This window comes from uncultured Campylobacter sp., assembly GCF_938045345.1.
In the GTDB taxonomy this organism is placed as follows: domain Bacteria; phylum Campylobacterota; class Campylobacteria; order Campylobacterales; family Campylobacteraceae; genus Campylobacter_B.
The window spans coordinates 1-57,671 of the sequence record NZ_CALIMS010000037.1; the positions used below are offsets into that span (position 1 = coordinate 1).

Annotated in this window: 55 protein-coding genes, 1 other RNA gene and 1 CRISPR repeat array (1 of these 57 running past the window's edge); of the genes, 44 read left to right on the forward strand and 12 right to left on the reverse strand. The window is 44.7% G+C overall.

Annotated features, from left to right (window positions below; translation table 11 throughout):
- Positions 1–452: 452 nt before the first annotated feature.
- The 3 genes from Q0144_RS07165 to rpoD form a co-directional block, all read right to left on the reverse strand.
- A complete protein-coding gene (locus tag Q0144_RS07165) occupies positions 453–596 on the reverse strand; it encodes a hypothetical protein (RefSeq protein WP_297990027.1) in 144 nt (47 codons plus the stop codon).
- 237 nt (positions 597–833) lie between these two features.
- A complete protein-coding gene (locus Q0144_RS07170) occupies positions 834–1,403 on the reverse strand; it encodes a DJ-1/PfpI family protein (protein ID WP_297962780.1) in 570 nt (189 codons plus the stop codon).
- Positions 1,404–1,602: 199 nt separating this feature from the next.
- Entirely contained in the window at positions 1,603–3,483 is a 1,881-nt protein-coding gene (gene rpoD / locus Q0144_RS07175) for an RNA polymerase sigma factor RpoD (protein WP_298062872.1), read from the reverse strand.
- Positions 3,484–3,853: 370 nt separating this feature from the next.
- On the opposite strand from rpoD, the gene Q0144_RS07180 reads away from it, so the two are divergent.
- The 18 genes from Q0144_RS07180 (at position 3,854) to cas1 (ending at position 21,191) form a co-directional block, all read left to right on the forward strand.
- Positions 3,854–4,336: a 3-isopropylmalate dehydratase small subunit gene (locus tag Q0144_RS07180; RefSeq protein ID WP_298062874.1), complete on the forward strand. Its 483-nt coding sequence runs from the start codon at positions 3,854–3,856 to the stop codon at positions 4,334–4,336.
- Positions 4,337–4,345: 9 nt separating this feature from the next.
- Positions 4,346–5,416, forward strand: coding sequence for a 3-isopropylmalate dehydrogenase (gene leuB, locus Q0144_RS07185; RefSeq protein WP_298062876.1), 1,071 nt, complete (start codon positions 4,346–4,348; stop codon positions 5,414–5,416).
- Positions 5,417–5,425: 9 nt separating this feature from the next.
- Entirely contained in the window at positions 5,426–5,668 is a 243-nt protein-coding gene (locus tag Q0144_RS07190) for a hypothetical protein (RefSeq protein WP_005869161.1), read from the forward strand.
- On the forward strand, positions 5,661–7,019 hold the full coding sequence (locus Q0144_RS07195; RefSeq protein WP_298062878.1) for a hypothetical protein: 1,359 nt from the start codon (positions 5,661–5,663) through the stop codon (positions 7,017–7,019). The genes Q0144_RS07190 and Q0144_RS07195 overlap by 8 nt, the downstream gene beginning before the upstream one ends.
- On the forward strand, positions 6,979–8,100 hold the full coding sequence (locus Q0144_RS07200; protein WP_298062879.1) for a CCA tRNA nucleotidyltransferase: 1,122 nt from the start codon (positions 6,979–6,981) through the stop codon (positions 8,098–8,100). Before Q0144_RS07195 ends, Q0144_RS07200 begins: the two co-directional genes overlap by 41 nt.
- A 49-nt stretch (positions 8,101–8,149) precedes the next feature.
- The gene (locus Q0144_RS07205; RefSeq protein WP_298062881.1) at positions 8,150–8,908 is read left to right on the forward strand and encodes a hypothetical protein; all 759 of its coding nucleotides are present in this window, start codon (positions 8,150–8,152) and stop codon (positions 8,906–8,908) included.
- On the forward strand, positions 8,901–9,389 hold the full coding sequence (locus Q0144_RS07210) for a tRNA (cytidine(34)-2'-O)-methyltransferase (protein ID WP_298062960.1): 489 nt from the start codon (positions 8,901–8,903) through the stop codon (positions 9,387–9,389). Before Q0144_RS07205 ends, Q0144_RS07210 begins: the two co-directional genes overlap by 8 nt.
- Positions 9,377–10,738: an endonuclease/exonuclease/phosphatase family protein gene (locus tag Q0144_RS07215; RefSeq protein WP_298062883.1), complete on the forward strand. Its 1,362-nt coding sequence runs from the start codon at positions 9,377–9,379 to the stop codon at positions 10,736–10,738. The genes Q0144_RS07210 and Q0144_RS07215 overlap by 13 nt, the downstream gene beginning before the upstream one ends.
- Positions 10,735–10,869 (forward strand): hypothetical protein, encoded by a 135-nt coding sequence (locus tag Q0144_RS07220; protein WP_291937682.1) that lies wholly within the window; start codon positions 10,735–10,737, stop codon positions 10,867–10,869. Before Q0144_RS07215 ends, Q0144_RS07220 begins: the two co-directional genes overlap by 4 nt.
- Positions 10,853–12,880: a glycine--tRNA ligase subunit beta gene (gene glyS / locus Q0144_RS07225; protein ID WP_298062886.1), complete on the forward strand. Its 2,028-nt coding sequence runs from the start codon at positions 10,853–10,855 to the stop codon at positions 12,878–12,880. The genes Q0144_RS07220 and glyS overlap by 17 nt, the downstream gene beginning before the upstream one ends.
- 71 nt (positions 12,881–12,951) lie before the next feature.
- Positions 12,952–13,683 carry a CRISPR-associated endoribonuclease Cas6 gene (locus Q0144_RS07230; RefSeq protein ID WP_298062888.1) on the forward strand — a complete coding sequence of 244 codons (732 nt, stop codon included), beginning with the start codon at positions 12,952–12,954 and terminating at the stop codon, positions 13,681–13,683.
- A gap of 117 nt (positions 13,684–13,800) precedes the next feature.
- A complete protein-coding gene (locus Q0144_RS07235) occupies positions 13,801–15,594 on the forward strand; it encodes a TM1802 family CRISPR-associated protein (protein WP_298062890.1) in 1,794 nt (597 codons plus the stop codon).
- Positions 15,594–16,511 carry a type I-B CRISPR-associated protein Cas7/Csh2 gene (gene cas7b / locus Q0144_RS07240; RefSeq protein ID WP_298062892.1) on the forward strand — a complete coding sequence of 306 codons (918 nt, stop codon included), beginning with the start codon at positions 15,594–15,596 and terminating at the stop codon, positions 16,509–16,511. Before Q0144_RS07235 ends, cas7b begins: the two co-directional genes overlap by 1 nt.
- Positions 16,512–17,225 (forward strand): CRISPR-associated protein Cas5, encoded by a 714-nt coding sequence (cas5, locus tag Q0144_RS07245; protein ID WP_298062894.1) that lies wholly within the window; start codon positions 16,512–16,514, stop codon positions 17,223–17,225.
- Between the two features lie 46 nt (positions 17,226–17,271).
- Positions 17,272–19,392, forward strand: coding sequence for a CRISPR-associated helicase Cas3' (cas3, locus tag Q0144_RS07250; protein ID WP_298062896.1), 2,121 nt, complete (start codon positions 17,272–17,274; stop codon positions 19,390–19,392).
- Positions 19,392–19,889, forward strand: a complete 498-nt coding sequence (locus Q0144_RS07255; protein WP_298062898.1) for a CRISPR-associated protein Cas4 — start codon at positions 19,392–19,394, stop codon at positions 19,887–19,889. Before cas3 ends, Q0144_RS07255 begins: the two co-directional genes overlap by 1 nt.
- Positions 19,890–19,897: 8 nt before the next feature.
- Complete coding sequence (cas2, locus tag Q0144_RS07260) at positions 19,898–20,176, forward strand: CRISPR-associated endonuclease Cas2 (protein ID WP_298062900.1); 279 nt, start codon at positions 19,898–19,900, stop codon at positions 20,174–20,176.
- A 16-nt stretch (positions 20,177–20,192) separates the two neighbouring features.
- Positions 20,193–21,191 (forward strand): CRISPR-associated endonuclease Cas1, encoded by a 999-nt coding sequence (cas1, locus tag Q0144_RS07265; RefSeq protein ID WP_298062902.1) that lies wholly within the window; start codon positions 20,193–20,195, stop codon positions 21,189–21,191.
- 386 nt (positions 21,192–21,577) lie between these two features.
- Positions 21,578–22,258: a CRISPR direct-repeat array (repeat unit 30 nt; unit sequence GTAGAATTCCATCCCGTTGGGAATTGAAAC).
- Between the two features lie 638 nt (positions 22,259–22,896).
- Here the strand turns inward: cas1 and Q0144_RS07270 are convergent.
- Both Q0144_RS07270 and Q0144_RS07275 read right to left on the reverse strand, forming a co-directional pair.
- Positions 22,897–23,031 (reverse strand): hypothetical protein, encoded by a 135-nt coding sequence (locus Q0144_RS07270; RefSeq protein ID WP_297989991.1) that lies wholly within the window; start codon positions 23,029–23,031, stop codon positions 22,897–22,899.
- Position 23,032: 1 nt separating this feature from the next.
- Positions 23,033–23,278, reverse strand: coding sequence for a helix-turn-helix transcriptional regulator (locus Q0144_RS07275; RefSeq protein ID WP_040303199.1), 246 nt, complete (start codon positions 23,276–23,278; stop codon positions 23,033–23,035).
- Positions 23,279–23,518: 240 nt separating this feature from the next.
- On the opposite strand from Q0144_RS07275, the gene Q0144_RS07280 reads away from it, so the two are divergent.
- Entirely contained in the window at positions 23,519–23,767 is a 249-nt protein-coding gene (locus Q0144_RS07280; RefSeq protein WP_298062904.1) for a hypothetical protein, read from the forward strand.
- A gap of 208 nt (positions 23,768–23,975) precedes the next feature.
- Here the strand turns inward: Q0144_RS07280 and ppk2 are convergent, their stop codons facing one another.
- Entirely contained in the window at positions 23,976–24,878 is a 903-nt protein-coding gene (ppk2, locus tag Q0144_RS07285) for a polyphosphate kinase 2 (protein WP_177389122.1), read from the reverse strand.
- Positions 24,879–24,985: 107 nt separating this feature from the next.
- On the opposite strand from ppk2, the gene dsbD reads away from it, so the two are divergent.
- The 13 genes from dsbD (at position 24,986) to Q0144_RS07355 (ending at position 36,649) form a co-directional block, all read left to right on the forward strand.
- Positions 24,986–26,959, forward strand: a complete 1,974-nt coding sequence (gene dsbD / locus Q0144_RS07290) for a protein-disulfide reductase DsbD (RefSeq protein WP_298062905.1) — start codon at positions 24,986–24,988, stop codon at positions 26,957–26,959.
- A gap of 48 nt (positions 26,960–27,007) precedes the next feature.
- Positions 27,008–27,586, forward strand: coding sequence for an imidazoleglycerol-phosphate dehydratase HisB (gene hisB / locus Q0144_RS07295; protein WP_298062907.1), 579 nt, complete (start codon positions 27,008–27,010; stop codon positions 27,584–27,586).
- Between the two features lie 480 nt (positions 27,587–28,066).
- Positions 28,067–28,204: a hypothetical protein gene (locus tag Q0144_RS07300; RefSeq protein ID WP_298062909.1), complete on the forward strand. Its 138-nt coding sequence runs from the start codon at positions 28,067–28,069 to the stop codon at positions 28,202–28,204.
- Position 28,205: 1 nt separating this feature from the next.
- Positions 28,206–29,153 (forward strand): substrate-binding domain-containing protein, encoded by a 948-nt coding sequence (locus Q0144_RS07305; protein ID WP_298062911.1) that lies wholly within the window; start codon positions 28,206–28,208, stop codon positions 29,151–29,153.
- Between the two features lie 86 nt (positions 29,154–29,239).
- Entirely contained in the window at positions 29,240–29,728 is a 489-nt protein-coding gene (locus Q0144_RS07310) for an HAD-IIIA family hydrolase (RefSeq protein ID WP_177389116.1), read from the forward strand.
- A gap of 55 nt (positions 29,729–29,783) precedes the next feature.
- Entirely contained in the window at positions 29,784–30,317 is a 534-nt protein-coding gene (gene lptC, locus Q0144_RS07315; protein ID WP_297944378.1) for an LPS export ABC transporter periplasmic protein LptC, read from the forward strand.
- A complete protein-coding gene (gene lptA, locus Q0144_RS07320) occupies positions 30,281–30,796 on the forward strand; it encodes a lipopolysaccharide transport periplasmic protein LptA (protein ID WP_298062913.1) in 516 nt (171 codons plus the stop codon). The genes lptC and lptA overlap by 37 nt, the downstream gene beginning before the upstream one ends.
- Positions 30,793–31,692, forward strand: a complete 900-nt coding sequence (locus Q0144_RS07325; protein ID WP_298062915.1) for a GTP-binding protein — start codon at positions 30,793–30,795, stop codon at positions 31,690–31,692. The genes lptA and Q0144_RS07325 overlap by 4 nt, the downstream gene beginning before the upstream one ends.
- Before the next feature lie 112 nt (positions 31,693–31,804).
- The gene (locus tag Q0144_RS10575) at positions 31,805–32,644 is read left to right on the forward strand and encodes a GNAT family N-acetyltransferase (RefSeq protein ID WP_366111393.1); all 840 of its coding nucleotides are present in this window, start codon (positions 31,805–31,807) and stop codon (positions 32,642–32,644) included.
- Positions 32,611–33,099, forward strand: a complete 489-nt coding sequence (locus tag Q0144_RS07340; RefSeq protein ID WP_298062918.1) for a hypothetical protein — start codon at positions 32,611–32,613, stop codon at positions 33,097–33,099. Before Q0144_RS10575 ends, Q0144_RS07340 begins: the two co-directional genes overlap by 34 nt.
- Positions 33,096–34,916, forward strand: coding sequence for a penicillin-binding protein 2 (gene mrdA / locus Q0144_RS07345; RefSeq protein ID WP_298062920.1), 1,821 nt, complete (start codon positions 33,096–33,098; stop codon positions 34,914–34,916). Before Q0144_RS07340 ends, mrdA begins: the two co-directional genes overlap by 4 nt.
- A gap of 341 nt (positions 34,917–35,257) precedes the next feature.
- A complete protein-coding gene (locus Q0144_RS07350) occupies positions 35,258–35,911 on the forward strand; it encodes a hypothetical protein (protein ID WP_298062922.1) in 654 nt (217 codons plus the stop codon).
- A 39-nt stretch (positions 35,912–35,950) separates the two neighbouring features.
- Positions 35,951–36,649: a hypothetical protein gene (locus tag Q0144_RS07355; protein ID WP_298062924.1), complete on the forward strand. Its 699-nt coding sequence runs from the start codon at positions 35,951–35,953 to the stop codon at positions 36,647–36,649.
- A gap of 762 nt (positions 36,650–37,411) precedes the next feature.
- On the opposite strand, the gene Q0144_RS07360 is transcribed toward Q0144_RS07355, so the two are convergent.
- A complete protein-coding gene (locus Q0144_RS07360; RefSeq protein ID WP_298062926.1) occupies positions 37,412–40,021 on the reverse strand; it encodes an AAA family ATPase in 2,610 nt (869 codons plus the stop codon).
- A 216-nt stretch (positions 40,022–40,237) separates the two neighbouring features.
- On the opposite strand from Q0144_RS07360, the gene Q0144_RS07365 reads away from it, so the two are divergent.
- The 7 genes from Q0144_RS07365 to Q0144_RS07395 all read left to right on the forward strand — a co-directional run bounded on the left by Q0144_RS07365 (position 40,238) and on the right by Q0144_RS07395 (position 45,883).
- Positions 40,238–41,527, forward strand: coding sequence for a S41 family peptidase (locus Q0144_RS07365; RefSeq protein ID WP_314235025.1), 1,290 nt, complete (start codon positions 40,238–40,240; stop codon positions 41,525–41,527).
- Between the two features lie 10 nt (positions 41,528–41,537).
- Entirely contained in the window at positions 41,538–42,257 is a 720-nt protein-coding gene (gene purC, locus Q0144_RS07370) for a phosphoribosylaminoimidazolesuccinocarboxamide synthase (RefSeq protein WP_297882374.1), read from the forward strand.
- Positions 42,258–42,260: 3 nt separating this feature from the next.
- Positions 42,261–42,497: a phosphoribosylformylglycinamidine synthase subunit PurS gene (gene purS / locus Q0144_RS07375; RefSeq protein ID WP_298062928.1), complete on the forward strand. Its 237-nt coding sequence runs from the start codon at positions 42,261–42,263 to the stop codon at positions 42,495–42,497.
- Entirely contained in the window at positions 42,494–43,159 is a 666-nt protein-coding gene (gene purQ / locus Q0144_RS07380; RefSeq protein ID WP_298062930.1) for a phosphoribosylformylglycinamidine synthase subunit PurQ, read from the forward strand. The genes purS and purQ overlap by 4 nt, the downstream gene beginning before the upstream one ends.
- Positions 43,153–44,445, forward strand: coding sequence for an SH3 domain-containing protein (locus Q0144_RS07385; protein ID WP_298062932.1), 1,293 nt, complete (start codon positions 43,153–43,155; stop codon positions 44,443–44,445). The genes purQ and Q0144_RS07385 overlap by 7 nt, the downstream gene beginning before the upstream one ends.
- Complete coding sequence (locus Q0144_RS07390) at positions 44,426–45,112, forward strand: lysophospholipid acyltransferase family protein (protein WP_298062934.1); 687 nt, start codon at positions 44,426–44,428, stop codon at positions 45,110–45,112. Before Q0144_RS07385 ends, Q0144_RS07390 begins: the two co-directional genes overlap by 20 nt.
- A gap of 285 nt (positions 45,113–45,397) precedes the next feature.
- Entirely contained in the window at positions 45,398–45,883 is a 486-nt protein-coding gene (locus Q0144_RS07395; RefSeq protein WP_298062936.1) for a hypothetical protein, read from the forward strand.
- 222 nt (positions 45,884–46,105) lie between these two features.
- Here Q0144_RS07395 and Q0144_RS07400 read toward each other — a convergent pair whose 3' ends face one another.
- On the reverse strand, positions 46,106–49,102 hold the full coding sequence (locus Q0144_RS07400) for a molybdopterin-dependent oxidoreductase (RefSeq protein WP_298062938.1): 2,997 nt from the start codon (positions 49,100–49,102) through the stop codon (positions 46,106–46,108).
- Positions 49,103–49,111: 9 nt separating this feature from the next.
- The gene (gene dsrO / locus Q0144_RS07405; RefSeq protein WP_298062939.1) at positions 49,112–49,852 is read right to left on the reverse strand and encodes a sulfate reduction electron transfer complex DsrMKJOP subunit DsrO; all 741 of its coding nucleotides are present in this window, start codon (positions 49,850–49,852) and stop codon (positions 49,112–49,114) included.
- Between the two features lie 168 nt (positions 49,853–50,020).
- On the opposite strand from dsrO, the gene Q0144_RS10580 reads away from it, so the two are divergent.
- Together Q0144_RS10580 and Q0144_RS07415 are read left to right on the forward strand one after the other, a co-directional pair.
- On the forward strand, positions 50,021–50,296 hold the full coding sequence (locus Q0144_RS10580) for a hypothetical protein (RefSeq protein WP_366111398.1): 276 nt from the start codon (positions 50,021–50,023) through the stop codon (positions 50,294–50,296).
- A 15-nt stretch (positions 50,297–50,311) separates the two neighbouring features.
- Positions 50,312–50,788: a hypothetical protein gene (locus Q0144_RS07415; RefSeq protein ID WP_298062941.1), complete on the forward strand. Its 477-nt coding sequence runs from the start codon at positions 50,312–50,314 to the stop codon at positions 50,786–50,788.
- A gap of 175 nt (positions 50,789–50,963) precedes the next feature.
- Here Q0144_RS07415 and Q0144_RS07420 read toward each other — a convergent pair whose 3' ends face one another.
- The gene (locus Q0144_RS07420) at positions 50,964–51,998 is read right to left on the reverse strand and encodes a hypothetical protein (RefSeq protein ID WP_298062943.1); all 1,035 of its coding nucleotides are present in this window, start codon (positions 51,996–51,998) and stop codon (positions 50,964–50,966) included.
- Between the two features lie 106 nt (positions 51,999–52,104).
- Here Q0144_RS07420 and truD point away from each other — a divergent pair, with 106 nt between their 5' ends.
- Positions 52,105–53,217, forward strand: coding sequence for a tRNA pseudouridine(13) synthase TruD (truD, locus tag Q0144_RS07425; protein ID WP_298062945.1), 1,113 nt, complete (start codon positions 52,105–52,107; stop codon positions 53,215–53,217).
- 401 nt (positions 53,218–53,618) lie between these two features.
- On the opposite strand, the gene Q0144_RS07430 is transcribed toward truD, so the two are convergent.
- Complete coding sequence (locus Q0144_RS07430) at positions 53,619–53,984, reverse strand: hypothetical protein (protein ID WP_298062947.1); 366 nt, start codon at positions 53,982–53,984, stop codon at positions 53,619–53,621.
- A 340-nt stretch (positions 53,985–54,324) separates the two neighbouring features.
- Between Q0144_RS07430 and rnpB the strand changes: the two genes are divergently transcribed.
- Positions 54,325–54,641: RNase P RNA component class A (gene rnpB / locus Q0144_RS07435), an RNA gene on the forward strand.
- Between the two features lie 37 nt (positions 54,642–54,678).
- A complete protein-coding gene (locus Q0144_RS07440) occupies positions 54,679–54,957 on the forward strand; it encodes a hypothetical protein (RefSeq protein ID WP_298062949.1) in 279 nt (92 codons plus the stop codon).
- Positions 54,958–57,012: 2,055 nt separating this feature from the next.
- Here Q0144_RS07440 and Q0144_RS07445 read toward each other — a convergent pair.
- On the reverse strand, positions 57,013–57,671 hold the 3' portion of the coding sequence (locus tag Q0144_RS07445; protein WP_298062950.1) for a DNA recombination protein RmuC. The gene runs 412 nt beyond the window's last position; 659 of the gene's 1,071 nt are visible here — the last part of the coding sequence; its start codon lies off the right edge, out of view; its stop codon occupies positions 57,013–57,015.

Consider the following 57,671-nt stretch of genomic DNA (forward strand, 5'->3'; position numbering starts at 1 on the left):
GAAAACGGCGCGGCCTTTTATATGTATTGCCTCGCGGCGGTTTTGTTGCTCGGAGACTGGATTTACAGCTACCTTAAAAAGCGCAGCTTGCGACGCGGTTAAATTTAGCGGTGCGGCGGAAGGTAAATTTAAGAGCAATACGGCGCGGCGGAGCAGTAAATTTAAGATAGTATTGCGGTTGTAGCGCGGCAATGCGGCAAAATTTGGGTACTGCGATTACGAGTACGACAAGTGTAAGTAAAGAGAGACGGCTCTACCATTATTTTTAAAGCGTTCCATTATGGGCAAGGCATCATGGCGGTGGGATGTGATAAACGGGCCATAAAAGCTACAGGTATTGCATTGTATGTCGGCGCGCAATAATGAGGCGGCGGGAGATAACGGGACTCGGTATAAAGTGGCAAATAAGATGTACAAAGCAAGCTTTGTGGCTTTTGCTTTTTGAGACCTATTTAATTTCGCCGTGCGAGGGTTATTTGAGGCATGGTGAGCTCCACTAAATTTAAAGGCGAAACGGGAAAGACATCGTTTTTGCTTACGACGATGGGCGCGTGCTGAAGTACCGCTTTGGCGGCACACTTTGTTTTAAATTTCATAGCGTCTGTTGGCTTAGGCTCGCGCCGTATATAATTTTAGTGGCAAAATGAGCGTAAAATTCCATGCTCTATTTGCACGGAAGCACGCAAACTAAGGTATTGTGTTAGACCTAGCAAGCGTTGATGTCGTACCGCTTCGGCAAAATTTCATTTTCAGTATTTTTTGTATCTCATTTGTGCTTATATGCTCGAGTGTTGCTTCGGCAAAATTTTATTTGCTAAACGCGCACTGCCTACTTATCGCCACATTTGTTCGCACTGGGCAATTATTGCTTCGTCTATATCTCCTAAGGCGCGCAGCATTTGAATAGTAAAATCAATAAATGCGTTTCCGTTTGCGGTGATCATTTTACCGTCTACTACGGCTTCGCGACTTGTTTGTATAAAGGCATGCTTATTTTTGTATTTTGGCAAATTAACGATGTCTGCTAGACTATTTGCGGTGTGATGGCAGTCATTTAGCGCTCCTGCCGCCGCTAAGAAATACGCCCCGTCGCAAATACCGCCTACCACCTTGCCTTGTTGTTTAAATTCCTCTATTAAATTAGCAATTTTTGAGGCGTTTTCGCTAGGCAGTTCGCGCCATGAATTTCTAGCGCCGATTAACACGATTGCCGCGGCATCTGGCGAAATTTCATCTATTGTTAAATCAGGTTTTGCGCGTAAAGCTCCGAACGATACTTTCTCGTTTTTATCGGTTGAGGCATAAAGGATGCTATAGTCCGTGAAATATCGTAGTGCGGGAGCCAGTAGCGAAGCCTCCCAGTCGGCAAAGCCGTCTAAAATAACGATTACTAAAGTTTTCATAAAGTCTCCTTGAATAACCTACACTACTCAGTTCGGTTCGCATATCAAACTAAGCAAAATCGTAGAATTTATAAAATTTTTTATAATTCCGCTTTGGATTTAGAGCGGAATTCTATGATTTTACAAGTACGCGCGATAACATCGCTTTAAAAAGCCCGCTACCTCGGCGTGTGCTAGATCGCTATATCGGCGTTTTGTTCTAGCTCTCGATATAGGTTTTGAGTTTGCGGCCGATTTTTGGGTGTTTTAGCTTTTTGATCGCCGAGCTTTCGATCTGGCGGACGCGCTCGCGAGTGATGTTGAGCTCCTTGCCAATCTCTTCAAGCGTGCGGTCGCTCTCGTCGTCAAGCAGTCCGAATCGCATGCGGATCACCGTGCGCTCGCGGTCGTTGAGTTGCTCTAAGATGTCGTCGATCTGCTCTTTTAGGTCGGATTTTAAAATTTGCTCGATCGGCGAAACCGAGCTTTTATCCTCGACAAAATCGCCGAATTTGCCGTCGTCCTCGTTTCCGATCGGCGCTTCTAAGCTGATCGGCTCCTTTGTGATTTTGATGACCTGCTTTACCTTATCGACGCTAAGGCCTACTTCTTGCGCGATGACGTTTATGTCGGGCTCCTTGCCGCCTTCTTGCATATATTTGCGCGTGATTTTATTAATTCGATTTATCGTCTCGATCATATGGATCGGGATGCGGATCGTGCGGGCCTGATCGGCGATGGCACGCGAGATCGCCTGGCGGATCCACCACGTCGCATAGGTCGAAAATTTATAACCGCGCTTGTATTCAAATTTATCCACAGCCTTCATAAGCCCGATATTACCCTCCTGGATGAGGTCTAAAAACGGCAGTCCGCGGTTAGTGTAGCGCTTGGCGATGGAGACGACCAGGCGCAGGTTGGACTTCGCCATGCGCGCCTTTGCGTTATCGCTGATGCGCTTGCCGCGCTTGATCTGCTCTAAAATTTCTTTCAGCCGCTCGGGCTCGAGATTAAAGCTTTTTTTGCTCGCCTCTTTTGTCAAAAAGAGCTTTTTTATATCGACGTAGGTCGAGACCATCGTAGCTTCCGGCACGCGCGCGATGATGTCGTCTTTGCTAAGTCTCGTGATCTCTTTTAGAATTTTTTTGTGATTTTCGCGCAGTTCGGCGCTAAACATCGGCAGCTTGTACTCTAAGCGCTTGAGCTCCTTTTCAAAGCCTTCGTCGCTTTTTAGCGCGGTCTCCATCGATTTTACGATCTCGGTGATGAGCTTGCTCGTAGGACCCAGATCCATGAGCTTTTCTTTTAAAATTTTCTTTTTAAACGCCAAGTTTAGCTTCGATAAAATTCCCTTGCTCTGCTTAATCGCCTCGGCGTTTTTCTCGGCAAATTTCATCCAGTCCTTTTTGGCTTTTTCGAGAGCCTTGAAGCTTTCGATGACCTTTAGAGCACGCTTATCGTTCTTTCTGGAGCGCTTTTGCTTCGCCTCGTCCTCATCCGTGCTCTCCTCCTCATCATCGTAATCATCCTCCGACAACTCCTCTTCGTCCTCATCTTCACCCTCCTCGTCGCTGTCGTCAAAGCTCTTAAAAAGCTCCTTTACGCGGCGTTCGCGGTTGATAAGCGGCTCTTTATAATCTAAAATGAAGTCTATTAAGTACGGCACCGAGCAAAACGCGTCGATGATGATGTCTTCGCCGAGCTCGATTTTTTTGCTGATCTCGATCTCTTCTTCTTTCGTCAGCAGCGGGATCTGTCCCATTTCGCGCAGATACATCCGCACCGGGCTGTCCGAACGGCTCCACTCCAAAAGCTCGACGTCGCTGGATAGGTCAAACTCCTCGTCCCAGCCCTCGTCCAGCAGCTTTTTTTGCGTGGCTTCTTTGAGTTTTGCGTCCTCTAAATTTTTGATTTTGGAGATTTCTGCGGCGGAGATCAGCTCGACGTCGAATTTTTTCGTAAGCGCTTCGACCTTCTTAACGGCCGTCGCGGTGGGGGCTTTGTCGAAAAATTTTATCAGTCTTTCGTAGGTGATGTAGCTTTTCTGATTTTCGTCGAAGAACTGCTCGATGGGCGTTAAGGCGTCTTTTGGGCTCGCCATAAAATCTCCTTGTGTCGTTGTGTATTTGGTTTTGGAAAATCGGATTATACCGAAACGCTCTTTATTTTTGCTTATATACGGTGCAAACCATCTAAATTTAATGATTTTTTAAATTCTAGAAAGTAGGCTAAATTTTAAAATTTAGGTTATATTTTTAGCTAAATTTAAGATTGCTCGCTAAAATTCCGCTTCCTTCACGTTGCCGCTTTAAAATTTAACGCCTCCACACTTCCTATCTCTGCGCTTTGGCGTTTAAATTTAGCCCTAAATTCTAAGCGAGGAATTCCACCCTCATATCGGAGCGATTGAGCGGATTTTAATAAATTTGTCGGTAAAATCGTGCATCTATTTTAAAATTTAAGGCGGAAATATGGCAAAAGTATGGAAATTCGGCGACGATATCGACACCGATATTATTATCGCGGCGCGCTACCTAAATACCTCCGATGCGGCGGTGCTTGCGACGCACATTATGGAGGATGCGGACAGGGATTTTTCGTCCAAAATCGCTAAAGGCGACATCATCGTAGCGGGGAAAAATTTTGGCTGCGGCAGCTCGCGCGAGCACGCTCCGATGGCGCTTAAGGCTGCCGGAATTTCATGCGTGATCGCAAAAAACTTCGCTAGGATTTTTTATCGAAACAGCTTCAATACGGGCTTTTTGATCCTCGAATGCGACGAGACGGATAAGATCGCGCAGGGCGACGAGCTTAGCATCGATCTAAAGGGCGGCGTAATTAAAAATTTAACTCAAAAAACGCAGTATAAATTCGGCGCGATACCGGAGTTTATGCAAAAGCTCCTCGACGCCGGCGGCGCGATAAATTACGCAAAAACAAAGATAAATTTGTAAGGAATTTGGATGAAAAAATACGACGTATGCGTGATAAAAGGCGACGGAATCGGCCCTGAGATCATCGAAGAAGCGATCAAGGTGCTGGATGCCGTAAGCCATAAATTTAATTTTGAGCTAAATTTTGACTACCGCTTGATGGGCGGCGCAGCAATCGACATTATGGGCGTTCCGCTTCCGGATGAAACGCTAAATGCCGCTAAATCAAGCGACGCGGTGCTTTTCGGTGCGATCGGCGGCGCTAAATGGGACGGCTTGCCGCGCGAACTGCGGCCTGAAAGCGGGCTACTGAAAATCCGCAAAGAGCTTGGAGCTTTTGCAAATCTGCGTCCTGCGATGATTTTTGATGAGCTGATAAACGCTTCGACGCTAAAGCCGGAGATCATCAAAGGCGTCGATATAATGGTGGTGCGCGAGCTTACGGGCGGGATTTATTTCGGGCAGCCGCGCGTTAAAAACGAAAAGGATGCGCTAAATACGATGTGCTACAACGCCGCCGAGATCGAGCGCGTCGCAAAAGTTGCCTTTGAGGCTGCGCTTTTGCGAAACAAAAAGATAACGCTCGTGGATAAGGCCAACGTGCTTGAAACAAGCCAGCTGTGGCGCGAGGTCGTAAGAGAGCTAGCCAAAAATTACGAGGGGATAAATTTAGAGTTTATGTACGTAGATAACGCCGCGATGCAGCTCGTGCGGGCGCCCGCGCAGTTTGACGTGATTTTGACGGAGAATTTGTTCGGCGATATTTTAAGCGACGAAGCGAGCATGATCTGCGGCTCGATCGGGCTGCTTCCGAGTGCGAGTATCGGCGGCAAGGTAGGCATCTATGAGCCGATTCACGGCAGCGCGCCCGATATCGCGGGGCAGGGGATCGCAAATCCGATCGCTACGATCTTAAGTGCGGCGATGATGTTAAAATACGCATTCGGCGAAAATGAAGCGGCAGAAGCGATCGAGAGCGCCGTACGCGCCGTGCTTCGTGACGGATACCGCACCAAGGATATCGCGCAGTACGACGCCAAAGAAATTTGCTCGACCGCAGAGATCGGCTCGATCATCGCAGATTACGCGGCCAAGGCTTAGGAGCCAGCTTTGAATGGTGCGCTAGCATACGCTATGGAGCTTGAGAAAAAAGGCGATATCTACGGCGCAATGCGTATTTGCCGCGGTATTTTACGCGATAATCCGCAAGATGGCGATGCGGCTGTGCTTTTTGCACGGCTAAATTTAAATCATCGAGTAAGCTCGGGCGTTAATATGGCGATGCTGGAGCGCTTTTTAAGCGTCGATGCGCGCAAACAAGCGGAATTTAAGAGGTGGCTAATTGATGTATGAAAATGAACTGGAAGATATCATCGAAGCAGTAAATGAGATGAAAGTGCAAAAGCGCGCGCAAGATTTGGCAGTGCAGCAAGAGGGGGCTGTGAATGCGAGCAGTACCGAAGCAGGATCGCAGGCTTCGCAGGATGCTTTAAGCCCCGCTTCTTTTGCGCCAGATCCCATTGCGCCTGATGCCTTAAATTCTACATCTGCGCCGGATATCGCTTCATCAAACGTGCAAAATTTCACTTCCTTAGATACTAAAAATTCCACTTCACGCTTTGTTTCATCGGACGCTTTAAATTCCACCCTAGATTATTCAAATTCCATGGCGAGTAAGAGCTCTACGTATAGCAGCACGGAATTTGCAGCGGACACTATTTTAAAAAAATCTGCTGTAAAAGATGAAAATTTTACTTTTTCAGGCGAGGAGAATTTTAAAAACTCTGATCTTACAAGCAGTGAAAATTCCGTGGTTTCCGTCTCTTTAAATGGAGGAAATTTTATAAATTCCATTTCTGCAAGCGGTAAAAATTTCGCAAATACTACCTTTGCAAACGATGAAATTTTAAAAAGCTCCGCCGCAAAATTTGACGAAAGCTTTCGTGATTTATCGGGCATTGCAGGCGAAATTTACGATAGTTTAGGCAGCGATATGAATGGGTTTATTTCGCCGCAAAGCAGGGACACAAGCATACCGCGAAGCTCTGCCAAAAGTAAAGATTTTGAATTAGCACTAAATTCTACGGATGACGACTCCCAAAGTAAGCAAGATTTGACGCCTCGTATTTTAGGCGCGTATTTTAAGGAGCTAAGCAATGACGATTTTGGGCCTGGCTCTGATTTCAAAGAAAACAAAGTTGACGATTATTTCAGCACAGCGCATTCTAAAAAGCAGGATTTTGCGTCGCTTCAAGCTCAAAATCCCGCCGCACTAAATATCCGCAATGCTGCCGCGCAGCAGCAAAATTTCGTTTCACAGCCACAGAATTTTACTATGCCTGAGGCGCGAGACGATGAGCTCGCCACGCCGCAGTTTCGTAATTCTGCCGCGCAGGATATGCAAGCGGGAAGTTTTGCCTCTTATGGTGCTCAAAATTCCGCCGTGCGCCAGCCCGAGGAAGCACGACATCTCGGGGCCGCGAGACAAGCGGGTGACAAATCAAAATATCTCGCAAATGCAGATTTTAAAATTTCAAGCGAAGCGGAGTTTTTGAGCGCGATAAAAGAGCGGATTTTAGTGCTTTTTGAGGGGCTGAATGCTTTTGATCGGGGTGATTTGAACGCGCGCGTGGAGCTAAATTTAAAATTTATGGAATTTTTGCTTGCAAGTATCGAAAATCGACTTGAAAATCTATCAAAATAACGATTTCATCGCGCTTTTAGATTATCTTAAAAAATTTAGCTCGCGTATCTATCTAGTAGGCGGCTGCGTGCGCGATCATTTTTTGGGGCGGGCTAGCGCTGATGTGGATGTGGAGCTTTACGATGTGGATCTGCACCGCTTCGAGCAAATTATGCAAGACTTCGGCGCACAGGGCGTCGGCAAAAGCTACTTCGTCTATAAATACAAAAACTTCGATATCTCGCTTCCGCGCACCGAGAGTAAGACGGGCATCGGACACAAGGGCTTCAGTGTCGCTTTGGCTACGGACGAACATGAGGCTAGCAGGCGGCGCGATTTTACGATTAATGCGATGATGATAGACGCTATAAGCGGCAAAGTGCTCGATTTTTACGGCGGGCTTGCGGATCTGCATGCGAGGATTTTGCGAGTGGTCGATCCACGCACTTTCGTGGAGGATAGTTTGCGCGTATATCGCGCGGTGCAGTTTGCCGCAAGATTTGAGCTTCGCGCCGAGCCACGCACCTTAGAGCTCATGCGTAGTATCGACGCTAGCGATCTTAGTCGCGAGCGCATTAAAGCGGAGCTGATTAAATTTTTTTGTGCACCTGCGCACCGATATGGGATGATGCTAATGCAAGAGCTGGGGCTTTATGAGCGGGTTTTTGGATTGCGGATTGATCCGCGTACGCATGAGCGACTGATAAAATTCATAGAGCACGGCGAATCTTTCGTGAGAAATGAAATGTTTTTTTTATATGCGTTTTTGAATTTTTTAGGATTAGATAAAGATAAAATTTTAAAGAATTTAGGGCTAAATTCTCTTTATAAAAGGCTACTTAGCGAGCCGTTTTTTAAGCGGGTAAGCGACGAGCGACTATGTAAAATCGCTCTAAAAATGCCGCTTAAGCAGTGGCTCGGGCTATATTGTAAAGGTAGGGTGCAAGCGGCGAAGCGGCTTGGGATTTGGGATAAGAAATTTAAAAGCTTGGTTTGCGCCACGGATGTCGCTCACAATCTGCGCGGCGCTGCGATCGGCAAGGAGATTGAGAGGCTGCAAGAAGCGGAGATTAGGGCGTTTGTAGCGGCTTTAAAAGCGTAAATTTAGAGAGATTTCTGTAAAATCGCCGTTTTATTTAGGAGCTAGTTTTATGAAAAAATTCTATCGTCGCGACGAAATTTACGCGTTTTGCAAGAATGCTGCGTCTTTGCAAAAATGCGCTTTTTGCTTTGATCGCAGGCAAAATTTCGTGATTTTTGCTGCGCGAAATTTTATCTTTTATGGCGAGCGAAATTTAAATTTTTGCGGCGTAAGATTTCATAGCGCAAAGCTTAGCTCGGTAGGATTTCACGACGCGGAATTTTACCTATTAAAATTTCATCCGTCGTGCCGCCACACGGAGAAAATCCACGAGGCGAAGTTTTATGGATCGAGAGAATTTCGCAGATCACATCGATGCGGCGAGAAATTATATGAGCCGTGCAGCAGCGATGCGGAATTTCACGGCTCGCATTACAGCGAGATGAAATTTTGCGGATTAGGACATTTTGGCACAAAATCTCACAGCCTGCGTCGTATTAAACGTATTAAAGCAAAATTTAGCGAGCCGTATCGCGCGTCCTGTGCTATGGGAGTATCTGTCGCGCCGCACCATAGAAAGACGCAAGAGCCGTATTGCTGTGAGAAAAAATCTGACGTCCTGCAGCGTCGCAAAATCACGAACCTAAATTTTACTTCAAAGAATTTCGAATTATGGAATTTTACCCATTCAAATTTGCAAGGCTTTACCGCGCGAAATTCCAAGCCGCGTAATTTAGCTTTTCGAAATTCTAAATCTCAAAATCTCGCTTTGCGGAATTTTAAATTGCAAAATTCTGCTCATGCAAAATCGGTGATTTTTGATGTTTAATATCGTGTTAGTATATCCGCAGATCCACACAAACACCGGCTCCATCGGGCGTATGTGCGTCAATGCGGGATGCCGCTTGCATCTGATCAAGCCGCTCGGATTTATCATCGACGATAAGCATCTGCGCCGCGCGGGGCTTGATTACTGGGCGAACTTGGATCTTAAAATTTGGGAAAATTGGGACGAGTTTATGGTAGCGAACGAGAAATTTAAACAGCGCTTCTTTTTTGCGACGACAAAGACGAACAAGCTCTACTACGAGGCGGAATTTCAGCCGGGCGATTTTTTGATTTTCGGCTCGGAGGGGCACGGACTGCCGCTTGAGATCATGCGCACAAACCGCGAAAACTGCATCACGATCCCGATGAGCGGGGCGGGGCGCAGTTTAAATTTGGCCACCAGCGTGGGCATCGTAACCTACGAAGCGATTCGCCAAAATATCGATGAATTCGACTTTAGGAGCGCGGTTTGCGAGTTTTAGCGCTACTTTTTGCGGCGTTTTTCTGCGGTGCGGGTGCGGCGGAGCTGAAGATCGCATCGTTTAACGTGCAAAATTTATTCGACGGCGTAAACGACGGCACGGAGTATGCGGACTTTGAGATCGGGCGCGGAGGCTGGAGCGAGCAAAAATACGAGCGCAAGCTGCAAGCGGTAGCGGACGAGATAAGCGCGCTTAATGCCGATATTTTGGGGTTGCAAGAGATCGAAAACGAAGCGGTGCTAAAAGCGCTTGCGCAGAAGGCGGGCTATAAATTCTACGCTTTTTCGCGCGCGCAGACTGCACCTGCGGGCGTGGCGGTGATGTCGCGCATATCGATAAAATTTCAAAAAACTTACCGCCCGACAGAGCTTAAAACACGAGATATTTTGCGCGCTGATTTTGCGCTTAACGGCGCTGATTTTAGCTTTTATGTCGTACATATGCTCTCTGCACGCAATCCGCTTAGCGAGCGCAGGCGAAATTTCGCCTTTTTACGCGAGGTTTTGCAAGGGCACCAACGCGCTATCGTAGCGGGAGATTTTAATACGAATTTTGGGCGAAATTCTTTACTAAACGAGCTTATCGAGCGCGATGGATTTAGTGATTTGTGGGCGCTGCATCCCTGCTCGCAGCTAAAGCATTTTGGCTCTTGTGAATCTTATGAAAGTGGTGCGGTGCTCGATCATATCTTACTTAGCGACGATTTTTTTAGTAGCGAGCCGGGATATAAAAAGGACAGCTTCGTGGTTGCTAAATCCTTTACCGCTTCCGATCATTTCCCGATTAGCTTCATTCTGACGGACGAAGGCGCTTTAAAATCTATGCCGAAAAAGCAAGAATTTTTAGCTAAAAATACTGCTAGTGCCGCAAAGACCGTCACGATAGAGGAGCTTTACGGGCGCATTATAAGCGAGCCTGTGCTGATAAAAGGCGTAGTCGTGAGTTTTACAAACCGCCATGGCTTTGCGATTTCTCAAGATGGAAGTGGAGTTTTTGTCTATGGCGGCAGCGGGCTACAGCTAGGCGATAAACTCGATCTGCTAGTAAAAAAGACGAAATTTTATAAGCAAAGCTTTGAAATCGACGATTTTGAGATCGTAGCTAGAAACGGCAACGTAGGCTCTATCGCGCCATACGTTTTGCCTAGCGCATCGGTGCGGCAGCTGCGCGCAGGAGATGTGATAAGCACGATCAAAGGCGACGTTGAAGACGGCATAATTGATCTAAAAAGCGCGGGCGAGTTTAGAATTTTTCGCAAAAGCGCTCCTGTACAAAACGGCAAAAATTTAGAATTTAAAAATGCCTATTTTACGATTTATAAAGGGCAAAAGGAATTTATAGTAGAATGATACACGCCGTTATAACCGCACTTTTCGTGCTTTTTATGATATTTATGATCGTAGGATTTAACCGCGAAATGATGGAGAAAAACGAAAAACGAAATCAACGAAAAAAGGATAAAGATGGAACTACTCATTGAGATTGGGGTCGAGGAGCTGCCTGCGATCCCGTTTTTAAAAGAGCGTGCGAATATCGCGCCAAAATGGCGCGCGGTGCTTGAGGCTAACCGCATAAATAGCGACTTTCGCTTCGAATTTAGCCCGCGTAGATTCGTGCTATTTCACGAGGATTTTCCGCAACGCGGCGATGATGCGCAGATCGTAAGCACGGGCGCGCCAAAATCCGTCGCGCTCAAAGACGGCGCGTGGAGCCCTGCAGCGCTAAGTTTTGCTAAAAAATGCGGCATAAGCGAAAGCGAGCTGGAATTTCGGCAGATAGGTGGCAAAGAGGTGCTCTACCACGCTGCGGTGCAAAAGGGGCGTGATAGTCGTGAAATTCTGGGCAAAATGATTGAGGAGTTTTTACGATCGCTAAATTTTGGACGCGCGATGCGCTGGGGTAGCGGCAAGTTTGAGTTTATCCGTCCAATAAGAAGCATAGCCTGCGTTTTGGGCGGTCGAAACGTAGATTTTGAAATTTATGGCGTGCGAAGCGCAGCTGCATTTTTTCCGCACCGAAAATTTGGATACGAAGCGATTAAATTTAAAGACGCCGCGGATTATTTCGCACTGCTGGAGCGTAACGGCGTAATTTTAAGCGAGCAAAAAAGAAAAGATAAAATTCTAAGCGAGTTTGCAAAGCTCGAGAAAAAGCATGGCTTTAAGATCGAGGTCGATCCTGCGTTGCTAGATGAAGTAACGGCGATCACCGAGTATCCGACGGCGCTGTTAGGCAGCTTTGAGCGAGATTTTTTAAGCGTGCCAAAAGAGGTCATTATCACTTCGATGAAGGAGAATCAGCGCTATTTTCCAGTTTTCGAGGATAAAAACTTAAGCAATCACTTCGTTGTCGTTAGTAATGCGATTACCGATGATGACGAGCTTGTAGTACGCGGCAATGAAAAAGTTTTACGCGCGCGCCTAAGCGATGCTATGTTTTTTTGGAAAAGCGATTTGCAAGCGGAATTTAGCCCTGAAAAACTTAAGCAAATCTCCTATATGCAAGCTCTTGGCTCAGTTTATGATAAGCAAGTGCGCGAGCTAGCCGTAGCAAGGGCACTGAGCGTGGATTATGCTACGCAGATCGAGGCGGAGATCGGCAAAAAGGATTTCGTGCTGGATGTGGAAAATGCCGTAATGTTTAGTAAAGCAGATCTTAGCAGCACGATGGTGGGCGAATTTAGCGAGCTTCAAGGCATTATGGGTAGTTACTATGCCGCACATGCTGGACTGGCAGATCATATATGCCGCGCGATACGCGAGCAATATCTGCCTAGCAGCGAGGATAGTGAGCTTCCAAGCGGTGTATTTAGTGGCGTAATCGCTGTGGCGATGAAATTTGAAACGCTCCTGGGGCTTTTTAGCATCAATAAAGTTCCAAGCGGCAATAAAGATCCGTATGCGCTTCGCCGCGCAGCTACGGGGCTAATTAAAATTTTACTAAATCAAGGATTGGGCTTTGATGCAAATGCGCTGGCGCAAAAGCTGGCGCCAAATTATAAGAAATTTGACATTTCTAAGCTGCTGGATTTTATGAAAGATAGACTATATGGAATTTTTGACGAGATAAATCCGTCCGTGATCAAGGCGTGCATCGCAAGCGGCGAAAACGATCTATTACTACTAAGCAAGGCTATAAAGGCGCTGGGCGAGATCGCAGCAGCAGCGGATTTCGGAGAGAATTTCGCAACTTTTAAGCGCCTAGCCAATATCATCAAGGACGAAAAAATAGGCGCGGTGGACGAAAGCCTATTCGAACACGACGCTGAGCGTGCTCTAAATGTGGCGTTCAGGGCGATTAAGCTCAACGAAAACGACGTGAGTGGGCATCTGCGCTCACTATTTGGGCTTAAAGGCGTGATTGATGATTTTTTCGATAACGTAATGATAAACGTCCAGGATGTCAAGATACGCGCAAATCGTATCGCAAATATCGGACAAATTTATCGCGCGTTTTTGCAGTTTGCCGATATCAAAGAGATAGGATTTTAATTTCACTTAGAACTCATTTGCCCAAGGTTGCACGAATCTTGGGCAGAATTTTACCGCGCAAAGGAGCGCAAATGCTAATCATCAACGCAAAATTACCAACTAAAAATCTAAAAATCACAAAATCTCTCTCGCAGCTGATTCAGGGCTTTCTTTATCGCTATCTGCCGGCTTCGGAGCACGTAGGATATAGGCACGAATCAAGCGGTAAAATTTTTAAACGCACGGTGTTTGATTTTATCTTGCGAGGAGAGGACTTGCGCGTGCGATTTACTTCATGCGAGCCGGAGTTTGAACGTAAAATCGCGCTAGCAGTGCTAAAAGACGGGCTAAGCTTGGGTGAAATTCTATTTACGCAAACTACCGTCGAAGCGAAAAATCATAAAATTTTCGAGAACGAAGCTATTGTGCAAGGCTACGTGGCGTGCGTAGTAAGCGGGCTTTTGGGGCATAAAGTCTATTTGCAGCCGCAAGATAGCAGGCATTTAGAGATGATGAAGACGAATATTTTACAGCGATTTGAAACGATTATGGGGCGAAAATATGATGGCGAAATGGAGTTAAATTTATTGTGGCAAAAGCCGGGTGAGTCTGTGAAATTCTATTACGGCAACAATCGCGAGCCGGTATATGCGTGGCAGGCAAGATGGAAAATTTCAGCTAATGCAGAACTAATAAATTTGATCCTTGGCACGGGCGCTGGAAGTGGGTGCATGAACTACGGAGTAGGGGTTTTGGAGGTTGTAAAGCAAGACCTTATTAAAGTACAAATTTCAAATCCTAAAAAGGATAATTGCTTGCTTTGAAATCGATTGTATAATAAAAATTTAAAAAAGGCAAATTATTTTTTTAAAATACAATAACTATTGACAATATAATTAAAATTTAGTTATAATTCGCGTATATTTTAGAAAGGATAAATTTTGGGCGATATAGTTAAAATTTTTTCTAGTATCGGCGAAATTTATGATAAACAGAAAACCAAAATTAACAACAAGAGCTACGAATACGATGCTATTAAAATTTATCTTTGTGATATTAAAAGCAAAGAAATATCGGTAAATAACAATATTTCAAGAGACGATTTAATAGTTTGTAGATTTGGCATAGGCGCGAATTCTGGCAATTTGTTCCCTAATGTCCAATTCATTAGCAAAGCCGTAAAAGACGATACGCCTAAATTTATAAAAGGAATTTTAAAAGCCGTAAAAAATATGCTCTCTTGCTTCAATCCTGACGATATCAAAAATGATAAAATATTGACGGATTTATCTAGTTTAAACGAGAGCTTTTTTGATGATATTTTAAGTGAAATTGTAGCTCTACAAGAAGAGCCTAAGAAAAAGGGCATGAAAGTGGCTACTTTTTTTGCATTATCTTGGGAGGGTAGACCGATTTCAGCGTATTTCAAAAATATTTTTACGAGTCATTTAAGTGATAGCGATAATGGTAAAACTGCCAAAATTTATGGTTATGATATGCTTACAAATAGTATTGGTATCGGCGGAGATGCGAATTTAGCGTTTTGTTCCGTAAATGAGCTACCGACTGCTTTACAAGACATTAAAGTTAGATTACTACCTCTAAATGGCGCTAATGCAAATTTGGTTAAAAACGGTTTTATGGTAATTGATAAGGAATTATCTTTTAATTTTTACGGGGATAAAATGGCGGTCTTACCGACGTTAATGGTAAATGATGTAAATTTATTAGAAAAAATAGTGGAAATTTTAAAAGACCCGAGCGAAAAGAAAAAAGATCTGCAAGGCATACAAAATATCGAAGAAAGTATTAATTACGAATTGGAATTCGTAGCTAAAGCACAAGCAAATATGCCCGTGCTAAATACAATTCTATTTTATAAAAAAAGCAATGCTGCGGTTAATGTATTATTGCAAATAGATGATGTATTGCCGTCTTATATTTCTAAAATTTCCGATTTAATGGGTAGATATAACATTAGGGCGATTAGGCGAAAAGATAGTAAAGATCAACAAGACGATACTATTTACATGCAAAATTTATTTCTTAAAAACATCGATATTATGGATTTTTTATTATCGCAAAATAGGATGAATTTAGATGATATGATGGAAAAATATGCTGCTTTGATTTATAAAGGCAATATTAACTCTAGTTATGCGTCAAAAATAGAGTGGGGATTTTATTTTAATTGCGTTAAGACATATCAAAATAGAAGTATAAAAAGTATCGAAAAATATCAAAATTTCTTTAATGAAATAGGTGCTTTAAATGGAAAAATATCATTTGCAAGGGAGGTTAATTTGCAAGGCTTAAGCGATAAAAAAGAGCTAATAAGCTCGATTTTGAAAAATAGCGAATTTCTAAAAGATAATGAAGTATTGCAGAGTGCATATTTGCTAGGAATGATGTCCGCAGGGTTGATAAATCGCCAATTTGCTATTAGCAAAAATAGTTCATTCGAAAAATGGCTGAATAATGCCGGACTAATTACGAAAGAGCTTTTAGAACGGATTTGGACCAAGTGCGATGAAACTAACAAAAAACTCTCCAATGTATCGCGAGGAAAAAGAAGTGCTAATATAGAAATCATGCGCGATATTTTGATTGGAATTTTACCAAGTGCGTTTTTATCTCAAAAGCGGGTTAAGAGCGCTTATGTAACGCTAGCTTTTGCTATGGGCGGAAGTGATTTTACGAAATATATTAAAGATAACACTCAAGGAGACGAGTAATGAAAAAGAAGGAAATTCTATTTCTTTGGGACGGCGAAAATTTTAATCCAAACGGCGATATGCTAAGAGATAACGCTCCTAGGATAGACGATGAGACGGGTATAGCAGAAGTTACTGATGTACGTATAAAGCGAACAATTAGAGATGAAATTATGAAAAAAGACGAAAGTACGATTTTCATTAAAGAGTATAAAAGAGATGAAAATATCTTAGATTGCAAAAGCGCGATACGTGAAGTGATTAATGTAAAGCAAGAAAAAATCGAGATTGAAAAAGAAATTTTATCTAAATTTATCGATATTCGCGCATTTGGTGGAGTTTTGCCGATATCGGATAAAGACGAGATGAAAAAAGAAGGCATAAAAACAGCCGGAATTCAATTTGTCGGACCTATTCAGTTTAGAATGAGCAGATCGCTTCATAGAGTTGCGGTAGAGCATATAAAAGGCACCGGCGCGTTTGCAAGCGGTAGCGATAAGGCGAATAAAACGTTTAGGGAAGAAGATTTTTTAAATTATGCAATGTTTGCAACTTACGGAATAGTGGATAATCATAGTGCAAAGATTACGAATTTGAGCGAAGATGATGTGAAAGTGATTTTAAGCGCGCTCTGGAGTGGGACTAAAAATTTAATTACTCGCACGAAAATGGGTCAGATACCTAGATTTATGCTAGTAATTACATATAAAAATGATACTTTCGCTGGAGATTTAAATAACTGTGTGGCTATAAATAGTAGCAAAGAAGATGTGGAGATAAGAAGTATAAATGATTTTACAATTGATTTTTCTAGATTAAAAGCTAAACTTACTAGATACGCGCAAGAGATCGAAAAAATAGAGTATATGAGTGATTTTGACTTCGAGCAAAATAACAGATCACAATTTGATAGTAATTGGATAAAAATAGGATTTTAAATGGATATAATAGCTTTTGAGCTATCGGGAGATTATGCGCATTTTTCTCATCCAGCTACTATCTACTCGTCTCTTACATACCCGGTGCCGCCAAAGACTGCTGTCATGGGGCTTTTGGGAGCGATTATAGGTGAAATGAATTATTTTAAACTTAACGATATAGGTTATAGCGTTATTTTAAGTTCGCAATTTCGCAAAAAAACTATGATTTTTAACGGTATAAAATTTGCTCTATCGTCAAATATGCATATCGAACAAGGCTATCAAGATTCTAGTGAGAAAAAGCAGTTTTATAAAGAGCTAATAAAAGATCCTAGATATGTCATATTCGTTGATTTAAGTGCTTTAAATGCTTCTTATAAAGAAAAGATAATCAACAGCTTAAAAGCTCATAGATGTGTCTTTACACCATATTTAGGTATAAATTTTTGTATAGCGGATTTTAAATATATCGAGATAAAAAATTGTGAATTGGTGCATGAAAAGGAAAGTTTTATAGATACGTTCGTTTTGATGGACGATTTTATATTTGATGCACAAAACTTTGATATCAGACTTACTACGGCTAGAATGGCTTGCGGGTGCGAGGAGGGTAGAATTTTTAAGGATTTTAAAGATTTCGTTATCAAGCTAAGCGGCAATAGTCAAATCAAAGCAAAGAATAGAGGAAATATTTATCAAATAAATGACTACAAGGTCTACTTTGCAAAGTGAGCTGCTATCGCATCCTAATAAACCATTAATAAAGCATATAATAAATATGCTTGCCGAAGCGGATAGTAGGCTTTTGCAATGCGTTAAAATTTATCACGATATAGCCAAGCTAAAAACTAATTTTCAGATTTATATAAAAAATCCTACCGAAAAAATTGCAGATAAAAATCATGCTTTATTATCCGCTTACATATTTTTACTAAATTCAGAATTTAATGAGCTAGATACGGCTTTTGGGTTTTTATCCATCGTATCACACCACGGAAATGTAGAAAATTTTTGTGAGCTTACAACGCAAAATAAAAATTTCGGCAAATATTTTGAGAGCTCGAAAGAGCTAGGCTTTTGGGATGAAGTCTTAGATAAAGCTTTAGGTTTAGAAATTTACAAAGATATTAAAAGGGATAAAAATGAGCTTTTAATTAAAGCTAAACATTTAAGAGAATACTTCAAATTTGCGAAAAAGAAGTTTGATTACGATGACTTTTTAAATTTCAAAGACATATTTTCGTCACTTATTTATAGCGACAAATATGAAGCTATTTTTAATCAAAGAATTCCTGCTTCTAAACCGGCGAATTCTAATACGATCGAAAAATATATCAAAGCCCTGGAAAATCGTAAGCCAAATGCGAAAAGAAGTGAGTTTAGAAAATTCGTTTTAAATAATTTCGATGTAAATCATAATCTTTTTACTTTAACTGCGCCTACGGGCTACGGTAAGACTTTGACTGCGCTAAATTTTGCCGCCAAATTTAATAAAGAACGTATTATTTACGTGCTGCCGTTTACGGCTATCATAGATCAAGTTTATGATGAGATAAAAGAGATTTTCGAAGACGATAAAAATATATTAATTCATAAAATTCATCACAAAACTACGATAGATGAAAGTACCCCGCAAGATCGCTATTCTAAAGTTAAATTTTTGATAGATTCCTTTAGCGGAGATATTAACGTAACCACGCTATATCAATTTATATTTGCACTCTTTGGAAACAAAAATAAAGATAGCGTAAAATTTAACCGATTAAAAAATAGTGTAATAATAATCGATGAGGCGCAGGCAGTACCGTATAAGTTCAGGGCGGATTTTATGAAACTTTGCGAGATGATGGCGGAGAAATTTGGCTGCATTTTTATCTTTATGTCCGCTACGATGCCTATTGTTGATACGACTAAATTTAAAGAAATTTCAAATTTAGATTATTTCAAAGATCAAAATAGATACGTTTTAAAGTGGTTTGATGGCAATGAGAGTGCTTTAAAAGACAAGATTAAACAGTTAGCAAAAAGCAAAAATACACTAGTCGTCGTAAATACCATTAAAAAAGCCCAAGAGCTATTTTTGGAATTTTACGATGAATTTAAAATTTTTTGCCTAAACGGATATATGTGCGACGATCACAAACGAAAAAATATCGAAAATATAAAAGACGCGATTGCTAAAAATAAAAGTGGGCACGGTGATCCGATCTTGCTAATTTCTACACAGTCTATCGAAGCTGGCGTAGATTTGGATTTTGATGTCGGATTTAGAGAGATAGCGCCCATTAGCTCGATTATCCAAACTGCCGGTCGTATAAATAGAAATTTTACAGCTCTGGGAGAATTATACGTATTTAACGATATTTGCGACTATTCCGATCTCATTTACGGTGATTTAAAACGCATTAGCGATAATATTTTAGTAAAAATTCTAAAGCAAAGAGATATCATCGAAAGCGAAATTTTAGATATTTCCACTAGGTATTTCAGCGCCATAAAGCAAAGCCTAGAGAGTTTATTTTTGGTGGAGCAGATGCGAGAGCTCGGATTTTACGATATAAACGAAAAGATTAGCGAGGCGATGGATGATAGACTTAAAATTTTAGTAATAATTGAGCCAAAAGAAGATTATATTAAAGAATTTCAAAATGAAATTTTTGAAATCAATAGGCTTGATATTGACAAATTTAATAAGAAAGATATATTTACGAATACTATTAAGAAAATTAATAGATTTGGTGTAAATATCACAGAATTTGATGCAAAGCGTTTAAATATAAAGCGTATTGATGGGCTAAAAGATGTCTATTATTTACCATTCGGCGATACTTCGTACAATAATAATTTCGGGATTAAAAAGGACGCCGCCTTAAATCTCAAAAATGAGTTTTTCGACTAATGTTTTGCAAAGACCAAATCACCGGTACGCTTGTGAATTATTATGTTACCTGCAAGCGCGAGGCGTGGCTTTACGCGCATCATATCCACGCCGATCAGGAGGATGAAAACGTGCTGATGGGCAAGGCGCTAGCGGATATCAAAGAGAACGGTTTGCAGGACTTTGCATTTTCAAATTTGAAATTTGATAAGCTTTCCAAGCAGCGCGGACATTATCTCATCACCGAATATAAAAAGAGCCTAAAAAATCCAGAAGCAGGCAAGATGCAGCTACTTTTTTATATCTATCTTTTAAAAACAGGCTTAAATTTAAAAGAGGTGAAAGGCAAGCTAATTAGCGGCAAAACCGTCATAGCCATTGAGGATAATGCCGAAAATTTCACTAAAATCGAAACAATTCTAAACGGCATTACCGCCATTGTAAACGAGCCAAAGCCGCCTAAATTTAGCCCGCAAAAGATTTGCGAGAGTTGCGCTTATCGTGATTATTGCATTTAGGAGATAGAATGTACGCTATTTTATTTTACGATATTTCAAACAGCGACGAAAAGAAGAAAAATAACGCTGCGCGCGTCCGAAAGGCGGTCGAGAAGTTTCTACCTCGCGTGCAATTCAGCGTTTTTGAGGGTGAAATCAGATCGAGCGATCTTAAAAAATTAATGGCGATTTTGCAAAAAGAATGTTCTAACAGGCTTGATTCGGTAGTAATTTATACTTTTAATTCGCTCAAATATTCACAGCGTCTCGTCATCGGGTGCGATAAAAACGAGGCAATATTCAGCTAAAATTTAAGGATAAAGTATGCAAAAATCGGATCGCACGCATTTTATTTTAAGCCCAGGCCGATTGCGCCGCAAAGATAATAATCTATACTTCGATAAATTTAACGACGAGGGTGGAATTTTAACTAGTAAAATTTTGCCAATTAACGCGATTGATGAAATTTATATTTTGGCGCGAGTGGAGCTTGATACTTATGCTATGGCGTTTTTGGCTGATAATAACATTTTGCTGCATATTTTTAGCGCCTATCAGAGCTTTCGCGGCAGTTTGTTCCCGAATACTTCAAATTCTGTAAATAAAAGTGGCTTTGTGCTTTTGGCGCAGTTGCGGGCTTTTGATGATCTTTCTAAGCGCCTTTTTATTGCTCGCGAGATTACTCGCGTTCGCATCTTAAATGCAGCCATTAATTGCAAGGTTTACGGTGTCTCGCTCGATACTGCGCCGCATCTGGATGCTCTAGCGCGCGCCTGCGACATAGCAGCGGTAATGGCGGTGGAAGGCGGCTTTGCCAAGCAGTATTTCGCGGCTTGGAACGAAATCATCGAGGATCAGCGCAGTTTTAAATTCACGACGCGTTCCAAACGCCCGCCGGCAGATAAAATTAATGCCCTCATTAGCTATGTAAATACGCGTATTTATAATATCTGCCTCAGCGAAATTTACAAAACCGAGCTTGATCCGCGCATCGGCTTTTTACACGAGCCAAACTACCGTGCGCTAAGTCTGCATCTAGATCTTGCAGAGATTTTTAAGCCTATTTTAGGCGATAGATTAATTTTCGGAATGTTAAACAAGCGCGAGATTACGGCAAAAGATTTTGAAACGGACGCGGGGCGTATTCGATTCGGTCGAGAAGCGGTGCAAAAGATCGAGCTAAAAATGATTGAGAAACTATCATCCTGCGCGAACGTAGCGGGACAGAGCTTAACCTGGCGTCAAATTATCCGTCGCGAGGCCAATCAGATTAAAAAATACGTCTGCGAAGGCGTGCCTTACGAGGGGTTGGTATGGCGGTAGGCTGGGGTTTTAAGCTCATTCGTGCTTTTGAAATTTTGACTAGAATCACTTGTGCCTATAGATTGCGCCCTCTTAAGATGCATGTCTTTTGAAATAAATTTGATCTGAAGCACGGAACGGCGAACGAATTGGCTTTAAAAACGCATATGCTTTTAAAATTTCAGCTTTTTTTGTTGTTCATACTTCGATTTTTGAATATCTTATATTGAGATTTTAACATTTGCACTCACGATACATATAGATAGCGATAAAGTTGTTTTTAAGATTCTGAAATGCCGAATTTTGGGCATTTAACAATCGGCGCTTTTTTAAATTTAGTCCATTTTAAGGCATAAAAATATATACTCCTAACACTTTCTACCTAGAAAAATGGCAAAATTCGTGCTGTAGAATTCCATCCCGTTGGGAATTGAAACTGTGATTTTGTCGCTTTCGTTTTTTGCGGTCAAGTGTAGAATTCCATCCCGTTGGGAATTGAAACTCGAAGTTCCTAAGCCCTCTTTGCTTGATAAATTTAGTAGAATTCCATCCCGTTGGGAATTGAAACGCTTCCTCAAGCTTTCTTTCCGCCTCTTTGATCTGTAGAATTCCATCCCGTTGGGAATTGAAACTCACCTGTTGCGACTTGAAAATCGTCTATCCAGTTCGGTAGAATTCCATCCCGTTGGGAATTGAAACAGGAAGTACCAAAATCCCCGATGATGCTCTCATCGAGTAGAATTCCATCCCGTTGGGAATTGAAACGGGTTGAAGTTTCATTCACCGGGGTCAAATTTCCAGTAGAATTCCATCCCGTTGGGAATTGAAACACACATCTTGCCGTAGTAGAACCCTCAGCTATTGTAGAATTCTATCCCGTTGGGAATTGAAACGCATCGTAGTATATCTATGAAACCCGTCCACAATGTAGAATTCCATCCCGTTGGGAATTGAAACTCCTATATTTTGGCTCTATCATTGTCCTGCCTCCGTAGAATTCCATCCCGTTGGGAATTGAAACTTCTGTCACTGCATTTTATAGCGTCCCGCAGGAATGTGGAATAATTCTATCCTTTGGGAATTGAAATGCATAAATGGGCTTATTGCACGATTTGCGTAGGCGATAGAATTCTTCTTATTGAAATCAAAACGGATTTATGCGATACACCTTTTGCGGCAGGAATGGGTAGAATTCTCATCTCGCTATAAAATTTAAAAAGATTAGTTGTGGCTGAGATAAGATATGGCATGGTGCACTTATGCGAATTTTATTCGGTTTCAATTTGCCCACCAAATATATTAAATTTATAGGTTACGAATAAAATTTTGAAGTTACTTATAGATTAAAATTTTAACGAGCTGTATATTTGCCATAATATAAATAGATTTAAATGCAACTCATTTAATAGCAATTCAAAATATTTATAAAAATGCACGCTATGGATCTTAAAAGCTAGGTTAAAGAAGGAATTCCGCATTAATTTCAATTAAATTTACGCTACAAATTTAAGATCATGTGCCAAAGTTAGAATTTAAAATTAAATTAGATGATACCAAAGAGGCAGAAAGATAGTAAAATTTTTATAAAGCAGAATTCGCTAGCATCCTCTGAAACTGCAAAACAAAGAATATCGGCGTGCTCGTCATAAAAAGGAAAAATCATCTAAATTTAATGGATACTACCGCCTTTGCCACATAAAACATAATAATTAAATGCCTCCGCCAATTATTTTTTAAAATTTCTAAAAAATTTCTTCAAAAGTGCCTTGTAAAAAATCGCGAATTTCGACTCTTTTTTCTCATAAATCACGCGAAAAACGCCCTGCAGATCCAGCTTTTCTTGCAAAGTAATGTTTTGCACTCTACTCTCCTATAAGTTTTTTTATCTTATGTAGCACAAACGCAGCGTCGTCGCTATCGAGCTCGCACAACATCTGGCATATCGCAGTCGCAGCTTGCGGCTTGGTCGTGCCCAAGCGCCAGTCCTGATACGTCCGCATCGACACGCCTAACCTCTGCGCCATCGCGGCGTGCGAGATCTTTTTGCCGTTATTTTTGGCTTCGACGGCATTGTGCAAAATGTTGAATATATCGCTCGTTTCTAACATATGAAAATTATACAAATTTATTCGTTAATTATACATAAAATCGTATAAAATGAATAAAAATCGTGTTATTCATAAGTAAAAATAGCAAAATACTTCGTTTATCCGTATAAATTATACAGAATACTGCATAAAATAAACATAAAATTTTATAAAATTTTGCATGTTATGCCGTAAAGATGAACCGGCTTGCACAAACAGGCATCTTATAGAACGGCACATTAAATTTTAAAACGGGGATAGATGAAATTTTACACATCGAAGCTTTTGGGGTTTGATTTTTTTGATCGGTTCTGGCAGCAATTACAAACAAAATGGAATTTTACCCTATGTCGAGCCATATCTGCCGGTACAAAGAGCGTTTCAATTCCTAATGGAATAGAATTCTACGGAAAGGCGGTGAATGCGGGATATGTGAATTTCGCATTTCAATTCCCGTTGGGAATTGAAACTATGGGCGACAGCCGCAGAGAAAAGCAAGCGACGAGGTAGAATTCTATTCCATTAGGAATTGAAACGTGATATACTTCATCACGTAGCCCGTGGCGTTGTGTAGAATTCCATCCCATTAGATAGAATTTCAAAGAATCTTGAGGTGCACAATCATAGAATTTAATGCGTTTCTATATATTAGGAAATAAATCCCTAATGAAGCAATTCCTAGCAAGCCTCCCTAGCGAGTAATCTTCATTGGCAAGATTTAGCCCTTTTTCTTATCCTTTTTACTCTTGCGAGAGGGGCTCTCCAGCTTGCGCCAAGCCTCGCTTTTTTGGCTATCCTCCATTAGCGCTATCTCCCTGGCGCCGTTTCGCACGAGGTTTGGATCCACCGCAAGTTCCTTCGCATCAATCTTTTCGGGATAGTCTATGCGCGAGAGTATGCAGCGGAAAGCGTTTAGTCGCGCGATCTTTTTGTCGTTGCTATCAAGGATCGTCCACGGCGCAAACTCGGTATTTGAAGCGAGTAGCATAGAGTATTTTGCGAGCGTATATTGATTCCACAGCTCCTGCGATCTCGCATCCACCGGCGAAAGCTTGTATTGCTTCAGCGGGTCGGTACGGCGCGATTCGAAGCGCCTTTTTTGCTCCTCTTTGGAGACCGAAAAGTAAAATTTAAACAAAATTATCCCCGCACTTACCAAAAGCTCCTCAAATTTAGGCACTTGACGCAGGAAATCTTTATGTTCGGCGTGGGTGCAAAAGCCCATCACGGGCTCGACCATCGCGCGGTTGTACCAGCTGCGGTCAAAGATCGTGATCTCGCCGCCGCTGGGTAGGTGCGCGACGTAGCGCTGGAAATACCACTGCGTCTTTTCGACATTGCTCGGCTTTTCGAGCGCTACGATGCGGCATCCGCGCGGGTTTAGGTGCTCGGTTAAACGCTTGATCGTGCCGCCTTTGCCCGCCGCGTCGCGCCCCTCCATCAAAATCAAAATTTTTAGCCCCTTCTCTTTTACGAATTTTTGCAGCTTCAAAAGCTCAATCTGGTATCTTTCAAGCAGCGTCTCGTAGTCTTTGAACGAGATTTTTTCGTACTTTGAACTTTTAAATTCTATCTCTTTCAGCGCTATTTCACCCGTTTCGGTTTTGATCTCTTTGCTCATATTGCCTCCTAAAATTTTAAGGAATTTTACAAAAAAGTTCTTTATATTACACTATAAATTCATACTTATTACGTTAGAATGTAGGAAAAAATTTCAAAGGATAAAATTTGATAAGATCACTGATTTTGGCAGCGTTTTTTCTTTTAGGCTTGGGCGCCGAGCCCCTGAAACCCTCCGATGCGTTCAAGCTTAACGTGGCGGCGCAAAGCGATAGCGTAACGCTAAGCTTTGATATCGCGGACGGGGTCTATCTCTATCAAAACGAGATAAAAATTTTCATTGGCGGCGCGGAGGTGACGAATTTAATAAATCTGCCCGCCGCGACCGAATACAAGGATTATAAAATTTATGAGGGCAAATTTAGCATCGCCGTGCCTTTAGGCCTCGTGCTTGCAAACACCGCAGACAGCGATGATTTCGTGCTTAACGGCGATTTTTTGGGCTGCACGAAATCGGGCTTTTGCTATCAGCCGCAGCAGTTCGGCTTTAACTTCAAGCGCGTGGTGGAGGGCTATGAGATCAGCAAAATTTCAAACTCCGAGCTGAAAAAATACCGAAGCGGCGCAAATTTCGCGCATATTTCTGACACGTACAGCGCACAGAGCGGGAATTTAAATTTTGAAAGCAATACCGCAGCTTCGGGCGCAGAGGCAAATTCTGAGGCAAACTCGCACGCGACGGGAAATTCCGCGGCGAGCTCGGCGGAAAGCGCTGCGGTAAATTCCGACGAAACCTCCGCGCAAAAAACTTCTCGCGGCGCAAATTCCATCTCCGAGCAGGATAAAATTTTAAATGTTCTCGGCGGCAAGAGCTTCATCGCGGCGATCGCGCTGTTTTTCGGCTACGGCGTGCTGCTCTCGCTAAGCCCTTGCGTCTATCCGCTCATCCCGATCCTCTCGTCGATCATCGTAGCGAAAACTTCCTCGAAGCCGAGCGCAAAAAAAAGCCTCGCCGTAAGCCTCGCGTATATTTTTGGGATGGCGAGCTCGTATGCGATTTTAGGGGCTTTCGTGGCGGTTTTCGGGCAAAATTTACAGGGCCTGCTGCAAACTCCGCTCGCGCTGATCCTAACCTCGCTCATATTTGCCGCGCTCGCGCTTTCGATGTTCGGATTTTACGAGATCCGCCTGCCTGCGCGTTTTCAAAGCTTCTTAAATAGCAAAAGCGAAAATGCTGGCGGTCTGATCGGAGTTTTTTCGATGGGGCTTATCTCGGCGCTCGTCGTATCGCCGTGCATCTCCGCTCCGCTTGCGGGCGCGCTCGTTTACATCGCGGGCAGCGGCGACGTTCTGCTGGGCGCGGCGGCTCTTTTTGCGCTCGGGCTCGGAAGCGGTGCGCTACTGCTTGTGGTGGGGCTCGGCGGCGCATTGCCTAGGCCCGGAGCTTGGATGGAGGCGGTGCCTAAAATTTTCGGCTTTTTGCTGCTTTTTACGGCGGTGTGGATTTCGCGCACGCTTATCGGCGAAAATTTAAGCCTGCTGATTTACGCGGTTTTAGGCGCGATCTTTGCAGGATTTTTGGGGCTGTTTGACGACGGCGCGGGCGGCATCAAGCGCGCTTTGGCTCTCGTAATCGCGCTATATTCGGCGCTGCTGCTTGCGGGCTTTGCCAGCGGCGCGAAAGATTTTTCCAGACCGCTTGGTAATCTAATCCCGCAAAGCACGAGATATTCCAGCGGCGGCCCCGGCGGCGAGGGCTTGCAAGCGAGCGAAATTTCTCGCGCTAAAAATTTTAGCGGCGCGCATTTTTCGTTTGTGCACGATCTGGCGCAGCTGCGCGGCGAAATAGAAAATTCCAAAAAGCCTGTGATAGTAGACTTTTGGGCTAGCTGGTGCAAAAATTGCGAGCAGAGCGAGCGAGCATTCGCAGATCCCGCTCTTGCTGGCGCGCTTGATAAATTTAGCCTTTTAAAGATCGATCTTAGCGAAGATAGCGAGCAAAATAGGGCGATAAAAGCGCATTTTAACGTATTCGGTCCACCTACGATTCTGTTTTTTAAAGAGGGCGCCGAGATTACGAGCCTGCGCCAGATCGGCAGCGTAAATTCCGAAAAGCTGGCTGAGATTTTAAGCGAAATTTAGTGAAATTTAGATAGATTTCAAACAAAATTTAGTTTTAAGGATTGCGCGATGATAAGCAAAAATAGGGCTACGAAAGAGACCAAAATCGAGCTGGAGCTGGAGATTTACGGATGCGGCGCGGCGCAGATACAAACGGGCATCGGCTTTTTCGATCATATGCTTAGCGCGTTTGCCAAGCACGCGTGGATCGATCTGAACTTGCGCTGCGAGGGCGATTTGCAGGTCGATTTTCACCACAGCGTCGAAGACTGCGGCATCGTGCTCGGAAGCGCGATAAAAGAGGCGATCTATCCCGCGCAAAACATCGAGCGCTTCGGCGATAGCGTCGTGGTGATGGACGAGGCGGCGGTTTCTGCGGCGCTTGATTTTTCCAACCGCGCGTTTTTGGTATTTAATTGCCCGAGCCTGAAGCGCGGCAAGATCGGCGAATTCGACGCCGAGCTTGTGGAGGAGTTTTTCCGCGCTTTGGCTTTCAACGCAAATTTCACGCTACATATAAGCCAAATTCGCGGCGAAAATCTGCATCACGTAGCAGAAGCCGCGTTTAAGGCGTTTGCCGTCGCATTTCGTCGCGCGATAAGTATCAATGAGCGCGCCGGCGTGCCTAGCACGAAGGGCGTTTTATAGCGGCAAATGCGCGCTAAATTTAGCAAAATTAGCAATTTGCGGTTTTGTAATTTTATCGGCGTTTGAAATTTTACTTTCGCCGCTCGCTTAAAATCCGCGAAATTCCGTCTTTGCTAGAATTGATTTGCAAAGGCGCGCCGCTTGGCTGAAATTTTAAACCAGCGGCGTGCGTATAGGCTGTCTAAAATTTTGCGCTCGCATTGCGTCGAAATATCGCTTTGCGTATTAAATTTTGAAGGTGAGATATGGATTCTTTCTCGATTTTTATTTTCCTTTTATTCGCGCTGCCGATAATTTCGTTTATTTTCCTCATCGTGTATTTAATAAAATTTATTAGATCTGCTAAAAGCGAGCCCGAGCGCCACAGAAGGATTAGAAATCTCCTGATCCTCTCCGCGTTTTTATTCATAATCTTTTCAGCCGCCCTAATAGGCTTTTTATGGCTGCTTAATAGCGCACTTGCGCATATGTGAGGCATAGATGAGCGATGAAATTTTTCAAAAAACGATCGTCGTAATATTGGCGGCTTGGGCAATCAGCGTTTGTGCGCTAGTCGCAGCGGCGCTGTATCTGCAGAGCAAATGCTCGATCATCTCCTATATCGCAAACGGAAACTAAGATGAAGCGTGCAATTATCGCCATTTTGCTGGTGTTTATCTTGGCGGCTTTCGATTTTGCGTTTTACCGCCTTGTCGTGAAGCGATACGTCAATCAAAGCAGCGCCGAGATGCAGGCCAAATCGATCGAGCTACATAAATTTCTGCCGTTTGATGAGGGCTCGCAGATCGTGCGCGTTAGCTCCAGTTTAAAACTTAGCGGCGATCTGCCCATAATCGACGGCGCAGCGGCTTTGTATCCCGTATTTTCGGCATTCGTCGCGGCGAGCTATCCTAAGCAAAGCGTGGAGTTTGACGGACAAAATTTCACGAATGCTAGCAGGCTTAAATTTAGCAACACTCGCGGCGCATACAAGGCCATAAGCGACGGCGAGGCGGATCTGATCTTTGTCGCCGCCCCTTCGAAGCAGCAGCTTGATTACGCGCGAGAAAAGGGCGCAAACTTACGCTTCGTGCCGATCGGGCTGGAGGCGTTCGTCTTTATCGTAAATGCAAATAATAAAATTTCAAGCTTAACCGTGGATCAGGTGCGAGGGATCTATTCTGGGGAGTTTGACGACTGGTCGCAGCTAGGCGGCGAGCACATGCGAATAGATGCCGTGCAGCGAAACGCGGGCAGCGGCAGCCAGAGCGCATTTTTGAAATTTATGGGCGAGACGCAGCCTAAGCGCAAGATCACGGGCTTTTTCGGTAGCGCGATCGGCTTTTCGTTTCGATACTATGTCGAGGGGATCGTGCAAAACGGCGGCGTGAAGATGCTTAGCCTAAACGGCGCGTATCCGAATAAAGAAAATATCTCTAGCCGCAAATACCCGCTCGTAGCCGAAATTTACGCGGTTTACGATGAAAACAACAAAAACGAAAATATCCGCATCTTGATAGATTGGATCCTTTCACCGCAGGGGCAAAGTATCATCGAAAATAGCGGCTACGTGCCGATTAAGGGCTAAGATCGCGGCTTAAATTTATACGGCGTTTGCCAAAAATTCAGCCAAATTTCGTTAAAATCACAAAATTTCAAAAAACGGAAAACGAAGTGATAAAGATCATATTTTTAGACGTAGACGGCTGCCTTAGCGACGGCGGGCTGTACCATTCAAACGGCGGCGAAGAGATGAAGAAATTTAACGTAAAAGACGGGTTCGGCATCCAGGAATGGCAACGGCTGGGGCTAAAGGTCGCGATCATCACCGGCAAAAGCTCGCAAATCGTCGCAAACCGCGCGCGCGAGCTAAAGATCGATACGCTCTTTCAAGGCGAAAAAGACAAGCTCTCAAGGGCGGAGCAAATTTTAAAAAATTTTAACCTAAGCTTCGATGAGGCCGCCGCGATCGGCGATGATATAAACGATGCGAAGCTTTTAAATGCGGTCGCGATCAGCTTCAAGCCCGCCGATGCGCTAAGCTCGCTAAAAGCGGACGTCGCGCTAAGCAAAAACGGCGGCTGCGGTGCAGTGCGCGAGATGATCGAAATACTCGTCGATAAAAACGGCATGCGCGAAGAGTGGAATAGCAAATGGCTGTAATTTTGCAAGCGCGCGCGAGGGGCGAAATTCTGCGTAGATCAAAAGGAGCCGAGCGATGGTGATAAAAATTTTTTACGTCGCGATTGCGATCTTTTGCGTCGCAATGGTGTTTTTAAGCGTGCAGACGCCGTATTTTAGCGATATGTTTAGACAGGATCTAAGCATTGCGAATATGGAGATGAAAAAGATCGTCGATTATCAGATCGGCGAGCGCGTGGATGCTAAATTTACCGCGGACGGCGGCACTCGCTATAAGGATCGCGACGAGTTTGTAAATTTTAAAGCCGAGGAGATTAGCGCAGATCTAAATCACACTTTGGTTTCAAAGACTGCGACGCGCGCAGGCGAGCTGATAAAATTTAACGGCGACGCGCATTACGTAAATAGCAGAGGCTTTGATTACACGGCGCAGGAGATCATCTACGATACGAGCAGCAAGATCGTCCGCTCCGACGTGCCGTACGTGCTGCGCCAAGGCGGCGACCGCATCACGGGCGCAAGTATCAGCTACGACACCAAAACCAAACAAACAAACTCAAAAGGAATCCACGCATGGTATTTAATAAAAGATCAAAATTCCACAAACTAATATTCGCATCTGCGCTAATTGCGGGCTTTGGCGCGACTACTCTTAGCGCCGCGCAGGAGCAGGTCGAGGTCACGGCGGATAATTTTTTCGCCGACGAGATTAAGCAGATCAGCGTCCTAACAGGCAACGTCCGCATCAAAAAGGGCGCTTACGATACGCTAAATTCCGACAAAGTGACGATCTATTTCGACGCTAAGCGTCAGCCTACCAAATACGTCGCGACGGGAAACGCAAATTTTAAAATTTTACTCAATCAAAAGCATTACGACGGCAGAGGCGGCGTGCTGACCTATGATCCGACTATCGAGGCTTATACGCTCGAAAACAACGCCTATCTGCATGAGGCCGAGACCAAAAAGGAGGTTTACGGCGATAAGATCATCGTAAATCGCCAAAAGGGCACCTACGAAGTAAAAAGCGGCGGCGGCGAGAAAAAGCCCGTGCGGCTGATCTTTCAGGTCGAAGATCAAAACAAATGATCTATCCTAGCAGTGCGCAGTTTATCACCTCCGCCGCAAATATCGCGGGTGCGCCCGAGTTTGCGATGAGCGAAGTGGCGTTTTTGGGGCGTTCAAACGTCGGCAAAAGTAGCCTGATAAACGCGCTTACCGGGCGCAAAAATCTAGCCAAATCAAGCTCGACTCCCGGCAAAACGCAACTGATAAATTTTTTTGAAGTTAAATTTAAACAAAAGCTTGCCGCAGATTCGGACGGCTCGCAAGCTGAAACGACGCCCGATCTGGCGAGCAAAGGGGCTTTGAGCTCGGATGCAAATTACGCGCGAGAGCGCGCGGACGTTGCGACGTCTGAGCGAAATTTAAAGCAGGACTCTATTTTAAATTTAAAAAGCGTTTCGGCGGATTTTAGATCGGATCGCGAGGTGGATCTTGCGGCAGGTTTTACGTCAAATTCCGCACAAAGCTCCGAATTAAATTTTACAGACAAATCCGCGCTAAGCTTAGCGGGCAATTCCGTTTTTTTGGATATTGCGAGCTTGGGAGAAAATATCTCTTTGATCTTCGTGGATCTGCCGGGGTTTGGATACGCTAAGGTTTCTAAAAAACTGCATTATATCTGGCAGAAAAATCTCGACGAGTTCATCAAGGAGCGCCTAAATATCAAGCTTTTCGTCCATCTCATCGACGCGCGGCAGTTTGATCTTGCGATAGATAAAAATTTGCAAAACTATCTCGCTAGTTTTCTGCGCGGCGATCAAAAGGTCGTGAGGCTCTACACCAAAGCCGACAAGCTCAATCAAAGCGAGCGCGCAAAGCTTTTGAAGCACGATCCGCAGGCGATTTTGGTCTCTACGCTAAAAGGCAGCGGGCTTGCAAAAGCGCGCGAGATCATTGTGCGCGGGGCGTTTGGATTATGAAATTTCTAAATTTAAATACGCAAAATTTTACGGCGCAAAATTTCAAAATAATTAAATTTAGCGGATATAAAATGCACCGCGAAAATTGCGCGAAGATTAGGGAAAATTTTAGATGATACGGCTAAAAAAAGCGCGCCTTTGCGACATTTCGCGTATGCAGGAGCTCGTAAAAGAGGAGGTGCAAAACGGCGTGATCTTGCCGCTTGAAAGCGATGAGATAGCTGCCAATATCCGCTCATACGTGCTGGCGTTCGGTTGCGATTTTAAGGCGGATAGGAGTTTTGATTCCAAGGAAAATTTGAGTTTTAATTCTAAAGAAAATTCCGATTTAAATTTAGCCGAGAATTCCGATTTAAATTTAGCGCGCAATGTCGATTTAAATTTAATCCAAAGCTCCGCCGCAAATTTTGCCGAAATTACTTCTGAAAATTCCGCAGAAAATGCCGCGGGTAATTTTGCGCCGCAACTAGCTACGTCTCAAAATAGCGTGTCACGAAATAGCGCAGCGCAAGCCGTATCCGGAGCGAGCCGCGCGCAAGCGGGCAAAGAGCAAATTTTACGGAGCGAATATTCGCAAGAAGCGAGCGTTTTTCAAACCGAACGTTCGCAGCCCTGCGAATCCCAGTGTCTAAAAGAAGCCGAAATTTTAGCGGGCTTTGCTTCGCTTAAAATTTTTAACGCAGATCTTGCCGAGGTGCGCTCGCTCATCGTCGCTCCGCAGTTTCGCAGGCGAGGCATTGCCAGAGCTATCGTAAATGAGCTGCTCGGTGAAGCGAAATTTTACGGGCTAAAAAGCGTATTTACGCTCACCTATCAAAAAGAATTTTTTGAGCGTCTGGGTTTTATCGAAATCCCAAAGGACGAGCTGCCCGCGCAAAAAATTTGGGCCGATTGTATTAAATGCAAAAAGTTTCCGGTATGCAACGAAATCGCACTTATCTATACGTTATAGCTGACACGCTTTTTAGCGCGGGGGTTCTTTTCTACCTGCTTCTAAGTGCGGTGTATAGGGGGCTGCCGCCGCTGATCGGATTTTTTTTCACGGCGATGGTGGTGCAAAAATACGAAAACGACGTGAAATTTAAAAAGTTCGGCTTTAGCTGGTTTTTCTCTATTTTTTATCTGTTTTGCGCCGAGCAGATCCACGGATTTAACCTATTTAGCGTGGCTATCGCGTATTGTATATTTTATTTCGTGGTCTATGAAAACTCATTTAAATATATTAAATTTAGAAATTTTTTGATCTGCTTTTACGTGATGATCAGCTATGTTTTGGTCTTTGTGGTGAGTAACGCGATCTCGGCAATCAAAAAGAGCGAGTACCTGCCTCTAAACGGCGAGTATTTAAATTATATCGTGATCGAAATTTTGCTCGCTCTGCTCTTTTTTAAGGGGCGATTGGTATGAGGCTGAAGTTTGTATTTGCTTTCGTGATACTATTTTTTAGCATGCTTTTGGTTAGAATTTATTATCTTTCGATCAAATCGAACGAATTCTACGAGCAGGTCGCCAAAAATAACGTCATCTCTACCGAATACATCCCGCCGGTGCGCGGTCAAATTTTAGACGCCAAAGGTCGCCCGCTCGCGATAAACAATCTCGGCTTTTCTCTATCGATCGCGCCGCATCTAAAAGACGCCGCGCTGCAAAGCGAGCTAAATAATATCTCGCGCTACTTCAAAGATCTCAACGTCACCGCGATGAGCAAGAGCTACAAGGACGCGAATTCCGCTTATAATCAAGATTTTATCGAAGTCGTGCCGTTTTTGGACTACAACGCCACGATAGAGCATTTCGCGAGCTTGAGCCTGCACGAAAATATTAAAATTTCGCCCGCTTCGCAGCGCTTTTATCCTTACGGCGCGCTTGCTTCGCATATCATCGGCTACGTAGGCCGCGCCAATAAAAAAGATATCCAAAACAACCCCCTAAGCGCGCTTACCGGATACAACGGCAGAAGCGGCGTCGAGGGGTATTATAACGAGCTTTTGCAGGGCAGCAAGGGCGAGCGCAAGACGAAGGTTACGGCGCTAAATCAGGTCGTAGAGGAGATCTCGATGCAGGAGCCCAGCAGCAGCGAAATTTCGCTTACCATCGATCTTGAGCTGCAAAAATACCTCGAGGAAATTTTTAAAGATAAAGACGGCGTAGCGATCGTGATGGATCTGCACGACGGCGCTATCATCGCGGCGGGCAGCTTCCCCGAGTACGATCTGAACACCTTCGTGGGCGGAATTTCACAGGCGCAGTGGGATGAGCTGATAAAAGATCCGCGCCATCCTTTTACGAATAAGCTCGTAAACGGCCTCTATCCGCCGGGCTCGGTCATTAAGATGGCGGTGGGGATGAGCTTTTTAAACAGCGGCAAGATCAACGAGAACTGGAGCGTGTTTTGCAGCGGCGCGATAGAACTTGGAGGGCGTAAATTTCGCTGCTGGAAGAGCTGGGGTCACGGCCGTGTGAGCTTAGTAGAAGCGATTAAAGGCAGCTGCGACGTGTATTTTTACGAAGGCTCGCTGCTGGTGGGGATCGACTATATGTCCGCGTATCTGCAGCGCATGGGTTTCGGTAGCAAAACGGGCGTCGATCTGCCCAATGAGTTTGTAGGCACGATGCCTAATAAGGCCTGGAAAATGCAGAAATTTAAGCGCGCGTGGTATCAGGGCGAGACGGTCAATGCCTCGATCGGTCAAGGCGACGTGCTCGTAACCCCTATGCAGGTGGCGAAAAACACCGCGCAGATCGCCTCGGGCAAGGCTATCACGCCGCATTTTTTAAAAAGCATCGACGGTAAGCCGGTGGAATTTACCCCTACCGAGCTTTTCACGCCGAAAGAAAAGGCGCAGCTGCCCCTCGTGCGACGCGGTATGTATGAGGTCGGCAACAATCCCGACGGAGGCACTGCCTACAAGCTCATCCATACCGCAGTAGTGCCTCTAGCGGTCAAGACGGGCACCGCGCAGGTCGTAGGCATCTCTCAGACCGCTAAAAAGCGAATGAAAGAGGCCGATATGGACTACTTCCACCGCTCGCATGCCTGGATGACGAGCTTTGGTCCTTACGATAAGCCGCAATACGCCGTAACCGTGCTCGTAGAACACGGCGGCGGCGGCGGAAGCGCGGCAGGTCCAGTGATAATGCAAATCTACGAAAAACTCGCCCAGATGGGCTACATCGACGCCAACGCAACGACTAACAAAGATACCGCAAAGAAAACGAAGTAGGATGGGATTTTAGAATTCTGTCCATGCTTGGCTTGCTTTAAATTTTAAAATTTAGCAAGCCTTTGCGGGTTTAAAATTTTGAAATTTACCCCGCTTCCGCAAGTTTGAAATTTTAAAATTTAGCGATGAACGTCGGCATAGAATTTTAAAATTTTATGAAACTTGGAGGAGATAGAATTTTATTTCACTATTACGGGTTTGAAATTTTAAAATTTAGCGCAGTGCGGAGGCTTTGAAATTTAGAATTTTACCCGTCCTTTGCAGATTTTAAATTTTAAATGCACCATAAGAATAAGGCGGTAGAATACGCTAAAATATTTTTTATAAAAATGGGGAAATTTATGAGGGATTATGATAAAGAACCGATAGTGATAAAAAACGACTATTTGCTAAAAAGTAGATTAACAGTAGGAATTTTTTTCTTGATATTCGCATTAGTATTTGCCATTAGATCTATTTTTCCCATCGAAAGTTTCTTTAATAGTATTTTGAGAAAAGGCGAGCTAGCGCTTTGCGTATTTATATTTTTTAAAACGATTTTTGGAGATTTTGCAATGCTGAAAAGCATGCTAGTAAATGACTTACAAATTAGAATTTTTGAGAAAATAATAGAATGTGACTATGTGGATTTTGCAGGGAATTTAAAGGTACTAAAAATCCAGCTTACGGAGCATACAAAGATAACGTATTCATACTTTCCATGTTTTGGAGAAACTGCAAAACTTGATAGTAAAACTTTAATGGATAAAATTACGTATATAACAAATCTTGCAATGGCTATCGTCATAAACTTTATATCTATAATTATCTTTCAATGCTTAAATTCCTTGAGGATAAAAAAGTACTATATTTTTAATGATAACGGTATTGTGATATCGGCAAAACAAAATAAATTACTTATTGATAGATTTGGCAAAGTTCCTTTTAATAAGCGAACCCTGATGATATCTTTAACTAACTACAATTCAAAATTTTTTGATAAGGATAAAAAATAATTCTAATTTTAACGGTATCAAATTAGGTGAATAAGTAGAATGAAAATTTTAGCTTACGATCGCAACGGGCAATATAGACGATGGCAGCCAAGGCTTAAATTTGATGATAGATTACGACAAAGAATTTTAAAAAGCGCCGAAATGAAACGCGATAAAAGCCAAATTGATCTTAAAAGCTATAAATTAGGGGCTAGGGTTATAAAGGAGTTCATTAAAAAATGTTTTGAGCTAAAAGGAGTAAGAATTTTATTCTGGATCGCCTTGCTCTTTTTTACTATAGACTGCCTGGGCGTTATATTTGCCAGCATAGATGCGGTTTTTTTGGCGGAGTATAGCGGTTATGATATCGCGCATCCGTTTTCTATCGTTTTAAAAGCTTTTGAACTAACGTGGCGTGAAGAGGCGAGCGATAGCGAAAGCGATATTTTTGGCGCTATGGTATTGTATCTATTTTGCGCGACGGTAATTTTGCCTCTAATCATCTGCTGTTTTGTATTTTCCAAAATAAAGGCTTTTATTCTGCTGGATAAAATATCCGCCGCATCTGCATTTTTTATAAGTTTATTTTATGCTTATCCGCTAGCTGTGATAATCCTAGCAAAAGCGGGTTTTACTTGGTTGGGTCATCTATTTGATCGCTCAAATTTTAATTTTAGCATAATGATGATAAGCGCTTTACCGTCGCTAATAATCGCGTCTGCGATGGTTCTTATTCTAAAAAGAAGAGATAAAATTTAATGCAGATAAGTTTATGAGACCATCTTTTTTTGACCAAATTTCGCGTAAATTAATACGTAAAATTTTATGAATAGGGCTCGAGATATGTGAATTTAAAAGAGGCAAATTTTGAAACGATCTTAAAATTTGCTTCCGTTTCGGATTTAAAATTTTAGGTTTCGAGGTTTGGAATTTCGATCATCGACTTCGAATTTTAAAATTTTAATCCTGACGACCTTTTAAAATTTTATGATCTAAAATCCTTGCGCTTTTGAATCCTGCAGCTCAAAGTCGCTGCTTCTTAAATTTAAAATTCTAAGCTCTGAGATGCGGAGCCTTGCTCGATAAAATTTTAAAATCTAAGCCGGAATTTTATTTGGTAAAAATTTTATCGGGCAGGATTTGGCTCGATAAATTCTATAGAATGCTATTATGAAAGGGGAAAAGATGAAATTTTAAATAGAGCATTTTAATTCCCAACGGGATGGAATTCTACCGGGCAAAACGACGGGAGTAACGATAAAAATAAGCGAGTTTCAATCCCCAACGGGATGTAATTCTACTACGATACGCTTTCGGCAAGCGAGATGAATTTGCTGTTTCAATTCCTAATGGGATAGATTGCCCGTTCCCACTCTTTGCTTTCGCCGTCGCTGATTTCGTTTCAATTCCCAAGGGATAGATTACCCACCAAATTTACTTAGCTAAGGCGTGAGATTTACCTCGCCAAATTTACTCTGTCGAAGCGCGGAATTTACCCTGCAGGATAAATTCCGCCCGATTTTACTTCACTCTCTTTATCTCGATCTTGTCGTCATGCGCGCCGATTTCGATCCGATCGCCCGTTTTGATCTCGTCGCTTAGGATCATATCGGCGATCTTATCCTCCACCAGATCGTAGAGCGCCCTTCGTAGCGGTCTTGCGCCGTATTCGATATCAAAGCCCGCCGAGGCGATGAGCTTTTTGGCATTTTCGCTTAGGCTTGCGTTAATGCCGCGATTTGCTAGCGTTTTTTGCAGGCTTTTAAACATAATGCCCACGATTTTTATAAGATCGTCCTCGCTTAGGGCGTTGAAGATCACGATGTCGTCCAGGCGGTTGATAAATTCGGGCTTGAAATAATTCTTAAGCTCGCTCTTTACCGCCTCCTCGCGCTCGGCAAGCGCGACCTCGCGCGGCTTGTCCGCATTTTTGGCGTCAAGCTCCATAATCTTAGCCGAGCCGATATTGCTCGTTAGGATGATGATCGTATTTTTGAAATCAACCGTAACGCCCTTGTTATCGGTCGCGCGCCCGTCGTCTAAAATTCCAAGCAGGATGTTAAAAACGTCCTTGTGCGCCTTTTCGATCTCATCAAAAAGCAGCACAGAGTAGGGCTTTCTGCGCACAGCTTCGGTAAGCTGTCCGCCCTCATCGTAGCCCACGTATCCAGGAGGCGCGCCGAGCAGGCGCGAGACGCTGTGTTTTTCCATATACTCGCTCATATCAAAGCGGATCATCGCCCGCTCGTCGTCGAATAAAAATCTAGCTAAGCTCTTTGCGCTCTCGGTCTTGCCGACGCCGGTAGGGCCCAAAAACAAAAAGCTTCCGATCGGGCGATTTTCATTCACAAGCCCCGCCTTATTGCGCTTGACGGCGCGAGCGATGGCGTGCAACGCCTCATCCTGCCCCACGACGCTTTCTTTTAGATGCTCCTCGATGTGGAGGAATTTCTCCTTTTCGGAGGAGAGCATTTTGCTTACCGAGATACCGGTCCATTTGCTTAAAATTTCAGCCACGCTCTCCTCGTCCACGCGGTTTCGCAAAAGCACGCCGTTTTCTTTCATCGCATCCCACTTCGCCTCAAGCTCCTTGACCTTTGCCTGCGCGGCGGGGATCTTGCCGTATTCGATCTCGGCAGCCTTGCTAAGATCGCCGTTGCGTCTTGCTAAGCTCGCTTCGTTTTTAAGGCTGTCGATCGCTTTTTTCTCCTCGCTGATGCCACCGAATACGGACTTTTCGTTTTCGAATTTAGCCTGAAGCGCGTTTTTCTGCTCAGTTAAATTTTCGATCTCTTTATCGATCTGCGCGAGCCTCTCGTCGTTTTTGCCGTCATCCTCCATCTTAAGGGCTTCCTTTTCGACCTGAAGCGTGAGGATGTCGCGCTTGGCCTTGGCAAGCTCGTTTGGCTCGCTTTCGATCTGCATTTTAAGCTCCGCCGCCGCTTCGTCAATGAGATCGATCGCCTTATCCGGCAGAAATCTATCGCTGATGTAGCGGTCGCTTAGCCTTGCAGCCGCCACAAGCGCGCTATCGGTGATGGTGACGTTGTGATGCACCTCTAGTCGCTCCTTTATGCCGCGCAGGATCGCCGTAGCCTCGCTCACGCTAGGTTCTGCGACCGTTACGGGCTGGAAGCGGCGCTGAAGCGCGGCGTCTTTTTCAAAATACTTTCGGTACTCTTTTAGCGTCGTAGCGCCGATAGCGTGCAGCTCGCCGCGCGCGAGGGCAGGCTTTAGGATGTTTGCGGCATCCATCGAGCCTTCGCTTGCGCCTGCGCCTACGATGGTGTGAATTTCATCGATGAAAAGCACGATGTTCGCGGCTTTTACGACCTCGTTGATGACGGCTTTGAGCCTATCTTCAAACTCGCCGCGGTACTTCGCGCCTGCAATCAGCGCACTCATATCAAGCGCGATGACGCGTTTGTTTTGCAGACTAAGCGGAACCTCTTTTTTAGCGATCAGCTGTGCAAGACCCTCGACGACCGCGGTTTTTCCCACGCCCGGCTCGCCGAGTAGGATCGGGTTGTTTTTCGTCTTGCGGATTAAAATTTGCATCATTCGCGAGATCACCTCGTCGCGACCGATGACCGGATCGAGCTCGCCCGCGATTGCCTTGGCGGTGAGATCGACGCCGAATTTACTAAGCGCCTCAAGCGTCTCGTCGGCGGTTTGCGAATCGATGCTTTTGCCGCCGCGAAGCGCCTCTAGCTCCTTTTTGATCTCGCTAAGATCTGCAAATTTAGATAGAATTTTCTTTAGCGGATCGGCGTTTAAATTTGCGATCAGCCAGGTATCTACGGCGATAAATTTATCGCCCGAGCTCGTCATCAGCCCTTTTGCGATCTCTAGCGAGTTCATCAGCTCGCGCGAGATTCGCACGTTTTCCTTCGTGACGTTTGAGCTCGTAGGCAAATTTGAAATTTCGCTTTTGATCTCAAGCTCGACCGCGGTCTTTTCGATGCTAAATTTATTAAAAATTTGATTTAGAACCGAGCCGCTATCGGCTACCAACGCCCAGAGCATGTGCAATACGCCCACTTCACTATTTTTGGAATGGATCGCCAAAGAAACGCTGCTTTCGAGCAAAGAGCGCATTTTATCGGTTAAAATTTCAATAGTTTCGTTCATAAATTTTCTCCTAAAGTTGAAGTTGATTGCATTATATAACTTTAGTGTCTTTATGTCAAGGTTTTTTAGTGAGATTTTAAAATTTTCGCTTTAAATTTATCTGTAAACGCGCAAATTTCGTATGAAATTTACCTTATTTTTAGCCAATTTTCTATAAAATTCACTCCATTTTACTTTCAAGGATAAACTTTGCGACAAAAACACCTCTTCTTCGGCTTGGGATTTATTTTCTCTTTATTTTTAGGCGTTAGTTTTTTTACCGGAAATTTACAAGCCAGAGAGGTCAATGCGACTAAAAAACCAGACAGCGAAAAAACGCGTCTGGAGGCACTAGCTAAGCTTACCAAAACGCTTGCGATCGTCGAAAACAATTATGTCGATGAGATGAGCTTCTCGGAGCTTGTGGACAAGACGATCTCGGGGCTTATGAATAATCTCGACGCACACTCAAGCTACATGGACGAAAAGGCGTTTAACGACACGAAAGTCCAGACCGAAGGCGAGTTCGGCGGGCTTGGAATTCAGGTGGGTATGAAAGACGGCGCTCTGACCGTCATCTCGCCTATCGAGGGCACTCCTGCCGACAAGAAAGGCATTCAGGCTAACGACGTGATCTTGCGTATCGACGGCAACGCGACCTTCGGCATCACGATCGACGATGCGGTCTCAAAAATGCGCGGCAAGCCGAAAACTAAAATCACTCTAACGATCGTGCGCAAGGGTGTTAGCAAGCCTTTTGACGTCGAGATTATCCGCGACATAATCAAAGTGGAATCGGTCTATGCCAAGATGATCGAGGATGATAAAATTTTATATCTGCGCGTTACAAATTTCGATCAGCACGTAGTTCCGGATGCGAGCAAATTTATAAAAGAGCATAGAGACGCCAAGGGCATTATTTTGGATCTGCGAAACAATCCGGGCGGGCTTTTAGATCAGGCGATCGGGCTTGTAAATTTATTCGTAAGCAAAGGTCTTATCGTCTCTCAAAAAGGGCGTGCGAAAAACGAAACCGAAGCACATAACGCCGATCCTAAAAAGAAGATCACCGATCTACCGCTTGTGGTTTTGGTTAATGGCGGCAGCGCAAGCGCAAGCGAGATTGTAAGCGGATCGCTTCAGGATCTAAAGCGCGCCGTGTTAGTTGGTGAAAAAACTTTTGGCAAGGGAAGCGTGCAGGTGATCCTGCCGATAGAGGATAAAGAAGCTCTGCGACTAACCATAGCGCGTTACTATCTCTCAAGCGGTCGCACCATCCAAGCGGTGGGCGTGACGCCTGATCTCATAGTGGCGCCGGGCAAGGTGCCAAGCCGCGACGAGGATGAATTCTCGCTAAAAGAAGCTGATCTTAAAAAGCATTTGCAAGGCGAGTTAGCCAAGGTCGAGACCAAGAAAAAAGATGCTCAGAAAAAGGATGAGAAAAATTTCATCACAGCAGAGCAGATTAATAACGATATCCAGTTGAAAACCGCAATAGACGCGATAAAAATTCTAAACATCAAGTAAGGAGAGTGTGATGCAAGCTACCAAAAAAGAGCTCATCTACGAAGGCAAGGGCAAAAAGATGTGGTCGGTTAACGAAAGTGACGACCTTTTGATCTCGGAATTTAAAGATTCGCTGACGGCGTTTAACGGCGTCAAAAAAGCCGAAGAGAGCGGCAAAGGCGCGCTGAATTGTAAAATTTCGACGCTGATTTTTGATCTGCTTAAAAAGCACGGCATCGCCACCGCGCTTGTTGAGACGATCAGTCCGACCGAGCAGCTCGTGAAAAAATGTAAAATTTTCCCTCTTGAAATCATCGCTCGTAATATCGCCACCGGCTCGCTTACAAAGCGCCTGGGCATCAAAGAGGGCACGAAGCTTCCGTTTACGCTGGTGGAGTTTTGCTATAAAGACGATGAGTTGGGCGATCCGATACTAAATGACGAGCATTGCTTGCTGCTCGGCGCCGTAAAGAGCCAAAGCGAGCTTGACGAGCTCAAAAAGATCGCGCGCAAGATCAATGAAATCTTGATTAAATTTTTTGATGAGCGAAATTTAAAGCTCGTGGATTTCAAGATCGAGCTTGGCAGAGATAAGGACGGCAATATCCTGCTTGCAGATGAGATCAGCCCCGATAGCTGCCGCTTTTGGGACAAACAGACCGACAAAAAGCTCGATAAGGACGTATTCAGGCAGGATCTTGGTAGCGTAAAAGTGGCCTACGAAGAGGTCTTGCGTAGAATTTTAGGATAAGCGATGAAGGTGATCGTAAACGTAAGGCTTAAGCAGGGCGTGCTAGATCCGCAGGGCAAGGCGGTTTTGCACGCCCTCGCTTCGCTTGGATTTAGCGGCGTGCGAGATGTGCGCGTAGCCAAACAGATCGTACTTGATATAAATGGCGAGGATAGGGATAAAATTTACGCCGACGTCGCTAGAATGTGCGATGAAATTTTGGCAAACACCGTCATCGAAGACTACGAGATCGTGATATGAAGGTAGCGATCGTCAATTTCCCCGGCACCAACTGCGAGCGCGACAGCAAATACGCCTTTGATAAGCTTGGTTGCGAAACGCAGATAATCTGGCATAAAGAAACCGACATAAATGCCGAACTGATCGTGCTTCCTGGCGGCTTTAGCCACGGAGATTATCTGCGAACCGCGGCGATTGCTAAATTTAGCCCGGTGATGAAGGCGGTTCTCGCTCATGCTGCGCGCGGCGGCTATATCTTAGGCATCTGTAATGGCTTTCAAATGCTTTTGGAGCTAGGCTTGCTCGCAGGCGCGATGAATAAAAATATAAATTTAAGCTTTATCTCAAAATTTCACAATCTGCACGTCGTTTCAAACGATAATAAATTTCTGCACTGTTGCGATAAGGGCGAAATTTTAAATATCCCGATCGCGCATGGCGAGGGAAACTATTATGCGCCTGCGGATACGCTAAAAGCGCTATACGACGAGGACTGCGTGCTTTTGAAATACTGCGACGCAAACGGCGCGGATCTAAATCCAAACGGCTCAGTGGACGCAATCGCAGGGATTTGCGATAAAAACAAAAAGATTTTCGGCCTGATGCCGCATCCTGAGCGCGCGATAGAGCCTATTTTGGGCGGCACGGACGGAGAGAAAATGCTAAAAGGCTTAATTTGCTAAAAAAAATTCTTACTATTTTAGGTGTCTGTACGCTTGCGTTTGCTGCGCCGGAGATTGAGATCGATTCGCTTGACGATCTAAGTAAATATGCGCCGAAAAAAGCTGAGGATAAGCCCGACGAGCCGCAGACGCGCGATAATTCCAAGGTGATGCTGAAGTATAATAAAAAAGAGGTTATGTCGATGGATAATCTAAGCATCGACGATCTTAAGGCTCTGGCGCCTACTAACGAAGTCGATCTGGACGTATCCGACGATAAGGTCTATCAGGACATTAAGCCCAAAGAGCTTACGCTAAAAGCTAGCGGGATGCCTAGAAAGGTGTATTGCAATCAAATTTTTAAGATTGATTTCGCCGTATATTTGGGGCAGAAAATCACCGTTAAGCCAAAGCTAGAGATCAGCCGCACCAATGGTATGAAGTGGCTTAATGCCGACAATCTTACGTGGATTGAGGGTGACGAGATGTTTGAGACGACGCTGTGGTTTGCGGCAAGCGATAAGAGCGATAAGATAAATGAGCTCGTTTTGACCTTGCAGCGCAACGGAGAATTTTTTGAAAAAAGCTCTATCAAACCTGATAATCCGGAATTTATGAAGCTTGATACGAAGCCTAATTTTTCGCATATCGTAGCCGACGAGCTGAAACTTAAAAACTACAAAACTACAAAATTTGACGACGCTTCAAATTTACTCACGCTCGATCTTGGTATCCGAAACGGCGCAATCAGCGCTTTTAGTATCGATAATCCAGCCATTATCAAGCAGGGTGTGGACTCCGTACGCGGCACATACGCAAGTCAGAGCGGATATTATTTCGCCGTCGTAGATAAAAATATCACAAATTTAGACTTCAGCTATTTCAATCTCCAGACGAAAAAATTTGAAAATTTCGGGCTTGAACTCAATCCGCGCGCCGAGGATCTTAGCACGCAGATCGGTCTAAATCCGAAAGAGAGCAAGTTCGAAGCCTACAAGCAGATCGCGATCTACACGCTAGCTGCCGTGCTTTTGGTGATGTTTCTGCTTAGTAAAAATATCACGCCGCTCATCTTTGCAGTGCTGATTTTGGCGGTAAATTTCTATGCGCAAAGGCCTTACGGCACGGGCAGTATCGCGCAAAATTCTCCGGTTAGAATTCTGCCTATGCAAAGCTCCACCGTGTTTTATGTAACCAAAAATGCCGAAAAGGTTGAAATTTTAGGCACTAATAAGGAATTTTATAAAATCATGCTGGGCGGTAACAAGATCGGCTGGGTTAAAAAAGATGAGCTTAGCAAGGATTAGAGCGTTATTTTACGCGATTTGGTTTATTTTTACAGTCGTTTGCGTCGTGATCGCCATGGCGGTGAAAAACTCATCTCATCGCCGCTTTCGCCGCATTTGGGGGCGCTTCCAGCGCTATGGCATCGGGTACGATATCCAGATCGTAGGTACTCCCGATCCGCGCGCGCAGCTAGTAATCGCCAATCACCAAAGCATAATGGATATCGTCGTGCTCGAAGAGACCCATCCCGGCGATATCTGCTGGATCGCCAAAAAAGAGATCGCCGACATCCCTATCATCGGTAAAATCATCACGCTTCCGAAGATGATCCAAGTCGATCGCTCAAATCCGCGCGATCTGGTGCGGATCGTGCACGAAGTGCAGCAGCGCGTGAGCGAAGGGCGCGTCATCACGATGTTTCCCGAGGGCACCAGACATCGCGGCACGCAGCTTTTGCAATTTCAAAGCGGCGCCAAAGCGATCGTTAGCAAGCTCGGTCTGCGCGTCCAGCCCGTGGTGCTCATCGGCACGCAGCACATCGCAAACTCTCACGATTTCACCGTCCACAGCGGACACGTCAAAATCATCTACCTAGACCTGCTCGACACGAGCGATAAAGATTGGCTGCAGCACGCCAGAGACACGATGCAAGCCGTAATCGACGAAAACGAAACCGCCGAAGCGTAGGCGGAATTTATAAATTTACCACCGAGATTAGAACGCGACTTTTGTTAGTTCGCGCGATTTCTGTGCGCTAGCGCGTTTATTTGCGCTTTGATTTGCGGCGTGGAATTTTAAAATTTCGTTCGTGCGCGCGGACGGCGAAATTTTAAAATTTACGCGGCGCGGCAAGATGTGGAATTTAGCGTATATTTAGCCATTTGCGCAAATGGCTAAACGATTTGTCGCAAGAGCAAAAGACGGCGGCAACCCGCAAGCAGTCTTAAAATTTTAATTCTTAAGGAGGAGAGAATGGCGTTTGTTATAGAGGAAATTTCAAAAGAGGATGTCGAGAAATACGATTTGCTAAAACCGTGCAATGAGATATGCAATAAGTATTATCAGGGTGAGCTTGATTGGGTAGATTTAAATTCGAGAGATTGGTGCATAGATCGAGAAAGAGGTATTTGGCTTTTTGTAGTACGCAGTATCACTATCGGGGATCCTAGAGATATGAACTATAGCGGCGAAGATATATGGATCTTGCACTACAAGGGTAAAGATATAGAGATCGATCTGAGGAATATACATAATGAATATACAGGTAAAAAAGATACGGATAATCCGTTTATACTAATATATGAACTGGAATCTATAAGAAGCGATCTTGGGGATATAACAAAGCAGGAGATTGTAGATATTTTAAAAGAAATTTTAAATGAGTTTAAGGGGGGAGAGGTTATAACAAGCTCTGTACCTAAAGAAAATATTCGAGTAACTTTCATATCAAAAATTTAAAGAAAAGGATAGAATATGGGCTATACGGTAGAACAAGCAAATGCTGAATTAAGAAAAATAGTAGAGGGGAAGTTGCCTGTAGCGCAAGCAAAAAACTAGCAAATTTTAACCAAAAACCGCGACGCCGCAGGCCGCCTATAACGCAGCGACCCGAAGCAAAAAGCCTCGCTGAAATTCCATTTGACGCGGCGGCTGTAAAAACCCGAGCCGTCGCCGAGCCGTTTAAATTTTACTTATTTTCGCAGGTAGCGCCTGTCTGGCGCAGGTGCCCACCAGCCAATCGTTGAGACTAAATTTACCCTCCCTTTTCGGATCGAGCAGACCAAGCTTATTGTGATTGAGCCCGCCCTCGGCGCCCTCCAGCCTAAAGACGGGCTCGCCGTCTACGAAGTGTGTCCTAGCGCCGAACTCATCGTGCCCAAAGCCGTGCTCGAGGCTGATGACGCCGCTAGCGACGCCGTTTGTTACGAAGGCCTCGCCCGTTTGCGAGCCATACGGCGTCGTGATCTTGACCGTATCGCCCGTCTTGATACCCTGCTCGCCAGCCACGTCCTGCGCGATCCTGACGAAATTTTTCGGATGTATCGCCCGCAGCTTTGGGCTTACGATCGTGTAGTAGTGCTGGATGTTTGATTTGCGCGAGCTTACGAGGTATTTCCACTCTGATTTTGGGAAGTACTTTTCTAGCGGAGTGCCGTCGCTGGCCACAGGCAGAGCGAGGCTAGGAGTGCCAGGCATGTACTCGCCCGTGATCGAGTGCCTATGTCCGCCAAGAGGCTCGTAGTAGATCGCAGCAGGCGTAGCGGCGGGCACTTTTACCGTCATTTTATCGCCCGCATACGCGCTTTCATAATCGTCAAATCTACCGCCCTTTGCCAGCACGTGCGCGACCTTTGGCTTTTCCTCGTCTTTTAAAAACGGATCGAGGATCGCCATAGTTTTTGAAATTTTACTTAGCTTTAGATCCTCTTTGCTGATATCCTTCACGCCCGCACCGTCAAAGGCCAAATTTGCCAGCGCCGCAGCGTAATACTGCTCCTTCGTATCCAGATCCATCAGCTTTCCGTCCTTGTCCTTAAAGGCGCCCTTGCCAAATCCTTTGAGCCCGAGCCTCTTTGCCACCGCGATATAAAAGGCCTCCACGTCGATTGGCGTGCCGTCTGCGGCGCGGTCTTGTTTAGCGGCGACGGCCGGATAGCGCACAACGGAGGTTTTAGCTATCGTGCCCCAGAGCGAGTTTGGAAGCGCCCAGTTTTCGAGATTTAGCCCGTCCGGTACGATGTAGTCGGCGTAGGCGTTGGTCTCGTTCATAAAGGCGTCGATACCTATGAAAAGCGGCAAGCTTTTGCTATCTTTTAGCGCGTCAAGCACCGCAACCTCGAGCCCCGCCTGTCCGTAGATCACGTTCGTCATGTAGTTTATGAGCGCTTTTACCTTGTACGGGTAGCCAGCGGCGTGGCTAGTGAGCGTTTCGTTTACCAGCGGCATCGAGATAGGATACCACGGCTGCTGCGCCGGATAGCCGCTGCCGCCAGCTGCGAGCTTGCGCTTAAACTCCGAACTAGTTTCGTAATACTTACCCGAGCGGGATAAATTTAACCCGTTTGGCTTGTATGCGCCCTCGAAGCTTTCCAGATCGTATCTGCCTTTTAAAAACTCGTGAGTGCCGGCGCTTGCGTTTACGCTACCGCCTTTGTAGCCGTATGTGCCCATAAGCGTGTTTAGGCAAAATATCGCGTACGTGCTCATCGCCGCTTGCGTGTGCATCATGCCGCCGTGGACGTTGGTGCTGACCTGCCTGCCGTTTTTGGTGAAATTTTCGCATAGCCACAATATATCCTCCACGCTCACGCCGCAAATTTTAGAGTACTCCTCGAGGCTGTGTTTATAGGCCGACTCTTTTAGTAGCTGCATCGAGCTTTTGACCTCGACCTCCTCGCCGCCCAGTAAAATTTTACCCTCGTAGTAGAGTTTGGCGGGCTCGTTTATCTTGTAGCTTTGGATTTTGCCGCTTTGCGAGCAGACCTGCCATTCGTCGCCCGCAAGCGCAAATTTGCCGTAGTTTGCGTGGCCTTTTTGCGTGATGACTAGGTGGGTGGCGTTGCACCAGTGTATCTCGCCCGCTAGCTTTGCCTGCTCAAAATTTGGCTGCATGAGGTAGTTTGCGGCGTATTTTTCGTTTTCGATGATCCAGCGTATCATCGCCATAGCGAGCGCGGAGTCGGTGCCCGGCTTTATGCCGATCCAGCGGCCTTTATCGGAAGCTGCAAATTTGACGGCGTTTGTCACCGTAGGATCGATCACGGCGTAGGTGAAGCCATCATTTACGCTTCTTGCGTGAGCGACCATTTTGGCTTGCTTTTGGAAGGGATTTCCGCCGTTTGCGGGAGAGGTGCCCCAGTAGATGCTAAATTTGGAATTTTCGTAATCGGGCTTGGTGTGGGCAAAGCCCTTTGCGTTGTGCGCGATCTTGCCGCCCACTCTAAAACCGCCGCCGCAGATACCGCCGTGCGAGTAGTGATTTACGGTGCCGAAAGATTTTTTGATAAAGCGATCGACGATATCCGAGCGTCCGTCATAGAGATAAAAGCTCAAAAGCTGGTTGCGCTTGGTACCGTATTCAGGATTTGCCTCGTCGATGAGCTCGTCTGAGAGTATAGCCCTAAGCCCGTCCACGTGTCCCTCGCCAAAAAGATCCCCGCCCTCGACGACCTCCTCTATGAGCTGTTCGAAGCTGATCTTTTTCCACTTGCCCTCGCCTCTTTTGCCTACTCGCTTTAGTGGCGACAAAATCCTAATAGGCGAAGCTATCATCTCCGGTAGCGCCGCGCCTCTAGCGCATACGGTGGCGCGTCTCTCGTCCTCCCCGCTAGCCGTAGTCGCTAGCAACGCGTCGTTTATCGAGGTATCAAAGCTCGCCCAGTGCACGTTTGATAGCGGGTGATAGGGGTTGCCCGTGCATCTTAGCACGCGGTCTTCTTTTTCATCCACGTGCAGCCTTAGCCCGCACTTCGCCACGCAGCCGTGGCACATCGAAAACACCACGCTATGCCCGTCGTTCATCGAAATTTTGCCGTCTTTTACGCTAAATTCGGGCTGCAGTGAGCTACCCTGCGGCTTGTAGTCGTCTTTTGTTTTTCCCGCGTCGTCCGCTACCGCAGCGGTCGCGCCCGCAGCCGAGATCATCGCTGCGTTTTTTAAAAATTCTCGTCTTTTCATCGTTTCTCCTTACAACGCGAGCTCTTCGCTCCAGCTGATCGCTTGCTTGTAGCCGTTTTTAGCCAGCAGCTCCTTGTCGTTCTTAGCCAAAATTTCGCTCACGCCGTGATAAAAGACCTGCGGGTGCGTATTTTTCGGACTGTCTAGCACCATCGTCTCGTGAGCGGCTAAAAATTTTCTGATATTTGAGTTTTCGTCGTTTAGATCGCCTATTATGCGGCTTCCGCCCACGCAGGTCTCCACGCACGCAGGTAGCAGGCCCGCGCGCAGTCTGTGGTCGCAGAAAGTACATTTATCGACCTTGTAGGTCTGCAAGCTAAGGTATCTGGCGTGATACGGACAGGCCTCGGCGCAAAGCGCGCAGCCGATGCACTCGGCGCTATCTACCTTGACGATGCCGTTGCTTCTTTGGTAGCTCGCTCCCGTCGGACAAACGTCGATACAGGCGGGATTTTCGCAGTGATTACAAAGGCGCGGCAGCGAGGCGATAACGGCGTGGTTGCCCTCTTTGTCGCTAGTTTCGTACTCCGAAACGATCGTCCTAAAGGCGCCTGCTTGGACGTTGTTTTCCATCGCGCAGTTCATCGTGCACGACTGACAGCCGATACAGCGCGTGAGATCGATGACCATGCCGTAGCGCGGACCTTTGGTTTTTTCAAATTTACTCGGAGCGGCCCTGAGTGCGGTCGCCGCGATAAAAACACCTGCCGCAGCGATAAAGCTACGACGCGAACCTAGCGTTGATTGCATTTTTTCTCCTTTTGAATCAAAATGGTTTCGCAACTTTATCATAACTTAACTTAAATGATAATATTAATATTTTAATTAAAAGTGTTTTTCAGATTACCCCAAAATTTATTTTTTAGAAGCGTTTGGTTATAATGCTTTTCAAATTTTTATAAATTTAAGGAAAATATCTTGAAATACGCGCTTGATTGCAAGGATAGTTTTGAAAACTCGTTTATATTTTGGTTTATCAGGTATATCAAATTTAAGCTTAGCTCGCTCTCAAATAAAGAGCTTCTCAAAATAATCTATGAGCTAGAATCCATAAGAAGCGATATTGGGAATATACCAAAACACGAGATTGTGGATATTTTAAAAGAAATTTTAAATGAGTTTAAGGGAGGAGTGTCCGTAACAACCTCTGTACCTAAAGAAAATATTCAAGTAACTTTCGTATCAAAAATTTAAAGCAAAGGAGATAAGGTGGCGTTTGTTACAGAGCGTATTTCAAAAGAGGATATTGATAAATACGATTTGCTAAAACCGAGCAATGATATATGCGAAAAATATCATCAGGGCGAGCTTGATTGGGCTAACTTAAATTCAAGAAGTTGGTGTATAGATCGAGAAAGAGGTATTTGGCTTTTTGTAGTGCGCAGTATTATTATTGGGGATCCAAGAGATATGAATTATAGCGGCGAAGTTATATGGCTTTTACACTATAAAGGCAAAGATATAGAGATCGATTTAAGAGATATAGACAACGAAAATACTAGTAAGAAAATTACGGATAATCCGTTTAAAATAATCTATGATCTAGAATCCATAAGAAGCGATATCGGGGATATACCAAAGCAAGAGATTGTGGATATTTTAAAAGAAATTTTAAATGAATATGGCGATGGAGGATCTATTATCCCAAAAGAAAATATTCAAGTAACTTTTATATCAAAAATTTAAAGTAAAGGATGAAATATGGGCTATACGGTAGAACAAGCAAATGCTGAACTAAGAAAAATAGTAGAGGGTAAGTTGCCTGCGATTAAGAAAACTATTTGCTTTATACCGATCATCAATATGCAGTCGATTTAAAATTTTACCGTCGTAATAGGATAAATTTTAAAACCCCGTTCGCTTAAATCAGCGTCGGCTTTAGTTTGCGTACCGAAAAGTCGGGTCTCTCGCCGCGAGCTAGAGCGATGAGTTCATCCGTCGTAATTAGATAAAACCCCGCGAGGTCTCTACCGAAAAGCCTTTGAATTTCATCGCTTCTGCCGTCTAAAAAATCAAGCGCAAGCTTGGAATTCAGGAGTAAAAAGTCGCTTCCGCTATCAAACGCGTCAAATAAAATTTCGCCCCCCAGCCGCAGCGCGCACTCCCGCTCGCGCTCATATATCTGCGCTCCAAGCGGCGCGCCTTCGCAGCCAAAGTGCACGATCTGCGCACCCAGCCTGCTAGCTAGCTCCTCCGCAGCCTCGTCGTACCACACGGCGACATTAAAGCCGCTAAAATTGTGCTTCGCGCCCGTTGCGTCAAATTCCGCCATGCTCTGCGCGCTTAAAATTTTATTGCTGCGCGCGGGCTCGTATTTTAAAATATCGCAAAACGCCCTGTATGCCGCGCGATCGTCAAACTCCATCCCCACGGCGTCACACTTCGTAAAATACGCCATCTGCGGCTCGATGATCTCCAAAATCCTCATACGCTCGCTCGGGTGCGTCTGCATCAGGCGGTGCGCGAAGATAAAGGCGCTATTGCCCAAAAACTCCCGTGAGCATGCGGGGATTTTCGTCGAGTAAAAATAGGGCGCGAGGCTTTTGTAAAACTCGAAATCAGAGACGTCCGCGATGCTCTCAAAGGCTTTAAATTTATCCAAAAACGCTCGCGGCTCGCAGCGCAGATCTTTAATCGCCTCTTTTTCACTAAGAGGCGCGATGATTAGCTCGCTTCCAAAGTGCGCTATAAGCGTATCTAGCGGCTCTTTTACGCTTACGGTGGTGCCGCCGATTTTTACAAATTCCACTCCCTGCGCGCTGAAATAGGGATCGTGCGCGCAGATGTCGTCAAGCAGCGCCGCAAGATCGGCAAAGGGCGCGCTTTCATAAACATAGGGCTTGAAGTAGCTTGCGACGTCGCAGCGAGGATCAAAGCGAAAGAGCCTGATTAGCATTTTTTATCCTTTTTTTATGGCGAATGATACTAGAATTTGCCTTAATAATGAGTTTTTTAGGCTCAATTTTATAAAATTGCGCCTTAGATTAACGCAAAGGCCGGCTATGAAAAATTTATACACCCTAAATCACGCGCCGATAAATGCGCATTTTAGTAAAAACTCAAGCGATTTCGTCGTGCGCGAAGTACCGCTTTACGAGCCTAGCGGTGAGGGCGAGCACTGCATTTTGCTGCTACAAAAAAAGGGCATCAGCACGCACGAGGCGCTGCGGATTTTAAGCGAGCGCACGGGCGCTAAGATGCGCGAGTTCGGCTACGCGGGGCTTAAAGATAAGCAGGGCCTTACGATGCAGCACGTTAGTATGCCTGCTAAATTTGAGCCCGCGCTGGGCGGATTTTCGCACGAAAGCCTTAAAATTTTAAGCGTGCAAAGGCACAAAAACAAGCTTAAAATCGGCCATCTTAAGGGCAACGACTTTTTCATCCGCCTAAAAAAGGTCCTGCCGCCCGACGCCGTCAAGCTCGCAGCTGCGATAGATACGCTGGGGCGCGAGGGCTTTGCGAACTATTTCGGCTATCAGCGCTTCGGCAAGTTCGGCGACAACGCGGCGCAGGGCGAGGAGGTGCTGCGCGGACAGAGGCGGCTTAAAAACCCCAAAATGCGCGACTTTCTAATCAGCGCCTATCAGAGCGAGCTTTTCAATCGCTGGCTTAGCAAGCGGGTCGAAATTTCAAAATTTGCGGCGGAATTTAGCCTTGGAGAGTTTGCTAAAATTTACGGGCTAAGCAAGGAGGAGGCGCGCGAGATCGCGGCTCAGCCGCAGTTTTTTAAGCTTTTAAGGGGCGAGATTTTAGGACACTTTCCCCACGGCGCGTTTTTTAGATGCGACGATCTTGGCGCTGAGTGCGAGCGCTTCGCAAGACGACAGATCACGAGCGCAGGTCTAATCGTCGGGCGAGCGAAGTTGCGAGCTAGCGGGCTTGGCGGTAGATTTGAAGATGAGATTTTCGCGCCTGCTCGCGAGCTTGAGGCGCAGATGAACGGCTCGCGCAGGTTTGCGTGGAGCTTTATGGAGCGCGTGCAGCACGCCTATGATGCGCAAAACGCGCATTTTAGCTTCAGCTTTTACCTGCCGAAAGGCTCTTACGCGACGGTCGTTTTGGAAGAAATTTTGCACCGAGATATATTCGAGGGCGCCGCGACGGACGAGGATTGAGCCTCATCATGCTGCAGAATAGGGTTCACGCCGCACTTGCGCTACGTCGTAGCGTGCCACGCCGCGGATTTAGGGCTCGCGCCACGCCCTACGCCAAACCACGCCACGTCGCGGTGCACCACGCTGCACGGAATTTTAAATCTTGGCTGCGTGGATTTAAATTTGCGCGGTAGATAAAATTTTATGAAATTTTATGAAATTTTATGAAATTTTATGAAATTTTATGAAATTTTATCGCAGTAAGCGTGACGCTTTGTCTAAACCATAGAATTTAAAATTTTATTCGGCTCGGCCGTAGGTGAAATTTGATAAATTTCACCTTTTTATAGTTGTCCAAATTTATTTTCGTCAATAACCAGCAAAATATTATTAAGCTTAAAATCGCTTAAGTCTTTTATCTACTATCGCTCGTTTACCATATTTTCAAAAAAATTATTCTCTTCCCAAAAGTAGCATTCTAACATTTTTAAAATTCCATTTTCCAAAAGAACCATTGCTCCTCCAATGTTTTCACCAGAAAGCGTTAAATTTGCATTGCCGACAAAGCCGTTGTTTTTGCTTTTTTCTAATATTTTTTTACACTCGAAATGGCAATAATATCCGGCTGTCGAAACCTCTCTTTTTGTAATTTCTGAATTTTCAAACTGCTCATAAAGCGCATAATCGCTTAAATCATCACTTATTAGCTTAATAATTTTAGCTTCGATATTTACAATATCTGTAAAATTATCTAGGGATAAACATCGTTCCGATTTTTGGTTTTCCATTTTTTATAACTCCACGTATAGTAATTTCATAGCCTTTAATATTAACTTTATAGCCATTAGTAAAATTATTTAGCAACTTACCATTTGCCATATCTCTTTCAAGTTCTTTAATTATAGCATTATAAGCTTGTTGTTGATTATTTTCAAATTTATTTAAAAATCATCTAATTTATGCTCTTTTTTGTTAAAGATGTGATTTAATTTATTAGCTTCTTTATCGTCGTCATCCTCCGGAGGTAATGGTGCAGGGGCGGGAGTTTATACTTACTCGCGGCGTAAAATTTCAATCCTTAAATTCCGCGAGCCCTGAAATTTAAGCCAAAAAAGCTATAATTGCGCTCGGGTGTGGCGTGCGGTCGCTCCGCAAGGAGAGGAAAGTCCGAGCTGCGATAAGACAAGGTTGCGTCTAACGGACGCCGGGGGCAACCCTAGGGAAAGTACAACAGAAAGCAAACCGCCGCGCAAGCGGTAAGGGTGAAAGGGCGGGGTAAGAGCCCACCGCGCGCGTGGAGACACGAGCGGCAATGCAAACCCAACCTGCAGCAAGAACGGGTGGTTTCGTCTTATATTCGAACCGTTCGCTCGAACCGATTTGCAAAAATCGGTCTAGATAAATGACCGCTGTAACGGAACTCGGCTTATAACCACACCTATTTTTACGCCGAATTTATTTACTTGGAATAAGGAAAGAATTTTGAAAAGCTTAATCTTATGCAGCGCGCTTTGCGCCGTCGTTTTAGGGCTCGGAGGCTGCGCGAGTGCGGGCGCTGATAAATCTATAATCTTGCAAGGTGACGCCCACGATCGCGCCTGTGCGGAGGTTTATGAGCACTATAAAGAGCTTGAAGCGGAGCTCTTAGCGGTCGAGGATCGATATGCAAACCCAAGCGTCGCGAACGATTATATACAGACTTACGACGAGTACGAGCGCACCATCGCCTACTACAATAAAAATTGCGCAACCTATAAATAGGCAGCGCAGATTGAGCGTGATTTGGTATAAGCATGGCTGCGGGCAGCAGTGCAAAGCACTTAAAATTTTATAAAATCTCTAAAAAATATTGAAAATTTTACGCGAAGCAGAAAGCGTCTAAAATTTATTGCGTACGCTTGGATCTAGCGATACGAAGTCGCGGTGTGAAGCATAGTGTGGTGCCTATTTATGCTCGCATTTAGCTTGGTGCGCCAAGTTTCGGTAATCGTATAACGGCGCCACATACTCGCGCATTGGCTAAGGAGCGCGCAATTTATTAGTCGAATCGGCCCGAAGCCTTGAAGTCGCGAAGTCACGCTCAAAAATTCAGCCGCGCGGATTTGAATTAGTGACTTAAAGTGGCAAAGCAATACCCCAAAATTTAGCCGCGAGGCGGACGACGAACGATTTATTAATTAGATCGGTGCAAAGCCGCACTAAAAATTCCGTCACGTGGAGTTGGCTGTTATGTCTGTTTATGTGTCTGCCTAAGCCTCGCAGCCTCAATATAAATAATTTCATCGAGTGGATTTGAATTGGCGCCTAGGCGCTTGGATCGATCGTAAAATCAGGTCTCAAAAATCCTGTTACTCGGGTTTGACCTGCTGCGAGATTTTCGTGGCATATAAAGGCGGTAAAATGAGATCGTTAGGGTAGCTTTAAGGTGCAGTGCGATTTTTTCGCTTGCGTATGCGGCTTTGAGGCGCTTGGTAATTTCAGTTTACTCGCAGAATTTTAAGATGCGCGGTTTTTTGAGATTATAGCAGCTGGTTTTTTGGGTTTTTAGCGCGAAGGTATTTGGCGAATTTGCAGTGCTATGGCTCTGATTTTTGTCGAGAAATTTTAGAATTTTGCGATTTTGCAAGAGAATTTTGTGTGTTTTGGCGCCGCGTCGAACTTAAAATTTCATCTTCCCGCCGCGTAAGATTGCGCGCCTAATCTTTCTGTTTTTTAAACACGGCATCCGTTTTGAGATTTGCGTCCGTTTTTGAAATTTTACTCTGAATAAACGCCGGATTCACAAAATAAGCCGCTCGGTGGATAATTTTAAAAAGCCTGCAAGCCTGCAATGCAAAAGCTAAAGCTTTATGAGAGGCGGAACTTAAAGCCTTTACCGATAATTTAGCCGCTCAGAATGCTACGACTTTAAAATTTCGCGAGTTAAATTTTAAAATTTACGCCACTTGCTGCGGCTGATAAAATTTCGCGAGCTAAATTGCGCTGAAATTTTACAAACGGCGACAAAAAATATTCGGCGTAGAATTTTATTTGGCTTGTTTATATGTAGCAAGGGTTTGAGTTTGCAAGTAGCCGCGGTTTTTGCTTTACGCTCGCACCAACCGTCCAAAGTAAGCGCGATGTTTATCTTGGATACGCTTTAATGCGCGAGGTTTTTGTGTCGCCGTAAAATACAAATTTATGAGCTTTCGGGATTGCAGATTAATTTTGCGCGCTTGCAGATCGTTTTTGAAATTTTGTCAAAATATGAAATTATATCTGCGCAACGCCCATAAATTTCTCAGCGCTAAACGGATAATCCCGCTCGCAGCGCTATTTTCTTAAATTCGTAGTGCCTATAAGCCGCTTTTTAAAATTTTGCCAAAATACGAAATTTCGCTCATGAATCATGAATTCCGCCTCTGAAATGTAGAATTTGCCCACGACCGCAAATTTACGCATGCAATATGTGGCGTCAAATTTTGTTTCGGTATAGCAGCGCTGAATTTCTTGGGCGGAAAGCGTATCGATTGATCTTGTCACATCGTGATGAGGGCGTGCGTTTAATGCTTGAGCGGATTGAATCTGCTCGCGCGCCCATGAAATTTAGCCGATCAAATTTTATGTGCGTCAGACAGCCTTTAAATTTTGCCTATTATTTTAACAAATCCGTTAAGCTGAGTTTTAAATCTATCTATCTGCCTCAAATGGGAATTTATCTGCAAAATAGGCGAGGCGTAAATTTATTGAATGCCACTCGCCTGCCTATGAAATTCTGCCTCATTACAAGCTTGCTAAAGCACTCCAAGCCTCGTTGTGTACGACGGTTTGCCCACCTTACAGCTCGCCGAAACGCTCAAAACGGGCTTTTAGAGATTTTGCATTTTTGTTTAAAAGCTCCGCTTGCGCGGCGAGCTTATCTGCGTATGTTTGAAGCGCCGTCGCATACTTAGCATGCGTCTCAAAGTCCGATTTTAGTGCGTAAATTTCATCTTTTACCGATTTTATATTTTGCGCGAGTGCCTCGTCTTTTACGAAGGTTCGGATCGTGCCTAAAAGCGCCAGTAGCGTCGTGGGTGATGCCGCAAAAATGCCGATTTGCGCGCAGTATTCAAGCACCTGCGGCAGCTTCTCGCAGACGTAGACGAAAACCGCTTCGCTGGGCACGAATAGCACCGCAAACTCCGTGCTAAGAGGCGGTATTATGTATTTTTCCGCGATATCTGCGGCGTGCTTTTTCATATCAGCGGCGAGTTGCTTATCCGCACTAGCAAGCGCTGCGGCGTCGTTTGAGGCGGAGGCGGCGATGATCTTTTCATAGCTTTGAAGTGGGAATTTTGAGTCGATGCAAAGAATTTTTTCTTTTGCGATATGCAGCGCGCAGTCCGCAATCCTGCCGTTTGGTAGGTGCTTTTGCAGCTCGTAAAATGCGGTGTTTTGCCCATAAATCATCGATAAAATTCTCTCTAATCGATACTCACCGAAGTTGCCACGCA

Excerpts from the sequence above, each read along its gene's own strand:
- Q0144_RS07210 (WP_298062960.1), top strand. The coding sequence starts at position 8,901 with ATGTTTAATATCGTGTTAGTATATCCGCAGATCCACACAAACACCGGC.
- ppk2 (WP_177389122.1), bottom strand. The coding sequence starts at position 24,878 with ATGAGCAAAGAGATCAAAACCGAAACGGGTGAAATAGCGCTGAAAGAG.
- Q0144_RS10575 (WP_366111393.1), top strand. The coding sequence starts at position 31,805 with ATGATACGGCTAAAAAAAGCGCGCCTTTGCGACATTTCGCGTATGCAG.
- Q0144_RS07350 (WP_298062922.1), top strand. The coding sequence starts at position 35,258 with ATGAGGGATTATGATAAAGAACCGATAGTGATAAAAAACGACTATTTG.
- Q0144_RS07230 (WP_298062888.1), top strand. The coding sequence starts at position 12,952 with ATGCTAATCATCAACGCAAAATTACCAACTAAAAATCTAAAAATCACA.
- Q0144_RS07165 (WP_297990027.1), bottom strand. The coding sequence starts at position 596 with ATGAAATTTAAAACAAAGTGTGCCGCCAAAGCGGTACTTCAGCACGCG.
- Q0144_RS07205 (WP_298062881.1), top strand. The coding sequence starts at position 8,150 with ATGAAAAAATTCTATCGTCGCGACGAAATTTACGCGTTTTGCAAGAAT.
- hisB (WP_298062907.1), top strand. The coding sequence starts at position 27,008 with ATGATAAGCAAAAATAGGGCTACGAAAGAGACCAAAATCGAGCTGGAG.
- Q0144_RS07420 (WP_298062943.1), bottom strand. The coding sequence starts at position 51,998 with ATGCTAATCAGGCTCTTTCGCTTTGATCCTCGCTGCGACGTCGCAAGC.
- Q0144_RS07220 (WP_291937682.1), top strand. The coding sequence starts at position 10,735 with ATGATACACGCCGTTATAACCGCACTTTTCGTGCTTTTTATGATATTT.
- purC (WP_297882374.1), top strand. The coding sequence starts at position 41,538 with ATGCAAGCTACCAAAAAAGAGCTCATCTACGAAGGCAAGGGCAAAAAG.
- Q0144_RS07255 (WP_298062898.1), top strand. The coding sequence starts at position 19,392 with ATGTTTTGCAAAGACCAAATCACCGGTACGCTTGTGAATTATTATGTT.
- Q0144_RS07195 (WP_298062878.1), top strand. The coding sequence starts at position 5,661 with ATGTATGAAAATGAACTGGAAGATATCATCGAAGCAGTAAATGAGATG.
- Q0144_RS07275 (WP_040303199.1), bottom strand. The coding sequence starts at position 23,278 with ATGTTAGAAACGAGCGATATATTCAACATTTTGCACAATGCCGTCGAA.
- Q0144_RS07300 (WP_298062909.1), top strand. The coding sequence starts at position 28,067 with ATGAGCGATGAAATTTTTCAAAAAACGATCGTCGTAATATTGGCGGCT.
- Q0144_RS07395 (WP_298062936.1), top strand. The coding sequence starts at position 45,398 with ATGGCGTTTGTTATAGAGGAAATTTCAAAAGAGGATGTCGAGAAATAC.
- cas1 (WP_298062902.1), top strand. The coding sequence starts at position 20,193 with ATGCAAAAATCGGATCGCACGCATTTTATTTTAAGCCCAGGCCGATTG.
- purQ (WP_298062930.1), top strand. The coding sequence starts at position 42,494 with ATGAAGGTAGCGATCGTCAATTTCCCCGGCACCAACTGCGAGCGCGAC.
- rpoD (WP_298062872.1), bottom strand. The coding sequence starts at position 3,483 with ATGGCGAGCCCAAAAGACGCCTTAACGCCCATCGAGCAGTTCTTCGAC.
- truD (WP_298062945.1), top strand. The coding sequence starts at position 52,105 with ATGAAAAATTTATACACCCTAAATCACGCGCCGATAAATGCGCATTTT.
- dsrO (WP_298062939.1), bottom strand. The coding sequence starts at position 49,852 with ATGCAATCAACGCTAGGTTCGCGTCGTAGCTTTATCGCTGCGGCAGGT.
- cas2 (WP_298062900.1), top strand. The coding sequence starts at position 19,898 with ATGTACGCTATTTTATTTTACGATATTTCAAACAGCGACGAAAAGAAG.
- Q0144_RS07400 (WP_298062938.1), bottom strand. The coding sequence starts at position 49,102 with ATGAAAAGACGAGAATTTTTAAAAAACGCAGCGATGATCTCGGCTGCG.
- purS (WP_298062928.1), top strand. The coding sequence starts at position 42,261 with ATGAAGGTGATCGTAAACGTAAGGCTTAAGCAGGGCGTGCTAGATCCG.
- Q0144_RS07355 (WP_298062924.1), top strand. The coding sequence starts at position 35,951 with ATGAAAATTTTAGCTTACGATCGCAACGGGCAATATAGACGATGGCAG.
- lptA (WP_298062913.1), top strand. The coding sequence starts at position 30,281 with ATGGTATTTAATAAAAGATCAAAATTCCACAAACTAATATTCGCATCT.
- lptC (WP_297944378.1), top strand. The coding sequence starts at position 29,784 with ATGGTGATAAAAATTTTTTACGTCGCGATTGCGATCTTTTGCGTCGCA.
- Q0144_RS07180 (WP_298062874.1), top strand. The coding sequence starts at position 3,854 with ATGGCAAAAGTATGGAAATTCGGCGACGATATCGACACCGATATTATT.
- cas7b (WP_298062892.1), top strand. The coding sequence starts at position 15,594 with ATGAAAAAGAAGGAAATTCTATTTCTTTGGGACGGCGAAAATTTTAAT.
- Q0144_RS07340 (WP_298062918.1), top strand. The coding sequence starts at position 32,611 with ATGCAACGAAATCGCACTTATCTATACGTTATAGCTGACACGCTTTTT.
- glyS (WP_298062886.1), top strand. The coding sequence starts at position 10,853 with ATGGAACTACTCATTGAGATTGGGGTCGAGGAGCTGCCTGCGATCCCG.
- cas3 (WP_298062896.1), top strand. The coding sequence starts at position 17,272 with ATGCTTGCCGAAGCGGATAGTAGGCTTTTGCAATGCGTTAAAATTTAT.
- Q0144_RS07430 (WP_298062947.1), bottom strand. The coding sequence starts at position 53,984 with ATGGAAAACCAAAAATCGGAACGATGTTTATCCCTAGATAATTTTACA.
- mrdA (WP_298062920.1), top strand. The coding sequence starts at position 33,096 with ATGAGGCTGAAGTTTGTATTTGCTTTCGTGATACTATTTTTTAGCATG.
- Q0144_RS07280 (WP_298062904.1), top strand. The coding sequence starts at position 23,519 with ATGAAATTTTACACATCGAAGCTTTTGGGGTTTGATTTTTTTGATCGG.
- Q0144_RS07170 (WP_297962780.1), bottom strand. The coding sequence starts at position 1,403 with ATGAAAACTTTAGTAATCGTTATTTTAGACGGCTTTGCCGACTGGGAG.
- Q0144_RS07325 (WP_298062915.1), top strand. The coding sequence starts at position 30,793 with ATGATCTATCCTAGCAGTGCGCAGTTTATCACCTCCGCCGCAAATATC.
- leuB (WP_298062876.1), top strand. The coding sequence starts at position 4,346 with ATGAAAAAATACGACGTATGCGTGATAAAAGGCGACGGAATCGGCCCT.
- Q0144_RS07390 (WP_298062934.1), top strand. The coding sequence starts at position 44,426 with ATGAGCTTAGCAAGGATTAGAGCGTTATTTTACGCGATTTGGTTTATT.
- Q0144_RS07305 (WP_298062911.1), top strand. The coding sequence starts at position 28,206 with ATGAAGCGTGCAATTATCGCCATTTTGCTGGTGTTTATCTTGGCGGCT.
- Q0144_RS07360 (WP_298062926.1), bottom strand. The coding sequence starts at position 40,021 with ATGAACGAAACTATTGAAATTTTAACCGATAAAATGCGCTCTTTGCTC.
- cas5 (WP_298062894.1), top strand. The coding sequence starts at position 16,512 with ATGGATATAATAGCTTTTGAGCTATCGGGAGATTATGCGCATTTTTCT.